General features: G+C 72.5%; 42 protein-coding genes, 1 tRNA gene and 1 riboswitch. Of the genes, 8 read left to right on the forward strand and 35 right to left on the reverse strand.

Annotated features, from left to right (window positions below; genetic code table 11):
* Nucleotides 1-176: 176 nt before the first annotated feature.
* Nucleotides 177-1,967 (reverse strand): VanW family protein, encoded by a 1,791-nt coding sequence (locus ACFXGI_RS10020; protein WP_384704942.1) that lies wholly within the window; start codon nucleotides 1,965-1,967, stop codon nucleotides 177-179.
* A gap of 244 nt (nucleotides 1,968-2,211) precedes the next feature.
* Here ACFXGI_RS10020 and ACFXGI_RS10025 point away from each other — a divergent pair, with 244 nt between their 5' ends.
* Nucleotides 2,212-2,904: a YitT family protein gene (locus tag ACFXGI_RS10025; RefSeq protein ID WP_384704943.1), complete on the forward strand. Its 693-nt coding sequence runs from the start codon at nucleotides 2,212-2,214 to the stop codon at nucleotides 2,902-2,904.
* A gap of 23 nt (nucleotides 2,905-2,927) precedes the next feature.
* Here ACFXGI_RS10025 and ACFXGI_RS10030 read toward each other — a convergent pair whose 3' ends face one another.
* The 4 genes from ACFXGI_RS10030 to ACFXGI_RS10045 form a co-directional block, all read right to left on the reverse strand.
* Nucleotides 2,928-5,837, reverse strand: a complete 2,910-nt coding sequence (locus tag ACFXGI_RS10030; protein ID WP_384704944.1) for an NHLP bacteriocin export ABC transporter permease/ATPase subunit — start codon at nucleotides 5,835-5,837, stop codon at nucleotides 2,928-2,930.
* A 1-nt stretch (nucleotide 5,838) separates the two neighbouring features.
* A complete protein-coding gene (locus ACFXGI_RS10035; RefSeq protein WP_384704945.1) occupies nucleotides 5,839-7,980 on the reverse strand; it encodes an NHLP family bacteriocin export ABC transporter peptidase/permease/ATPase subunit in 2,142 nt (713 codons plus the stop codon).
* 50 nt (nucleotides 7,981-8,030) lie between these two features.
* Nucleotides 8,031-8,837: a hypothetical protein gene (locus ACFXGI_RS10040; RefSeq protein ID WP_384704946.1), complete on the reverse strand. Its 807-nt coding sequence runs from the start codon at nucleotides 8,835-8,837 to the stop codon at nucleotides 8,031-8,033.
* A gap of 73 nt (nucleotides 8,838-8,910) precedes the next feature.
* A complete protein-coding gene (locus tag ACFXGI_RS10045; RefSeq protein ID WP_030869645.1) occupies nucleotides 8,911-9,129 on the reverse strand; it encodes a hypothetical protein in 219 nt (72 codons plus the stop codon).
* 382 nt (nucleotides 9,130-9,511) lie between these two features.
* On the opposite strand from ACFXGI_RS10045, the gene ACFXGI_RS10050 reads away from it, so the two are divergent.
* Entirely contained in the window at nucleotides 9,512-9,787 is a 276-nt protein-coding gene (locus ACFXGI_RS10050) for an acylphosphatase (protein ID WP_384704947.1), read from the forward strand.
* On the opposite strand, the gene ACFXGI_RS10055 is transcribed toward ACFXGI_RS10050, so the two are convergent.
* Nucleotides 9,784-10,485 (reverse strand): hypothetical protein, encoded by a 702-nt coding sequence (locus ACFXGI_RS10055; protein ID WP_384704948.1) that lies wholly within the window; start codon nucleotides 10,483-10,485, stop codon nucleotides 9,784-9,786. The two genes, ACFXGI_RS10050 and ACFXGI_RS10055, sit on opposite strands and share 4 nt — an antisense overlap.
* A 273-nt stretch (nucleotides 10,486-10,758) precedes the next feature.
* Nucleotides 10,759-10,832: transfer RNA gene (locus ACFXGI_RS10060), tRNA-Pro, on the reverse strand.
* Between the two features lie 137 nt (nucleotides 10,833-10,969).
* Here ACFXGI_RS10060 and ACFXGI_RS10065 point away from each other — a divergent pair.
* Nucleotides 10,970-11,671: a transketolase gene (locus ACFXGI_RS10065; RefSeq protein WP_384704949.1), complete on the forward strand. Its 702-nt coding sequence runs from the start codon at nucleotides 10,970-10,972 to the stop codon at nucleotides 11,669-11,671.
* Between the two features lie 11 nt (nucleotides 11,672-11,682).
* Complete coding sequence (locus tag ACFXGI_RS10070; protein ID WP_384704950.1) at nucleotides 11,683-12,582, forward strand: transketolase family protein; 900 nt, start codon at nucleotides 11,683-11,685, stop codon at nucleotides 12,580-12,582.
* On the opposite strand, the gene ACFXGI_RS10075 is transcribed toward ACFXGI_RS10070, so the two are convergent.
* The 9 genes from ACFXGI_RS10075 to ACFXGI_RS10115 form a co-directional block, all read right to left on the reverse strand.
* Entirely contained in the window at nucleotides 12,579-12,938 is a 360-nt protein-coding gene (locus ACFXGI_RS10075; RefSeq protein ID WP_384704951.1) for an MmcQ/YjbR family DNA-binding protein, read from the reverse strand. The two genes, ACFXGI_RS10070 and ACFXGI_RS10075, sit on opposite strands and share 4 nt — an antisense overlap.
* Before the next feature lie 143 nt (nucleotides 12,939-13,081).
* The gene (locus ACFXGI_RS10080) at nucleotides 13,082-13,633 is read right to left on the reverse strand and encodes a GAF domain-containing protein (protein WP_384704952.1); all 552 of its coding nucleotides are present in this window, start codon (nucleotides 13,631-13,633) and stop codon (nucleotides 13,082-13,084) included.
* Nucleotides 13,630-14,259 (reverse strand): ATP/GTP-binding protein, encoded by a 630-nt coding sequence (locus ACFXGI_RS10085; RefSeq protein WP_384704953.1) that lies wholly within the window; start codon nucleotides 14,257-14,259, stop codon nucleotides 13,630-13,632. The genes ACFXGI_RS10080 and ACFXGI_RS10085 overlap by 4 nt, the downstream gene beginning before the upstream one ends.
* The gene (locus ACFXGI_RS10090) at nucleotides 14,237-14,650 is read right to left on the reverse strand and encodes a DUF742 domain-containing protein (RefSeq protein ID WP_384704954.1); all 414 of its coding nucleotides are present in this window, start codon (nucleotides 14,648-14,650) and stop codon (nucleotides 14,237-14,239) included. The genes ACFXGI_RS10085 and ACFXGI_RS10090 overlap by 23 nt, the downstream gene beginning before the upstream one ends.
* Complete coding sequence (locus ACFXGI_RS10095) at nucleotides 14,650-15,078, reverse strand: roadblock/LC7 domain-containing protein (protein ID WP_384705118.1); 429 nt, start codon at nucleotides 15,076-15,078, stop codon at nucleotides 14,650-14,652. Before ACFXGI_RS10095 ends, ACFXGI_RS10090 begins: the two co-directional genes overlap by 1 nt.
* A 35-nt stretch (nucleotides 15,079-15,113) precedes the next feature.
* Entirely contained in the window at nucleotides 15,114-16,835 is a 1,722-nt protein-coding gene (locus tag ACFXGI_RS10100) for a sensor histidine kinase (RefSeq protein WP_384704955.1), read from the reverse strand.
* Between the two features lie 239 nt (nucleotides 16,836-17,074).
* Nucleotides 17,075-18,274 carry an MBL fold metallo-hydrolase gene (locus ACFXGI_RS10105; protein WP_384704956.1) on the reverse strand — a complete coding sequence of 400 codons (1,200 nt, stop codon included), beginning with the start codon at nucleotides 18,272-18,274 and terminating at the stop codon, nucleotides 17,075-17,077.
* A 170-nt stretch (nucleotides 18,275-18,444) separates the two neighbouring features.
* A complete protein-coding gene (locus tag ACFXGI_RS10110; protein WP_384704957.1) occupies nucleotides 18,445-19,227 on the reverse strand; it encodes an SGNH/GDSL hydrolase family protein in 783 nt (260 codons plus the stop codon).
* 166 nt (nucleotides 19,228-19,393) lie between these two features.
* A complete protein-coding gene (locus ACFXGI_RS10115) occupies nucleotides 19,394-20,374 on the reverse strand; it encodes a peptidoglycan DD-metalloendopeptidase family protein (protein ID WP_384704958.1) in 981 nt (326 codons plus the stop codon).
* A 4-nt stretch (nucleotides 20,375-20,378) separates the two neighbouring features.
* Nucleotides 20,379-20,587: riboswitch (cyclic di-AMP (ydaO/yuaA leader) on the reverse strand.
* A 278-nt stretch (nucleotides 20,588-20,865) separates the two neighbouring features.
* Between ACFXGI_RS10115 and ACFXGI_RS10120 the strand changes: the two genes are divergently transcribed.
* The gene (locus ACFXGI_RS10120) at nucleotides 20,866-21,684 is read left to right on the forward strand and encodes a tyrosine-protein phosphatase (RefSeq protein WP_384704959.1); all 819 of its coding nucleotides are present in this window, start codon (nucleotides 20,866-20,868) and stop codon (nucleotides 21,682-21,684) included.
* Nucleotides 21,685-21,712: 28 nt separating this feature from the next.
* Here ACFXGI_RS10120 and ACFXGI_RS10125 read toward each other — a convergent pair whose 3' ends face one another.
* From ACFXGI_RS10125 to ACFXGI_RS10195, 15 genes are all read right to left on the reverse strand, one after another.
* Nucleotides 21,713-23,095 (reverse strand): aspartate aminotransferase family protein, encoded by a 1,383-nt coding sequence (locus tag ACFXGI_RS10125; protein WP_384704960.1) that lies wholly within the window; start codon nucleotides 23,093-23,095, stop codon nucleotides 21,713-21,715.
* On the reverse strand, nucleotides 23,092-24,120 hold the full coding sequence (gene hpnH / locus ACFXGI_RS10130) for an adenosyl-hopene transferase HpnH (protein ID WP_384704961.1): 1,029 nt from the start codon (nucleotides 24,118-24,120) through the stop codon (nucleotides 23,092-23,094). The genes ACFXGI_RS10125 and hpnH overlap by 4 nt, the downstream gene beginning before the upstream one ends.
* A 5-nt stretch (nucleotides 24,121-24,125) precedes the next feature.
* On the reverse strand, nucleotides 24,126-24,833 hold the full coding sequence (locus ACFXGI_RS10135; RefSeq protein ID WP_384704962.1) for a 1-hydroxy-2-methyl-2-butenyl 4-diphosphate reductase: 708 nt from the start codon (nucleotides 24,831-24,833) through the stop codon (nucleotides 24,126-24,128).
* Nucleotides 24,833-26,791 (reverse strand): squalene--hopene cyclase, encoded by a 1,959-nt coding sequence (gene shc, locus ACFXGI_RS10140; protein ID WP_384704963.1) that lies wholly within the window; start codon nucleotides 26,789-26,791, stop codon nucleotides 24,833-24,835. Before shc ends, ACFXGI_RS10135 begins: the two co-directional genes overlap by 1 nt.
* 117 nt (nucleotides 26,792-26,908) lie before the next feature.
* Complete coding sequence (locus ACFXGI_RS10145) at nucleotides 26,909-28,009, reverse strand: polyprenyl synthetase family protein (RefSeq protein ID WP_384704964.1); 1,101 nt, start codon at nucleotides 28,007-28,009, stop codon at nucleotides 26,909-26,911.
* A 50-nt stretch (nucleotides 28,010-28,059) separates the two neighbouring features.
* On the reverse strand, nucleotides 28,060-29,439 hold the full coding sequence (gene hpnE / locus ACFXGI_RS10150; protein ID WP_384704965.1) for a hydroxysqualene dehydroxylase HpnE: 1,380 nt from the start codon (nucleotides 29,437-29,439) through the stop codon (nucleotides 28,060-28,062).
* A gap of 148 nt (nucleotides 29,440-29,587) precedes the next feature.
* A complete protein-coding gene (gene hpnD / locus ACFXGI_RS10155; RefSeq protein WP_384704966.1) occupies nucleotides 29,588-30,562 on the reverse strand; it encodes a presqualene diphosphate synthase HpnD in 975 nt (324 codons plus the stop codon).
* Entirely contained in the window at nucleotides 30,559-31,503 is a 945-nt protein-coding gene (gene hpnC / locus ACFXGI_RS10160) for a squalene synthase HpnC (RefSeq protein WP_384705119.1), read from the reverse strand. Before hpnC ends, hpnD begins: the two co-directional genes overlap by 4 nt.
* Nucleotides 31,504-31,834: 331 nt before the next feature.
* A complete protein-coding gene (locus ACFXGI_RS10165) occupies nucleotides 31,835-32,617 on the reverse strand; it encodes an ABC transporter ATP-binding protein (protein ID WP_384704967.1) in 783 nt (260 codons plus the stop codon).
* Nucleotides 32,610-33,545: an ABC transporter permease gene (locus tag ACFXGI_RS10170; RefSeq protein WP_384704968.1), complete on the reverse strand. Its 936-nt coding sequence runs from the start codon at nucleotides 33,543-33,545 to the stop codon at nucleotides 32,610-32,612. The genes ACFXGI_RS10165 and ACFXGI_RS10170 overlap by 8 nt, the downstream gene beginning before the upstream one ends.
* Before the next feature lie 129 nt (nucleotides 33,546-33,674).
* Nucleotides 33,675-34,556, reverse strand: a complete 882-nt coding sequence (locus tag ACFXGI_RS10175) for a glycosyltransferase family 2 protein (protein ID WP_384705120.1) — start codon at nucleotides 34,554-34,556, stop codon at nucleotides 33,675-33,677.
* Between the two features lie 8 nt (nucleotides 34,557-34,564).
* Nucleotides 34,565-35,344 (reverse strand): CDP-alcohol phosphatidyltransferase family protein, encoded by a 780-nt coding sequence (locus tag ACFXGI_RS10180; protein ID WP_078861087.1) that lies wholly within the window; start codon nucleotides 35,342-35,344, stop codon nucleotides 34,565-34,567.
* Entirely contained in the window at nucleotides 35,322-36,383 is a 1,062-nt protein-coding gene (locus ACFXGI_RS10185; protein WP_384704969.1) for an iron-containing alcohol dehydrogenase family protein, read from the reverse strand. Before ACFXGI_RS10185 ends, ACFXGI_RS10180 begins: the two co-directional genes overlap by 23 nt.
* Nucleotides 36,371-37,123 (reverse strand): sugar phosphate nucleotidyltransferase, encoded by a 753-nt coding sequence (locus tag ACFXGI_RS10190; RefSeq protein ID WP_030870805.1) that lies wholly within the window; start codon nucleotides 37,121-37,123, stop codon nucleotides 36,371-36,373. Before ACFXGI_RS10190 ends, ACFXGI_RS10185 begins: the two co-directional genes overlap by 13 nt.
* On the reverse strand, nucleotides 37,120-38,901 hold the full coding sequence (locus tag ACFXGI_RS10195; protein ID WP_384705121.1) for a DUF5941 domain-containing protein: 1,782 nt from the start codon (nucleotides 38,899-38,901) through the stop codon (nucleotides 37,120-37,122). The genes ACFXGI_RS10190 and ACFXGI_RS10195 overlap by 4 nt, the downstream gene beginning before the upstream one ends.
* A 317-nt stretch (nucleotides 38,902-39,218) precedes the next feature.
* Between ACFXGI_RS10195 and idi the strand changes: the two genes are divergently transcribed.
* Nucleotides 39,219-39,818, forward strand: a complete 600-nt coding sequence (gene idi / locus ACFXGI_RS10200; protein WP_384704970.1) for an isopentenyl-diphosphate Delta-isomerase — start codon at nucleotides 39,219-39,221, stop codon at nucleotides 39,816-39,818.
* Nucleotides 39,819-39,830: 12 nt separating this feature from the next.
* Here the strand turns inward: idi and ACFXGI_RS10205 are convergent, their stop codons facing one another.
* Both ACFXGI_RS10205 and ACFXGI_RS10210 read right to left on the reverse strand, forming a co-directional pair.
* Nucleotides 39,831-40,337 (reverse strand): ATP-binding protein, encoded by a 507-nt coding sequence (locus ACFXGI_RS10205; protein WP_384705122.1) that lies wholly within the window; start codon nucleotides 40,335-40,337, stop codon nucleotides 39,831-39,833.
* Between the two features lie 130 nt (nucleotides 40,338-40,467).
* A complete protein-coding gene (locus tag ACFXGI_RS10210; RefSeq protein WP_384704971.1) occupies nucleotides 40,468-41,139 on the reverse strand; it encodes an HdeD family acid-resistance protein in 672 nt (223 codons plus the stop codon).
* 76 nt (nucleotides 41,140-41,215) lie between these two features.
* Between ACFXGI_RS10210 and ACFXGI_RS10215 the strand changes: the two genes are divergently transcribed.
* A complete protein-coding gene (locus ACFXGI_RS10215; RefSeq protein ID WP_384704972.1) occupies nucleotides 41,216-42,049 on the forward strand; it encodes an enoyl-CoA hydratase/isomerase family protein in 834 nt (277 codons plus the stop codon).
* Here the strand turns inward: ACFXGI_RS10215 and ACFXGI_RS10220 are convergent.
* Together ACFXGI_RS10220 and ACFXGI_RS10225 are read right to left on the reverse strand one after the other, a co-directional pair.
* On the reverse strand, nucleotides 42,027-42,662 hold the full coding sequence (locus tag ACFXGI_RS10220; protein ID WP_384704973.1) for a DJ-1/PfpI family protein: 636 nt from the start codon (nucleotides 42,660-42,662) through the stop codon (nucleotides 42,027-42,029). The genes ACFXGI_RS10215 and ACFXGI_RS10220 overlap by 23 nt on opposite strands.
* Nucleotides 42,663-42,731: 69 nt before the next feature.
* Nucleotides 42,732-43,703, reverse strand: coding sequence for a GlxA family transcriptional regulator (locus ACFXGI_RS10225; RefSeq protein ID WP_384704974.1), 972 nt, complete (start codon nucleotides 43,701-43,703; stop codon nucleotides 42,732-42,734).
* A 92-nt stretch (nucleotides 43,704-43,795) separates the two neighbouring features.
* Here ACFXGI_RS10225 and ACFXGI_RS10230 point away from each other — a divergent pair, with 92 nt between their 5' ends.
* Nucleotides 43,796-45,433: an ABC-F family ATP-binding cassette domain-containing protein gene (locus tag ACFXGI_RS10230; RefSeq protein ID WP_384704975.1), complete on the forward strand. Its 1,638-nt coding sequence runs from the start codon at nucleotides 43,796-43,798 to the stop codon at nucleotides 45,431-45,433.
* The last annotated feature ends 232 nt before the right edge of the window (nucleotides 45,434-45,665 follow it).

Raw genomic sequence — 45,665 nt, forward strand, 5'->3', positions numbered from 1 at the left:
GTGCGTGCGATCGCAAGGCGGAGGAGGGAATCGACGCGGAGCGTCGGTGACTGACGACAACGCGGCGAGCGTGCGTGCCAGGCCCCGCCGGCCAGCCGGGACTTTGACGACACGACCTAGGGGTGTCCACCGGATCAGGGGTCGGCAGGGCCCCGGCCCCCGCCTTCGGCCGGGTGTCAGGCGCGGCCCTGCTGCCCGGCGGCCGAGCCCGTCGGGGTCGCCGAGGGGCTCGGGGCCGCAGGGGTCTGCGGGGCGTCGCAGGTGACCTTGTCGCGCGGGGTGTAGTGCGTGCGGTAGGTCTCCCGCTTGACCTCCTGCCCGCCCTGGACGAAGACCCGGTCGACGGCCACGTCGAAGCCCTCCAGCGGGGTCTGCACCTCGCAGGTCGGACCGGATCCGGTCCGCTTGGCCGGCGGGGTGGTGTTCGTCCGCGGGCCCTGGGTCGCGCGTATCTCGTCGTACTTCTTCGTGCCGAGCAGGCTGATGGTCAGCGAGGTGTCGGTGGACTGCGCCTGGACGTAGATCGCGTGGCCGGAGTCGTTCTTCCAGCGCAGGTCGAGGGTGCCCCAGGCGACGGTGGCCTCACGGCCCTCGGGGTAGCGCTCGATGTAGAACGAGTGGGCCCCGTGCTCGACGGGCTTGACGCCGGCGAAGAACATGGCGTTGTACATGGTCGTCGCGACCGCCGAGACGCCGCCGCCGGGGGACTTCACGTACTGGCCGTCATTGATCATGATGCCGTCGACGAAGCCGTTCTCCTTGGTCCGCTCGCCGACCGTCTTGTTGAAGCTCCACGTCTCGCCGGGCAGCACGACGGAGCCGTTGATCAGCTCCACGGCCCGCCCGACGTTGGTGGTGCGGTACGGCGCGGCCGGGAAGTTGACCGTGAAGGAGGACATCTTCTCCTTGATGCCCAGGCTCTGGGCATTCGCGGCGGTCAGTCGCGGGTGGACCGTCGTCACGGCGACCTCACCCGTACGGGCGGCGCCGGTGCGCGTCAGCAGCGGGACCACTGCGTCGGCGAAGGCCTTTTCGGTGACCTGCACCCCGGAGCGCCCGTCCTGGGCGACGACCGCGCGGCCGGCGGAGTCCACGCGGAAGGTGGCCCCGCGGGAGGGGCTGGTGGCCGCCGCGACCTGCCGGGCGACCGCGGGCTCGGCCAGCAGTCCCTTGGCGTCGAGCTCGGGGACCAGGCGGCCCTTCGCGTCGGGCTCGACCGACAGGTGCCTGCCGAGCACGGCGGGGGTGAGCGTGACGGTCTTCCCGGCCACCTTCAGCGTGACCGGGCCGGACATCGCGGGCTCGGCGAACTCCTTCAGGGCCCGCGCGGTCTCCTGCTGCCCCACGGCCGGCGGCTTCCGGTCCACGGGGAGGGCGACCGGCCCGGCCTGCGGGCGCAGGTAGGCGGTGCGCACGGTGTCGGCCGTCCGGTCGGCGCGTACGGCGATGCCGGTGACGGGGGCGGTGGCCCGGGCCGTACCGTCCTCGAAGGTGATGTCGCCGTCGCGGGCGTCGCGGCCGGCGGCGGTGATCCGGTCGACCTCGGCGGTGCTCGTGGGGCCGTCCGTACGGATCACGGGCTCGACCTCACGGTTCTCGGCCGGGGTGAGCAGGCGGCCGATCACGGTGAAGGGGTCGGCTCCGGACTGCGCCGCGCGGTCGACGGTGGCGGCGGTGTCCAGGGACAGCCCGAAGGCGGCGGGTGCGGCCTTCTCGGCGCGGTCGCCGATCCGCAGCTCGATCGGGGCGGCCGCGGCGGGGCCGAGCGCGCCGTCGAGCGCGGTCTTGGCATCCGTACGGCTCATGCCGCCGATGTCGACGCCCCGTACGTGAGTGCCGTCGGCGATGGCGTCGCCCGCCACGGCCAGACCGGTGAGGTAGAGGCCGCCGAAGCCGAGGACGGCGGCTCCGCCGACGAAGGGCAGGGCCGTCCGCCGGTTGATCGTCAGGCGGTGTATGCGTCGCATGTCTCTCGTCTCTCCCGGTGCCGGTGGCGCTGGTGGATCGGTGTGGACCGGGAACCAGCATTCATCAATTCGGACTAAAAGGGTCGAAAATGTGCCTGTTCTCACGAGGAGCGACAGACCCGGTGCCGCCGGAGCCGGCCGGCCGAAAATCAGGCCACTTGGTTCGGATTGGCCCTGTTGGGCCGTTCGGGGGATGCCACACGGTAAGACCTGTCGGTCTTTGGCTCCTCGAAAGGCTCCACCGGTGTCCCTCGCCCCCGTCCGCCCCGCGCGGCGTCTGCCCCGCCGGCTCCTGCAGCTCTACGTCGGGCTCGCGCTGTACGGCGCGAGCTCCGCGTTCCTGGTCCGCGCCGGGCTGGGGCTCGACCCGTGGGACGTCTTCCACCAGGGGCTCGCCGAGCGCACGGGGTGGAGCATCGGCACGGTCTCGGTGGCCGTCGGCGCGCTGGTCCTGCTCCTGTGGGTGCCGCTGCGGCAGCGCCCCGGGCTCGGGACCGTCTCCAACGTGTTCGCCGTCGGCCTGACCATGGACGCCACGCTCGCGGTGCTGCCAGACGTGCACGGCGCGGTCGCGCAGGCCGCGCTGCTGACGGCGGGCATCGTCCTCAACGGGGTCGCGACCGGCCTCTACATCGCCGCACGCTTCGGGCCGGGCCCGCGCGACGGCCTCATGACCGGGCTGCACCGGCGGACCGGGCGCTCGCTGCGGCTGGTCCGTACCGGGATCGAGCTCACGGTCCTGGCGGCCGGAGTCCTCCTGGGCGGCACGGCGGGGGTGGGCACGGTGGCGTACGCCCTGGCCATCGGCCCGCTCTCACAGCTCTTCCTCCGCGTCTTCGCCCTCCCGGAGGAGGAGAAGGCCCCGGAACCGGCTCGGGGCGCAGAACCGGCTGGGGCCGCGGCACCGGCTCGGGCCGTGGATCCCGTGCGGGGCTGACCTGCCGGCGCTCCCCCGGCCGGTCATCCGACCTGGCGGCGGACCAGCTCGCGGAACGGGCCCGCCGGATCGGCGAGCAGGTCGGCGGGCGGGCCCTGCTGGGCGATCCGGCCGTCCGCCATCACGATCACCCGATCGGCGTCCATGACGGTGGACAGCCGGTGGGCGATCACGATGCGGGTGGCGCGCAGGGCGCGGGTGGACTCGATGACCACGCGCTGGGCCTCGTTGTCCAGGGCGCTGGTGGCCTCGTCCAGGAACAGGACGCGCGGCTTGCCGATGAGGGCCTGGGCGATCATCAGCCGCTGGCGCTGGCCGCCCGAGACGGTGCCGCCGCCGTCGGACAGCACGGTGTGCAGGCCCATCGGCATGGCCTCGATGTCCTCGGCGAGGCCGGCGAGCGCGGCGGCCTCCGCCGCCTCTTCGAGGGAGTACGTACCGGAGCCTCGGATGCAGTCGAGGATCGACCCGGAGAACGGCTGCGCGTTCTGCAGGACGACACCGCACTGGCGGCGTACGGCCGCCTGGTCGAGGGCGGCCAGGTCCTGGCCGTCGTACAGCACGCTGCCGGAGACCGGCCGGTCGAAGCCGATGAGCATGCGCAGCAGGGTCGACTTGCCGCAGCCGCTGGCTCCGACGACCGCGACGAACTCCCCCGGCCGCACCGCGAACGACACGTCGTCCAGGACGAGCGGGCCGTCGTCGGCGTACCGGTACGCGAGGTTGCGCACCTCGACGGCGCCGCTGAGCTCGCCCGGCCGGATGCCCTCGGTCCGTACCTCCGGGGCCGCCTGGAGCAGCGGCTTGACCTGCTCGAACATCGGCTGCACTGCGGCGGCCGAGAGGAGTGCGCCGGTCAGCTGGGTGGCGGAGGACAGCATCATCGTCACGGCCGTGCTGAAGGTGAGGAACTCGGCCGCCGACATGGTGCCGCGGGCCGGTCCGGCCAGCAGCATGAACATCGCGAGCGTGCAGAGCGGCAGATAAACCGCGTTGAGGACGGTGAGGACGTTCTTGATCCGGCCGATGCGCCGGTGCAGTTCGCGGGTACGGGCGAACTCCCGCGCCCAAGCCGCGTACGCGAAGCTCTCGGCGGCCGCCACGCGCAGTTTGGGGAGTCCGCGCAGGGTCTGGAACGCCTGGTTGTCGAGCTTGTTGCCGAGCCGGATCAGCCGGCGCTGGTAGCGCAGCTGCCACAGCCCGAGCCCCAGGAAGACGGCGGCGACGCCGAGCAGCATGGCGAGCGCCGCCAGCGCCAGCGGCACGCTGTAGACGAGCAGCAGCACGAGGTTCATCGCGCCGACGGTGCCCGCCTGGAGGGACACCGAGACGATGCCGGACAGCAGGCTGCGGATGGAGCTGATGCCCATGGCCGCGGCGGCGAGCTCCCCGGTGGAACGGCCCGCGAAGAAGGTCACCGGGAGGCGCAGCAGCCGGTCCCATACGGCCGGTTGCAGGGTGGCCTCGATGCGTCCCTCCATCCGCAGGACGGAGATGTTCTGGAGCAGCATGAAGGCGGCCGAGACCACGCTGGTCGCGACGAGCGCCAGCGCGGTCTGCACGATGAGGCTGTCCTCGGCGTGCGGTACGTACATGCCGAGCACCCGGCCGGTGGCCACGGGGACGAGCGCGCCGAGGCCGACGGCTCCGAGCCCGCCCAGGATCAGGCTGCGCAGGTCCTGGCCGCTGCCGCGGACGCTGAAGCGGACGAGGTGCAGCAGGCCCGGCTTCCGGTCGGGCAGGGGGCGGTAGAACATGACGGCATGGGGCGCGAAGGCGGCCGCGTTGCCCTGGCGGACGCGCTCGCGGGCGCCGGTGGCCGGGTCGACGGCCTCGTACCGGCCGCGCCGCCAGAGCAGCGCGACGGGTGTCCCGTCGTCCGCGCGCCGGCCGACGAGGGGGCCGCCGCACTCCCGCCACCAGCGGCCGGTGAGCTTGACGGGGCGGGTGCGCACGCGGGAGGCGAGGGCGATGCGTTCGACCGGGTCCGTCCGCGCAGGGCCGGGGGCCGCGTCCGCGCCCGTGGGCCCGGTCAGGGCGATGCCGGCTTCGGCGGCCACCAGACGGCACGCGGCGAAGGTCGCGTCGTCGCCCGCGGCGCCCCGCGTGCCCCGGCGGGAGCGGCCGATGGAGTCGAGCAGGGCGCGGTCCGCCTGGGTACGGGCCGCCTCGCCGGCCTCGATGCCGGCCGCGGTGCGGTCCGCGTGGTCGCGCTCGTCCTGCTCGATGCGGCGGTCCAGGGCGGACAGCAGCCGGTACTGCCGGTCCACCATGCCCTGCCACACGCTCTCGTCGACGAGGAGCGTGCCCGCCGCGCCTTCGTACGGCTCGTACACGGCGCCGTACTGCACGCTGCCCGGCGGGACCTGCATCCAGAGGATGTCCTCGTCGGCGCCGCCCCGGGCAGCGGTGTCCGGGCCGCCGTCCAGCGGCGCCTGGTACAGCACGCGCAGCCCCCGGCCGATGCCGCGGGCGAAGGCGTCCTCGAGCGGGCTGGGCCCGGGCTGCCACGCCTCGGTGTGGCCGCCGTGGCCGCCGTGGTCGGCGTACCCGCCGTGCCGGCCCCGGTCTCCGCCGTACGCGGGGACCCCCGGGGCTCCGTACTCCGGCCGGTGCAGCTCGCGCAGCTCGATGCGGCGCAGTACGCAGCCTTGCAGCGGGCGCCCGGTCAGCGTGTGCGCGGGGCCGTCGACCGGGCCGAGCAGCAGCGACCCCGACTCCAGCCGGCCGAGGAAGTGCCAGTGGCCCGCCTGCGCGGCGTCGACGGCGAACAGGTCCAGCTCGCCCTGGACCACGAGCCACAGTACGAGCGGCCCGTCCAGGGACAGGCTGCGCAGGCCCGTGCAGTCGACGGCCGAGCCGAGCCCGCCGAGGGCCGCGACGACGGGATCCGGTACGGGGTGGGGACGGTAGGCCTGTTGCGGGGTCGCCACGTCAGTGCTCCTTGACCAGTGCGGCGTACGCGCCCTGCGCGGCGAGGAGTTGCTCGTGCCGTCCGCGCTCCACGACCGTGCCCCGGTCGAGTACGACGATCTCGTCGCTGTCGCGCACGGTGCTCAGCCGGTGGGCGATCACCACGCAGGCGCAGCCGCGGCGCCGGAGGTTGTCGATGACGATCTGCTCGGTCGCCGCGTCCAGGGCGCTGGTGACCTCGTCCAGGATCATGACGCTGGGACGGCGCACCAGGGCGCGGGCGATCTCCAGGCGCTGGCGCTGGCCGCCGGAGAAATTGCGCCCGTCCTGCTCGACGCGGCTGTGGATGCCGCCGGCCCGCCGCGCGACCACGTCGTACACGGCGGCGTCCTGGAGGGCGGCGACGACGGCCTCGTCCGTGATGGAGGGGTCCCAGAGGGCGACGTTGTCGCGGACGGTGCCCTCGAAGAGGAAGACGTCCTGGTCCACGAACGACACGGAGGCGGCCAGCGCGCCGCGCGGGATGTCCTCCAGCCGCATCCCGTCGATGCGGATGGCACCCTCCCACGGCGTGTAGAGGCCGGAAATCAGGCGGGAGACGGTGGACTTGCCGCTGCCGGAGCCGCCGACGAGAGCGATCTGCTGCCCGGGGCCGACCGCGAGCGAGACGCCCTTCAGCAGCGGCGCGTCGAGGGGGCTGTAGCCGAAGGTGATGCCGTCCAGCTCCACGTGGCCCTTGAGCCGGCGGGTGCCGGAGAGCGGCTCGCGGCGCAGGTAAAGGGGGTCGACGGGAAAGTTCTCGACGTCCCGCAGCCGGGCGATGTCGGCGGCGAAGTCCTGGATCCGTCCGGCCACTGCGCCCAGGCGGGTGATCGGGGCGGTGAAGCTGGTCACGAGGGCCTGGAAGGCGACGAGCAGGCCGACCGAAAGGTGCCCCTCCACCGCCCGCAGGCCGCCGATCATCAGGATCAGCGCGCTGTTGAGGGCGGCGAGCGTGGGTGCGACCACGGCCAGCCAGGCGCTGGGGACGCCGAGCCGCTGCTGTACGTCGAGGGTGACGGCGTGCTGGCCGGCCCAGCGGCGGAAGAAGGCGTTCTCCCCGCCGGTGGCCTTCATCGTCTCGATGAGCTGGAGGCCGCTGTACGAGGTGTTGGTGAGCCGGGCGCTCTCGGCGCGCAGCTTCTGCGTGCCGGTGGCCCTCATCCTCATCACGATCCGCAGGGCCGCGAGGTTGAGCAGCGCGATGAGCACGCCGACGAGGGTGAGTTGCGGATCGTACGTCCACAGCAGGACCGCGTAGAGCACGACCACGACGGCGTCCACGCCGGCGGCGGCCAGGTCGCGGGCGAGGGTCTCGGCGACCGCGTCGTTGGACTGGAGGCGCTGGACGAGGTCGGCGGGGTTGCGCTGGGTGAAGAAGGCGACGGGAAGCCGCAGCAGGTGGCGCAGGAAGCGGGCGCTGCCGAGCGTCGAGGAGATGATGCGGCCGCGCAGCAGGTTGGCCTGCTGCAGCCAGGTGAGTACGGCCGTGAGGACGAGGGCCGCCGCCATCGCCGTGAACAGCACGCCCAGCAGGGAGGTCTGCGCGCCGATGAGGAACATGTCGATGTACGTGCGGCTGAGCGCGGGCACCGTCGCACCGACGGCCACCAGCAGGAGGCTGGAGAGCACGGCGGCGAGCATCGTCCCCGAGGTGCCGCGCAGGCGGGCCGGCACGGCGCTCATGACGCCCTGTCTGCGGCCGGTGCGGCGAAACCGCGGGCCGGGTTCGAAGACGAGCGCGATGCCGGTGAAGGCGGTGTCGAACTCCTCCATGGGGACGAACCGGCGCCCCTTGGCGGGGTCGTTGACGTACGCGCCCCGGCGGCCGAGGCGCCGGCCGGTGCCCTCGTGGACGACGTAGTGGTTGAACTCCCAGAAGAGGATGGCGGGCGGGCTCAGGCGGGCGAGCGCGGCGAGGTCCATCTGCATGCCCTTGGCGGTCAGCCCGTAGCCGCGGGCGGCCTTCAGCAGGTTGCCGGCGCGGGAGCCGTCGCGCGACACCCCGCAGGCGATGCGCAGTTCTTCCAGCGGTACGAACCGGCCGTGGTGGCCGAGCACCATGGCGAGCGCGGCGGCCCCGCACTCCACGGCCTCCATCTGGAGCACGGTGGGCGTGCGCACGGGACGGGGCGTGCGGCGCGGGGGGCGCGGCCGGCCGCGGGAGGAGGTGGTCACGGGAGCAGCCAATCGACGGGGCGCTGTGCGGGGAGGTGGACGGCTCCGGTCACCGGCGTCGTCGAGTCGAGGGGGTAGGGGGGCCCGTCCGCGGTGGACCAGCGGTAGCCGGAGGTGGTCGCGGAGGAGCGTTCGAGCTGCACGAGCACCGCCACGGGATTGCCCTGGCGGGCGAACTGCGCGGCGAGGCGGGCGTCTCCGAGGAAGCCGCCGATCTGCGCCTGCGTCTGGGGCGCCCGCCCGACTTCCTTGACGCGCCCGCGCAGCACGCCGAAGCGCTCCCGGGGGACGGACTGGACGTCCACGTCGACGGAGGCCCCGACGCGGATCTCCGCACCGCCGCCCCCGGACACGTAGAGCACCGCGACCAACGGCTCGTCCGCGCCGCTGACCCGTTCCAGGACGGCGAGGTCGGCGCCCACCGCCACGACGGCGCCCGTCTTGGCGACCAGGCCCGTCACCCGGCCGCCGGCCACGGCGCGCACGGTCCGTTCGCCTTGCTCGGTGGCGACTTGGAGCAGGGGCGCGCCGGGGGAAAGCAGTTGCCCCTCTTTGGCGAGCACGGTGGTGACCTGCCCGGAGAAAGGACTCTGGAGCAGATAACTGCCTTGGGCGCGCGTGAGTATTCCGGGTGCGCTCAGCTTGGCGGAAACGGACCCGCCGTACGCCCACACACCGGCGGCGGCCACGACGAGAACGCTCACGCAGAGCACGATTCTCCCCTGCGGCCGGGCGAACCGGACGGGCACATCGAGCTCGTCACCGGATTGCAGTTTGGAGAGCGCCTTTCGACGAAACTGCACGAACTCCCCTTCTCACACGGCAGACCCCGGAACGAGAAATACGCTCCGGGGTCCACTCACACGGACATCCGACTCAGAGGCCGGCGACACCGGCGCGCACGCCGGCGATGCCCTCGACCTGGCCGGGCAGGGCCTGCACGCCCTGGACCGTGTGAAGCGAGGTGACCGTGTTCACCACGTGGAAGACGTCGCCGGTCACGGCGCCGAGCAGCCCACCGGAAATGCTGACACCGCCGGAAACCGCGTCCAGCTCGTTGTCGGCGATCTCACGGGTCTCGATGTCGTTACGCATGATGTGCGCACCCTTTCAGTCGTCTGATCATTCTCGAATAACGCGGCCAACCAGGACCCACGCCGGACAGATGAAAGCACGCGAACAACCAACGCAGCCAACCACGTTGAGACCTCTCATGAACGGGGACGAGGACACACAGCACGAACTCTCCGGCCATTCCCGCAGATCCCCACACCCCCTCCACAAGATCGAGTAACACATCCGGCCGCCCCGTCAGCCCGAATGCCCAAACGCGCCCAAACCACCCCAGGAACCCACCGGGGATGTAACAGGACCCACCCCCTCCACTTTCACCGGGTGAAGATTCCCGGGAGCGGCACCCCGTGACGACCCGACCACGATCCGTAGACTTCGGCAGCCGCCCGGCTATGGTCGGCCCATGGAACGGGTGCGCAGCAGAGTGATCGTCCACGGCGAGGTGCAGGGGGTCTTCTTCCGCGACTCCTGCCGCCGCACGGCCCTCGAGTACGGCGTGTCGGGCTGGGTCCGCAACCTCCCGGACGGCACGGTCGAGGCGGCCTTCGAGGGCCCCGCGGAGGCGGTGGCCCACCTGATCACCTGGACCCGCCAGGGCCCACCCACAGCCGCGGTCACCCGAGTGGAAGTCCACGAGGAACCCCCTCAGGCCCTCGCGACCTTCGAGATCCTGGCCTAGCCGGACGGAAGGCGGCGCCACCGAGAGCGCCGCCCGGGTGCCGGCCGCCGGCGTTCGGCATAGCGGACCAGGGCGTCCGGGCCTGCGGTGCGGACCCAGACCGGTGCGCCGACGATGATGCGCTGGGTACCGGCGAGTCCGGTGCGGTCGAGATGCCACCGCGCCGGGTCGAGGGTGATGTCGGAATAGATCACCGCGAACCACTCGGCATCGGCGGCATGACCCAGCGCGAGCGGGCGCGTCCAGGGGGCGTCGTCGTGGTCGGGGTTGTCCGCCCGCTCCCTGTCGTTGAGGGCGATCGACAACGCCTCGACGGCGAGCCCGTGATCGTCCCACTGCGAGGTGTTCCGTCGGCCCCGGCTCTGCAGGAGTTCAGCGACGGCATACCAGGCGGACGACGAGCTTCCTTCCAGCGCTTCGCCGCGGCGGAAGTCGAGAGTGTTGTCCAGGCTGCCGAACAGGCACAGGTCGACCCGCTGACCGACTGCGTTCCGGGTCCGGGTGTGCAGCACGACCCCCTTGTCCCTGGCCGGTCCGTCAGTGAACGCAGAGAAGGCCACCGCACCCAGGCCCGTCGCGAACAACACCGGATGCGGCTCCTGATAGGTCACCGCGGTCTGCCGTCTCGCGGCCGCCGTCAACCGGTCGGCCACCCGCCGGCGGCTGCGCTCCCGCACTTGCGAGCCCGCGAGCTCCATCGTCGGGAGGGGGACGCCGAAGGCTGATTCCGGTGTCCTGACAGCGGTGACCCGCCACGACCGGTCGAGACGGATGCCGTTGTCCAGTTCGAGCGCGCGGACCTGGCGCTCGGACCAGTACCGGTACCGGGTGATGTCACGTCCTCGTCGCACTGCCACCTCCGCCAGGTGGGACGACCCTACCCACCCGGCCGAACCGCAATGCCGGCATCACATGGGAAAGGCCGTTCCCTCATGGATGAGAGAACGGCCTCCGACGTGCGTAAAGCACAGTCGGGACGACAGGATTTGAACCTGCGACCCCTTGACCCCCAGTCAAGTGCGCTACCAAGCTGCGCCACGTCCCGATGCGCGCTGACCTGGGGTTTCCCCGGGGTGAACGCGCACGAGAACGATACCGCACTTCCTGGGGTGGTCGCGCGCACCTTTCGCGGGATCGGGGCGGGCTTGACCTCAAGCGGGCTTGAGGTTGCACGATCGGTGCATGACACAGGCAACCGCGGACACGGGGTTCCGCTACGACGATCTGGGCCGGCTCATCGCGCTCATGACCGGGGCCGAGAAGCACGGGCCCGCCGCGCATTCCACGCTCGACGTGCTGTGGGTGCTCTACGACCGGGTGCTGCGCGTGGAGCCCGGGGGCGCCGAGGAGCCCGGGCGGGACCGGTTCCTGCTCTCCAAGGGGCACGGGCCGATGGCGTACTACGCCGTGCTCGCCGCCAAGGGCTTCTTCCCACAGGACTGGCTGCGCGGGTTCGGCTCGTACGACTCGCCCCTCGGGCACCATCCGGACCGCACGCTGATCCCCGGAGTGGAGATCGGCAGCGGCTCGCTCGGGCACGGGCTGCCGCTCGCGGTCGGCAGTGCGCTCGGGCTGCGGGCGCAGGGGCTGGAGGAGCCTGCGGTGTGGGTGCTGATCGGCGACGCGGAGCTCGACGAGGGCAGCAACCACGAGGCCATCGCCTATGCCGGCGCCGCCGGGCTGGAGCGGCTGCACACCGTGGTGATCGACAACGACTCCGCGACCCACGGCTGGCGCGGCGGGATCGCCTCCCGCTTCGAAGCCGCCGGCTGGTCGGCGGTCACCGTCGACGGCCGGGACCACGAGGCGTTGCACGCCGCCTTCACCACACCGCATCCGGGCCGGCCCCACGCCGTCGTCGCCCGTGTCGAGAAGAAGCAGTAGAGGGGTAGACCGTGGACAACATGCGGGAGCGGTTCGTTTCCGTCACTTCGCGCGCGCTCGACGAGGATCCGCGCCTCGCGCTCGTGCTCGCCGAGATCACCATGGACGGGTTCCGGCCCGACCGGCAGCGCCATCCGGAGCGGGTGATCAACGTCGGGATCCGGGAGCAGCTGCTCATCGGGGTCGGCGGCGGGCTGGCGCTGACCGGGCTGCGGCCGATCGTGCACACCTTCGCCAGCTTCCTGGTGGAGCGGCCGTTCGAGCAGGTCAAGCTGGACTTCGGGCACCAGGGCACGGGCGGGGTCCTGGTCAGCGCGAACGCCAGCTACGACTGGCCGGCCGGCGGGTACACCCACATGGCTCCCGGCGACGTGGCCCTGCTGGACACGCTCGACGGCTGGACGGTCCACGTGCCGGGGCATCCGGACGAGGCCGAGGCGCTGCTGCGCCACGCCTACGCAGCCGGGGACGACAAGGTCTACGTCCGCCTCTCGCAGCAGGCGAACGCCGCCCCGCGTCCGGTGGACGGCGTGGGCTTGCGGACCGTACGGGAGGGAGGTCCCGGCGCCGCCGTCGTCGTCGCCGTCGGACCGCTGCTGGACAACGTGCTCGCCGCGACCGAGGGGCTGGACGTGACCGTGCTGTACGCCACCACCGTGCGGCCCTTCGACGACGCGGCGCTGCGCGAGGCCGTCGGCCGGGGCCGGGCCGAGGTCGTCCTGGTCGAGCCGTACCTGGCCGGCACCGCCACCGCGGCCGCCGCCCAGGCCCTGTCGGATGTCCCGCACCGGATCCTCGGCCTCGGCATCGGGCGCGCCGAGCTCCGCCGCTACGGCACGATGGACGAGCACATCGCCGCGCACGGTCTGGACCCGCACTCCCTCCGCCGGAGGATCGGCGCCTTCGTCTAGAGGGTGTCCGCGAGGTCCGGGTGGGCCGCGGCCAGGCGTTTGGGGGCCGCCTGGAGCCAGGAGTCGATCAGGATCGCGCGCAGCTCGGCGGCGCTCTCCAGCGCCGCGAGCCGGACCCGGAGCCAGGCGTAGTTGTCGTCGTGGCCCGCCCGGACGAAGAACTTCTCCGGCTCGGCGGCGATCAGCTCCGCTCGCTCCTCCTTCGGGCACTTCACCCCGATCGAGGCGTCGTCCTCACCGAGCGCGGCGAAGATCTTCCCGGCCACCCGGAAGGTGGGCGTGCCCCACGCGGGCTTCTCGCTGCTGTCCGGGAGCGACAGTGCGGCCGTACGGACGTCCTCGGCGGTCACGGCCATCGCGCGACTCCTCTCCCCACCACCGGTCGGGCACCGGGGTGGTGTCGTCGACCGTAGCGCCGGCCACTGACAACCGCCCCCGGGCGCCGGCCCGGCCCCCGCCCTCACCCCGCCCTCACCCCGCCCGCACTGCCACCGCGCCCTCATCCCGCCCGTTTCCCGTCCTCCCGCGCATGGATGATCTCCACCAGCTCCGCCGCCAGGGACTTGGCCGTCGCCAGCCCCTGCGTCCCCCACCGGCGCGGCTCCACGTCCACCGCGCACACCGTGCCCAGGACCACCCCCCTCCGGTCGGTCAGCGGCGCGCCCACGTACGAGCGGACCCCGCTCTCGTCCACCACCGCGTTTCCCGCGAAACGCGCGAAGTCCCGTACGTCCTCCAGCACCAGCGCCCGGCGCCGCACCACCACGTGCGGGCAGTACCCGTGGTCCCGGGGCAGCACCCGCGCCGGGTACCCGCTCGCCGGGGCGTCCGCCGCGTGGTGCAGCCCGGCGAAGAACTGCCTTTCCTCGCCGATGAAGTTGACCCCCGCGTACGGGGCCGCCAGCACGTCGGCGACCTGCCGTGCGAAGGCGTCGAGCTCGCTGTCCGCCCGTTCCCCCAGGCCCAGTTCGCGCAGTCGGACGGTGCGCGCGGGCGCCTCCCGGTCCACCGGCGTGAGCAGCAGGTGTCCGGTCGACTCGTAGTACGTCATCTCGGTTCTCCCCTGTCCGGATTCCATGGTTGCGCCGGGTCGGTCGCCGCCGTGAAGAGCAGGTGGTGCACCAGGGCGGCCAGCGCACCCGTCCCCGAGCTGGTCAGCCGCGCGTCGCACCGTACGACCGGCACCTCGGGCCCGAGCCCCACCGCCTCCCGGACCTCCCCGGCGGTGTAGCGGTGGCCCCCGTCGAACTCGTTGACGGCGACGATGAACCCGATGCCGCGGCGTTCGAAGAAGTCCACGGCCGGGAAGCAGTCGTCGAGCCGGCGCGTGTCCGCGAGCACCACCGCACCGAGCGCGCCCGCGCACAGTTCCTCCCACAGGAACCAGAACCGCTCCTGCCCCGGCGTCCCGAAGAGGTACAGGACGTGCCGCTCGTCCAGGGTGATCCGCCCGAAGTCGAGCGCGACCGTCGTCGAGGTCTTCGCCTCGACCCCGTCGAGCGGGTCGGGGCCCTCGCTCAGCCCGCTGAGCAGCTCCTCCGTGCACAGCGGCTCGATCTCGCTCACCGCGCCCACGAAGGTCGTCTTGCCCGCCCCGAACCCGCCCGCGACCAGGATCTTCAGCGTCGCGGGCAGGACGGGGGCGGGACGGGTGTCACAGTCGTCGGCGTAGGCCATCGAGCACCGCCCGGAGCAGGTTCTGGTCGTCAGCGGCGACGTATCCGCCGCCCGGGAACCGCGGCGCCTGCGCCGTGACGGCCCCGGATTCCATCAGGTCGGACAGGAGCACCTTCACCACCACCGCCGGCAGCCGCAGCTGTCCGGCCACCTCGGCGACGGTGACGGCCGCGGAGCCCGCGCACAGGCGCAGCGCGAGCGTGTGCTCGGCGCCGAGCGGGCCGCGCGGCCGCACTCCCGTCGCGGTCACCAGGGACAGCAGGTCGAGTGCCGCGGCCGGGCGGGTCCGGCCGCCGCTGGCCGTGTACGGGCGCATCACCCGGCCCGCCGAATCGTCGAGCCAGGGCGTGTCGCGCGGGGCCCCCGTGCCGTACGCGGCGCGGGCGCGCATCACTCCGGGTCGCCGACGGGCCGCCGCGGCGGGGCCGCGAGGTACGGCCGGACGCTCTTGACCAGCATCGCCATCTCGTAGCCGAGCACTCCCGCGTCGGCCTCCCGGTCGGCCAGGACCGCGAGGCAGGTGCCCACCCCGGCGGACGACACGAAGACGAGCGCGGAGTCGAGCTCGACCACCACCTGCCGGACCTCCGCCCCGCCCCCGAACCGGGATCCGGCGCTCCGCCCGAGCGAATACAGCCCGGAGGCCAGCGCCGCCAGGTGGTCGGCGCTGTCGCTGTCGAGGCCGTGGACGCAGCTGACGAGGCCGTCGGCGGTCAGGAGGACCGCGCTGCGCGTGTAGGGGACCCGCTGGACCAGGCCGCTGAGCAGCCAGTCCAGGTCCGAGAGCCGACTGGTCTTCGTCGCCGCTTCGCCGCCCATGGTGGTGCGCTCCTTGCCGAGGTGAGAGGTCGGGGTCATGGCTGGTTCTCCGACTGGGCGAGGCCGAAGCCCCGTTGGAAGGCGGCCATCAGGCCCGGGTCGTGCACGGGTTGTTCGGGCGTGTCGGCCGGCTTCGGGGCGGGGGCGTCCCGCAGCTGCGGGGCGAGGTGGTGCTGGGCCCGGCGCCGGGGCAGGGTCGGCCGGTCGGGATCCGTCCGGGCGGCCGGTACGGCGGCCACCACCGTGGCCGGCGGGGCCGGCGGTACGGGCGCGGGCGCCGCGGGCACCGGTTCGCATACGACCGACTCCCAAACGGCCGGCTCCCGTACGGCCTGCTCGTGTACGGCCTGCTCCCGTACGACCGGCCGCGCGGGCGGCGCGGGCGGCGGGGCCGCCCAGGCCGGTGCGGCCGGCTCCGGCTCCCTCCGTGCCTGCGGCTGCGGCATCGGCCGCGGCACCGCCACCCGCACGGGCTCCAGCGGGGGCATCGCCGCGCCCCCGTCGCCGGTCCCCCCCGACGTGGCCCGGGAGCCCCCGAGCGCATCGGCGGCGCTCGGCGCCTCCGCCCCCAGCAGTTCCTGGGGCAGCACCAGCACCGCGAGCACGCCGCCGTAGATGTTGGACTTCAGCTCGACGGCGATCCCGTGCCGCCGGGCCAGCGCCGACACCACGAACAGGCCGATCCGCCCGTCCGCGAGCAGGTGCCGGACGCTGACCTGATCGGGATCGACGAGCAGCGCGTTCATGCGGCGCTGCTCCGCGGCCGGCATGCCCAGCCCGCGGTCCTCCACCTCCACGGCGATGCCCGCGGTGACCCGCTCGGCCCGCAGCACCACGTCGGTGTCGGGGGCGGAGAACACCGTGGCGTTCTCGACCAGTTCGGCCAGCAGGTGCACGACGTCGGCGACGGCGTGGCCGCGTACGGTGCCGCCCGCCGGGGGCACCACCTTGACCCGCGTGTACTGCTCGACCTCCGCGACGGAAGAGCGCAGCACCTCGCTCAGGTCGATGGGCCGGGTCCATTGTCGCCGGGAGGCGGCGCCGCCGAGTACGGCCAGGTTCTCGGCGTGGCGGCGGATCCGGGTGGCGAGGTGGTCGACGTGGAAGAGCTCCTTGAGGAGGTCGGGGTCCTCGACCGTGTCCTCCATCTCGTCGAGCAGCGAGATCTCCCGGTGCACGAGGGACTGGAGCCGGCGCGCGAGGTTGACGAAGACCTCTACCTTGCGGTCGCTGTCGGACGGCGCGGCCGGGCCGGCCAGCCGTACGAGGGTCGTGTGCGCGTGTTCGCGGGCGCCGCGCAGTTCCTGGGAGAGCAGCCAGAACTCGTCCACCCGGTCCGGGTCGCTGCCGGGCGGCGGCGCCGTCGGGCCGCCGCGGACGGGGCGGACCGGCTGCTCACCCCGCTCCAGGCGCTCGGCGGCCGTCCGCAGCTCCTGGCGTCCGCGCATGCTGGAGCGGCGCAGGGCCTCGCAGCGGTCCCGGACGGCCTTGGCGGAGCGCCGGGCCCCGAGCAGGGCGGCGGCCAGCGCTCCGACGACGAGCAGCGCGCAGCCCGCGAGGACCGGCCACAGCCGGGCGTCCCGCTCCCCCGCGCCGCCGCCCAGCTGGAGGGTGAAGATCACCGCGGCGGCCCCGCTGAGCCCGGCGGCGAGCGTGGGCAGCAGGGCGGCGCGGACCAGCTGGGGACGTATCTGCCGGACGGGACCGGTGACGGCGTGTCTCGACGGGGCGTGGCGGGCGGCGCGGAGTCCGGACATCGGCGTCCTCTACGTGGGGCCCGGGCCCCCAGGGTTCCGGGGCCCGGTGTGGATCACAGTGTTGATCACCGGATACCCACGCTAGACCGCACAATCCCGCCGCTGACAGACAGTTGGGGAACTTCGCCGGGATGCTTCCCGCTCCCGGCGGAGCGCTCGTACGACAGCCCGAATCCGCCGGGGGCGCGCATTCGCAGCGGCCCCGGCGGACGTACCACCCCCCGCTGTCGGAACACCGGCTACGAGCCGACGGCCTCCGGTTCTTCGTGCGCGGCGGCCGGGGGACGCGTGGCGGCGACCGGGCGGGAGGACGCCGCCGGTACGGGCGGGGCCGAGGCGACGAACGGGCGCCACCACGCCTCGCTCGGGGCGTCCGCGTCGCCCGGCTCGAACGGCTGGCCCGGGATCGGCAGTGCGATCGCCGCCCCGGTGGCCTCGGCGGCGGCCACGGTGCCCTCGCCCGGCTCGTCCCACGGGTGCAGCGCCAGATTGAAGGTGCCCCAGTGGATCGGGAGCATCGTGCCGTGCGGGATGCCGCCCTGGAGGTCGAGGTGGGCCTGCATGCCCTCCTCGGGAGTCATGTGGATGTCGGGCCAGTACTCCGAGTACGCACCGATCTGGATCATCGTGGCGTCGAAGGGGCCGTGCGCAGCGCCGATCTCCGCGAACCCGGGGAAGTACCCGGTGTCGCCGCTGTGGAAGATCCGGTGCTCGTCGCCCGCGACCACCCACGAGGCCCACAGGGTGTTCTGCTGGTTGCGCAGGCCCCTCCCGCAGAAGTGCCGTGCCGGGGTCGCCGTCAGCGAGAGCCCCGCGACCTCCGTGGCCTCGTTCCAGTCGAGCTCGCGCAGCCGGTCCGGTGACACGCCCCAGCGCTCCAGGTGGGCGCCCACGCCGAGCGGGACGGCGAAGACCGTGTCCGTCCCGGCCAGCTCCTTGATCGTCGGCAGGTCGAGGTGGTCGTAGTGGTCGTGCGAGATCACCACGACGTCGACCGGCCCCAGCGAGGCCAGCGGTACGGGCGCGGGGTGCAGCCGCTTGGGACCGGCGAACGGGAACGGGGAGCACCGCTCACCCCACACCGGGTCGAACAGCACCCGCCGCCCGTCGATCTCCGCGAGCACGCCCGAGTGCCCCATCCAGGTCAGGCGCAACCCGCTCACCGGCGGCTTCGCCAGCTCGGCGAGCGTCGTCGGATACACCGGGATCGGCGCGCCGGGGTTGCGCCGGGTCCGCTGCTCCTTGTGGAAGTAGATCTTGGCGAACTCCATCATGGAGCCGGAGGGCCTGGTCCGGGCCCCGACCGGGTTCTGGAAGACGCCGTCGGCGAAGTTCGGCGATCGCCGGATCCGCTCCAGGCGGGCGCCGGACGGATCCGCGCCGAAGGCTTCGGGCCGCAAGGCGCGCAGCCGAGGACGCAGGGGACGGGAGCCGGTCAAAGCGCCTCCTGGGAGGGTGGGGCGGATGGTCGTGAGGCCGTAGGGAATACCGGTCTACCACCATGCCAACGCGCACCGGCCTCGAAGGATTCCGCCGCGCGCCCCCGTTCTCGCGCCGCCTCCACGACCGCCCCCGCCGGCCCGTTCCCCCCGGACCCGCCCCCTGCGCGCTACAGCGGCAGCAGGTCCGGACGCTTCGCCTCCACGTGGTCCCCCGAGGACTCCCCGCGCAGCCGCCGTCCGATCCACGGCACCAGGTACTCCCGGGCCCACTGGATGTTGTCCCGGGTCACGTCCACCGAGCCGCGCGGCTGTTGGGGCGGCCACGGCTGGTCGGGATCGGCCGGCACCTCCAGCCCCAGTACCTGGGCGGCGCGCAGCGCGACCCGGGTGTGCCCCTCCGGTGAGAGGTGCAGCCGGTCGTCGTCCCATGCCCGCCGGTCCTGTACGGACTTCAGCGACCACAGGTCGAGCACCGGGCAGTCGTACCGGTCGGCGATGGCGCGCACGTGCGCGCTGTACGTCGCCACCTTGCCCCGCAGGTGCTTGAGGACCGGAACGCCGCGGGTGTCGAAGCCCGTGGTGATCATGACCCGGCCGACCGCTCCGGTGAGGTCGGCGACCGCCGCCTCGAACCGCTCCGCCACGTCGTCCGGGTCGCTGCCGGGCCGGATGATGTCGTTCCCGCCCGCGCAGAAGCTCACCAGGTCGGGTGCGAGCTCCTTGGCCCGCGGGACCTGCTCGGCCACGATCTGGTCGAGGAGGCGCCCCCGCACGGCCAGGTTCGCGTACCGGAATTCGTTTTCCTCGCGCTGATCGGCCAGGAGTACGGCCAGTCGGTCCGCCCAGCCGAGAAAGGTCTCCCCGGGTCCCGGGTCCCCCACACCCTCGGTGAAGCTGTCCCCGATCGCCGCGTACGAGCCGATGGTCTTGAGTGTCGTCGTCGCTGCCACGAGAACACATCCTTCACCCCGGTGCGTGACCTACGCCACCGTAGGCAGGGGTTGACGGACCGTGATCTATACCACCCGGTCGGTACGGAATAACAGCGCGTGAGGCCGGGACCCCCCTCGGGTCCCGGCCTCACGTGTCCGACTGCCTCTCCGACGGCGGGAGCCGTCAGATGCTCACACCCTTCGAGCGGAGGTAGGCCAGCGGGTCGATGTCCGAGCCGTAGGACGGCCCGGTGCGGATCTCGAAGTGCAGGTGCGGGCCGGTCGAGTTGCCGGTGGAGCCGGAGAGGCCGATGGTCTGGCCGCCGGTGACGCTCTGGCCGACCGAGACGGAGAGCTGGGACAGGTGGCCGTACTGGGAGTACTTGCCGTCCGCGTGCCGGATGACGACCTCGTTGCCGTACGCACCGCCCCAGCCCGCGGAGACCACGGTGCCCGCGCCGACGGCACGGACGGTGGTGCCGGAGCTCGCGATGAAGTCGACACCGGTGTGGTAACCGCTGGACCACATGGCGCCGGGGGTCTTGTACGGGGTGGAGATGCCGCCACCGCCGACGGGGGCGACGAAGCCGGCGGCGCTCACCGCGGCGGCGGACTTGACGGCGGTGCTCTTCTTGGCGGGAGCGGCGGCGGGGGCAGGGGCCGGCGCGGCGTCCGCGGAGCCCTTCGCCTTCGAGGCCGGGTCCGCAGCCGAGGCCGCGGCCGAGGACTTCTTCGCCGGGGCCGGGGCCGCCTTCCGCGCGGGAGCCTCGCCCTTCGCGGCGAGGGTCAGCTTCAGCCCGGGGTGGATCAGCGAGGGGTCGGCGCCGACGGCCTCGCGGTTGTCGGCGTACAGCTGCTGCCAGCCGCCCGAGAGGTGGCGGTCCTGGGCGATCTTGGAGAGGTAGTCCCCCGGCACGACCGTGTAGACGGCCGAAGTGGCGGGAGAGCCCTGCGCGACAGCGGCGGGCGCGGCCTGCGGCGCCGCCGGAAGCTGCGGCGCCTGCACGGGTGCGGCGGCGGGCGCGGCGGCCGGGGCTCCGGCCGCCTGGGCGCCGGCGGCACCCAGCAGCGGCAGCGCGAGGGCCGCACCGCCGGTGCCCGCGACGGCGAAGCCGCGCGCCACGGAACGGGACTTGGGACGTCGGTGCTTACCCTTTGCAGGCATGGCGAATTCCTCTCCGTCGCCTGCGAGGTGAGCTGTCGGGTTCGGACTGGAGATGTCCGGCCGTCCGTGAACAGAACATGAACGGCTTCACCCCGAGCTGTTCCGATGCGAATGATCGGGAACAGCGGCCTACCTGGTTCCCCCGCTCCTGCCGCGCGCGTGAATAGTCGGGTGCGGTTTCCGGACGGCGGCAGGATTCGGCGGTCCATCCGGATCGATCGCGAAGGTAATCGAGTTGAGCCACACCGAACAAGCCACGAATTTCCTGACGGATTCACAGAACCGGGAATCCACCGGAATTCCGGTCACCCTCCGTCCATTCCCCGGCACCAACAACCCCTCCGGCCGGGCCATTCGACTTTGACGATCAGGCACTCACGGTCACCGTATGATCTGGCTCACGGGGCCGTGCCCGATCTCGCCTCCGGTTATGGCAAGTTGGCCCCAAGTAGTGTAATTCGGACACGCCACGACGATGCGGAGGAGTTCCCGTGACCCAGCAGATACCCCGGCCCCCGCGGACGGAGCCCGTACCGGAGCCCGAGCTCTCGGAAGTGCGCAACTTCCGTGACGTGGGCGGCCTCCCAACCACCGACGGGCGGAGGGTCAAGCCGGGAAAACTGTTCCGTAGCGGACATCTGGCACATGCCACCGAAACCGATGCAGAATTCCTCGCGTCGCTCGGTCTGCACACCATCTTCGACTTCCGCAACAACGCCGACCACGCTTTGGAGGGGCCCGACGTCGAGCTCCCCGGCGTACGGAACGTCAACATCCCGCTGTCGGATCCGGCCGACGGCAAGGAATTCTGGAAGATGGTCCGCGACGGCGACGTCGAGCAGCTCCGCGGGCTCCTCGGCGACGGAAAGGCCGCCGACCGGATGGCCAACTCGTACCGCACGATGATCGAGAAGCGCACCGCCGAGCACGGCCGGGTCCTGCACGCCCTCGCCGAGGACAGCGTTCCGGCGCTCATGCACTGCGCGGCAGGCAAGGACCGGGCCGGCCTGTCGATCGCCGTCACCCTGCTCGCGCTGGGCGTCGGGCGGGAGGCGATCGTGGTGGACTACCTGGAGTCCAACGCCCCGCACCGCCGCTACCGCGTGCGCCGCGGCAGCGATGCGCCCGAGGCCCGCTCCCCCGAGGTGATGGAACTGCTCTCGCCGCTGTTCGACGCCCGCGCCGAGTACCTGACGGCCGCCTTCGACGCCATCGACGGACACTGGGGCGGGGTCGACCGGTACCTCGCCGAGGGCCTCGGACTCACGGCCGAGACCCTCGGCCGGCTGCGGGACCGGCTGCTCGACTGAGCCGGCCCCCGCGATGAGGAGCAGGCCGTCAGCCGCCGCCGACGGCCTGCTTCACCAGTGTCCTGCCGAAGTCCCACATCAGGGCGCCCCCGCCGTGCGCCTCGTCCATGACCTCGCGGAAGGCCGAGACGAACCGGTCGACGTCCCCCTCGTCCACGATCAGCGGCGGGATGAGCTTGATGACCTCCAGGTGGTCGCCCGACACCTGCGTCAGGATCCGGTGCTTCTGCAGCAGCGGCACCACGACCATCTGTGCGAAGAGCCCCTTGCGGGCCGCCTGGAGCATGGTCCACCGGCTGCGCAGCCCGAGCGAGGACGGCCGCCCGAACTCGATGCCGATCATCAGGCCACGCCCGCGCACCTCGTGGAGCAGCTCGTACTCGTCCACGAGTGCCGCGAGCCGCCCGCGCAGCAGGTCGCCCGTCGCGCGCGCGTTCGCGACCACCGACTCGTCCTCCATGACGGAGAGCACCGCCAGCCCGGCCGCCATCGCCTGCGCGTTGGAGCCGAAGCTGGCGGAGTGCACGAGCACCCGGTCCATCGACGAGTAGACCTTCTTGAAGATCCAGTCCTTGCCTAGGGTCGCACCCACCGGTACGTAGCCGCCCGAAAGGGCCTTGGCCACGCACACCAGGTCCGGCTCCACGCCCGGATCATGCTGGTACGCGTAGAAATCGCCCGTCCGGCCGAGGCCCGTCTGCACCTCGTCCGCGATCAGCAACGCCTTGTGCCGGTGCAGCAGCTCCTGCGCCGCCCGCAGGAATCCCGGCGGGGCCGCGAGTACGCCCTTGCCCTGGATCGGCTCCACGACGAAGGCGGCGACGTCCCCTCGCTTCAGCTCCCGCTCCAGGGCCGCCAGGTCTCCGAGGGCGATCTTCGTGTCGGGCAGCAGCGGGGCGAAGCCGTCCCGGAACCCGCCCTCCCCGTTGACCGACAGCGAGCCCGTCGTCAGCCCGTGGAAGGCGTGGTCGCAGTAGAGGACCCTCGGCCGCCCCGTGGCGTAGCGGGCGAACTTCAGGGCCGTCTCCACCGCCTCGGTGCCGCTGTTGCCGAAGAAGACCCGGTCCAGGTGCGGGCTGTACGAGAGCAGCTTCTCCGCCAGCAGCCCGGGCAGCGGCTGGCAGTCGAAGCGGGTCAGGTCGGCGAGCTGCGCGTCCAGTACGTCGTGCAGCGCCCGGCGGACCACCGGGTGGTGCCGGCCCAGGCCCATGACCCCGAACCCGGCCAGCATGTCCAGGTAGTCGTTGCCCTCGGCGTCCCAGAAGTGCGCGCCCTCGGCCCGTACGTAGACCTTGTCGAAGCCGATCGTGTGCAGCATCCGGGGCAGCTGGTGGTTGAGGTGGCGCGTGTGGAGCTCGTACCGTTCCCCGCCCCGCTCGTCCAGCAGGGCGCGGAGGTCGAAGCCGGTCACTGCTTCTCCCGGTTCCCCGAGATCGTCTCGCGGGCGGCGCGCAGCGATTCCTTGAGGGAGCCCATCGTGGCGAGGACGGCGGTGGGCTCGTAGCCGCAGTGCGCCATGCAATTCGCGCAGCGCGGGTCCTTCCCGCGGCCGTACTTGCTCCAGTCGGTGTCCTCGATCAGCTCCCGGTACGTCGGCACGTAGCCGTCGCTCATCAGATAGCAGGGGCGCTGCCAGCCGAAGAGGGAGTAATTCGGAATGGCCCAGGCGGTGCAGGCGAAATCCGCCTTGCCCTCCAGGAAGTCGAGGAACAGCGGGGAGTGGTTGAGCCGCCAGCGCCGCCGGTTTCCGCCCGCGAAGGCCTTCTTGAAGAGTTCCCGGGTCTGCTCGACGCCCAGGAAGTGTTCCTGGTCAGGGGCCTTTTCGTAGGCGTAGGCGGGCGAGATCATCATTTCGTCGACCTTGAGGTCGTCATTGAGGTAGTTGAGCACCTCGATGATCGTCTGCGGAGTGTCGGTGTTGAAGAAGGTGGAGTTGGTGGTGACCCGGAATCCGCGCCTCTTCGCCTCCTTGATGGCGGCGACCGCCTCGTCGAAGACGCCCTCCTTGGCCACCGACTCGTCGTGGCGTTCGCGCAGCCCGTCGATGTGCACCGCGAACGCGAAGTACGGGGACGGGGTGAACTTCTCGATCTTCTTGCGCAGCAGCATCGCGTTGGTGCACAGGAACACGTACTTGCGCTTGGCCACCAACTGCCGGACGATCTCGTGGATCTGCGGGTGCATTAGGGGCTCGCCGCCCGCGATGGACACCATCGGCGCGCCGGACTCCAGGACGGCACCGACCGCCTGGGCCACCGGCATGCGCTGCTTGAGCACGCCCGCCGGGTGCTGGATCTTCCCGCACCCCTCGCACGCCAGATTGCAGGCGTAGAGCGGTTCCAGCTCGACGATCAGCGGGAACTTCTCACGCTTGCGGAGCTTCTGTTCGAGAAGATACGTCCCGACCCTGATGGACTGTCGCAGCGGCATGGCCATCTGGCTCACCTCCTGGGGAGCAGAAAAGAACGGTGCCAGTCATGAAACGCGGGCAGTACGGCACGCAATACGCGGAAGGCCGATATTCCACCGCGGAACGTGCCGATGCGGACGAGCTCATGCTCCGGAGCGTCCACGATCACCCGGACGGCCGCAACCAGACGGTTCCAGCCATCGGCGGCGGCCCCGGCGGCCGTCCACAGGGTGGCCGCGGACTCCATGTCGACCGCGATGGCGCCGGTGGCGCGCAGCTCGGCGCGCTCCTGGCCGCGGACTACGTGGTCGGATCCGGTCAGTGCGCCGGTGTGCACGGTCCGGCCCGGAGCGGCCCGGGCCAGCGCCTCGGCGAGCAGGGAGGTGCCGGCGCACGTGACGGTCCCCCGCGGATCCCGGGTCTCCTCGGCGACGACGAGGTCGCCGGGGCTCATGCCGGGGACCAGCCCGGCGCAGAACCCGGTGGCGAGGACGGGGGCCCGGCGCAGCCCCGGCTCGGCGAGCGCCCGGCCGACCGCCCGCTCGGCGGCGCGCGGGCCCATGCCCGTACGCAGCACGGCGTAGCCCGGTTCGGGGCGGGCGGCGCCGCGGCCGCCGCCGCTGCGCAGGGCGGCCTGCTCGATGCGCAGCGCGCAGGCGACCAGCAGCGGTGCGGGCGGCTCGGCCGGCGTCGGCGGCTCGTATGGTCCGGGGCCCTCGGCCCGGTCGGCCGCGGCCATCAGGGCGCCCCGGGCGCGAAGGGTTCCCCGTACAGATAGCGGCCGAGCGCGGTGAGCGGGAACACCTGCCGGTACAGGTGGTAGTTGATGGAGAAGTCCCACGGGAAGCCGGTGCCGGTGAAGTGCGGCTCGTCCCAGGAGCCGTCCCCCCGCTGGGTCTCCACCAGGTACGCGACGCCTCGTTCGACGGCCTTGCCGTCCCGCTCCCCCGCCGAGAGCAGGGCCATCAGGGCCCAGGCGGTCTGCGAGGGGGTCGAGTCCCCCCTCCCGGCCCACTCGGGGTCCGTGTAGGAGCGCTGGTCCTCGCCCCACCCGCCGTCCTCGTTCTGTACCGATTCCAGCCAGCGCACGGCCCGCCGGATCGCGGGATGCGCCGGGGCGAAGCCCGCGGCCGTCAGCGCCGGGACCACCGAGCCGGTCCCGTACACGTAGTTGGTGCCCCAGCGGCCGAACCAGGCTCCGGACGGCTCCTGTTCGGCGAGCAGCCAGGCGATGCCGCGCCGGGTCCGCGGGTCTGCCGCCTTGCCCTCCACGGCGAGCATCTCCACCACGTGGGCGGTGACGTCGGCCGACGGCGGGTCGATGACCTCGCCGAAGTCGCAGAACGGCAGCCGGTTCGGGAAGGGGCTGGTGTTGTCGGCGTCGAAGGCGCCCCAAGCGCCGTTCCTCGACTGCATCCCGAGGTTCCACGACACCCCTCGGGCGATGGCCGCCTCGACCCGGGCCTGCTCCGGATGCCTGATCCGGCGCAGCGCGAGCACCACCTCGGCGGTGTCGTCGATGTCGGGGTAGGTGTCGTTGTGGAACTCGAACGCCCAGCCGCCCGGGGCGAGTCCGGGCCGGCGCACCGCCCAGTCCCCGCTGCGCACGATCTCCTCGCCGAGCATCCAGTCGGCAGCCTTCACCAGGGCCGGGTGGTCGGGCGCCAGGCCCGCGTCGGCCAGGGCGATGGCGGCGAGGCAGGTGTCCCAGACCGGGGACTGGCAGGCCTCGATCATCCGGGCACCGTCCTCGCGCCACACCGCGAACCGGTCCAGGGAGTCCAGTCCGGCCCGCATCACGGGGTGGCCGAGGTCGTACCCGAGCAGGTGCAGCGCGATGACGGAGTACACGGCGGGTGGCTGGATCCCGCCCCAGCAACCGTCATTCTCCTGGCGTTCGATGATCCAGCGGGCGGCGGTGTCCATCGCGGCCTTGCGCAGCCGGCGCGGGGCGAACCGGCGGTAGACGTGCAGGGCCTTGTCCATCCGCTGGAAGGCTCCCTCCCAACTGGCCAGCGGGGCCGGGCGGTTGGCGGTAGGGTACGGGCGCCGCGCGTCGGTGTGCAGCTCGTCGAGGGCGAACGGGGCCGGTCGGACAGGCCGCTTCGCGGAGACCACGGTCAGCGGGACGATGGTCTGGCGGGCCCAGCAGCCGAAGTCGTAGATGTTCAGCGGCACCCACGGCGGCAGGAAGACCAGCTCGGGCGGGAGTTCGGGCAGGTGGTCCCAGCTCCACCAGCCGAACAGGGCCAGCCAGATCCGGGTGAAGACACGGGCGGCGGCGATCCCGCCGCGGGCCCGGATCCAGGCCGAGGCGCGGGCCATGTGCGGGGCGTCGGGCGCGTCGCCCGCCAGCCGCAGGGCGACGTACGCCTCGATGGTGGCGGAGAGTTCGGGCGGTCCGCCGTGGAAGGTGGCCCAGGTGCCGTCCACGCCCTGCTCGCCCCGGATGAACAGGGCGGCGGCCTGCGTGGTGGCCTCGTCCCGGATCCCGAGGAACTGCCTCAGCAGCAGGTCCTCGGCGTCCATGGTGACGTTGGTCTCCAGGTCGCCCTTCCACCACCCGGCCGCGTCCTGGCGGGCCAGCAGATGCCGGGTCGCCCGTGCGGCGGCCTCCTGCGCACCCCGCATCGTGTCCGGCGTGGTGAAATCCGGATCGGCGCCGGGGGTACCGGCGCCGTCGGTCGTCGCTGTCATGGCTTCCCCTTACGTGGCAGTGGTCCTCTGCTGTGCTGGGGTATGCCGTCGGCCGGGCGCTGCTGTCAGGCGGCGCCGGCCGGCGACTCGCGCGTCATATCCCTGCTCGGGCGGCGGTCACCTCTTGCGCACGACGACGAAGTCGGCGAGGGCGACGAGCTGTTCGCGCACCCGCTGGGGCATGTCCACGTCGTCCAGGGCGCGGATGGCGATCGCGTGCTGGCGGCGCGCCTCCTCCGCGGTCCACTCGCGCCCGCCGGCGGCCTCGATGAGCGCGGCGCGCGCCGCGAACTCCTCCTCCGAGAAGTTTTCGAAGTCGTTGCTCTTGGCGTCGGCGGCGAGCAGCTTCGCGAGCTCCTCGCAGGCGGGCCCGCCCGCCGCGAGGGCGGCGACGACCGGCAGGGACTTCTTGCGCTGGCGCAGGTCGCTCCAGGTCTGCTTGCCGGTGGCCTCCGGGTCGCCCCAGATGCCGAGGAGGTCGTCGACGGCCTGGAAGGCGAGGCCGAGGTGGTAGCCGTACTCCTCCAGCTTGTCGGCCGTAGGGTCGTCCGCGCCGCCGAGGACGGCGCCGATGGAGACCGCGCAGGCGAGCAGGGCGCCGGTCTTGTTGCCCTCCATCTCCAGGCACTCCTCGACGCTGACGCGCTCGCGGTGCTCGTAGGAGATGTCCTGCGCCTGGCCGTCGATGAGCTTGCGGCTGGCGGTGGTCAGGCGGCGCGCGGCGCGGCCGGCCTCGACGGTGCCGAGCTCCAGCAGGACCTCGTTGGCGAGGGCGAACAGGGCGTCGCCGACGAGGATCGCCAGCGCCGGGCCGTGCACCTTCCACACCGTGTCGCGGTGGCGGCGCTGCTCGTCGCCGTCCATCAGGTCGTCGTGGAGCAGCGAGAAGTTGTGGACGAGCTCGACGGCGACGGCGCCCGGGATGCCGACCTCGGCCGAGGCCCCGGCGGCCTCGGCGGAGAGCAGCGCGAGGGCGGGGCGCACGGCCTTGCCGCCGTCGCCGTCGGCCGCGTTGCCCTGGGCGTCGATCCAGCCGAAGTGGTACGCGGCGACGGTGTCCATGGGCGCCGCGAGCCGGTCGACCGCGGCGCGGAGCACGGGGGTCGACAGCGCGCGGCCGCGCTCCAGGAGTGCGAGCGTGTCCGCCTTCTCGACGCCCCCTCCGGCTGCGCCGTTGCCGGCGTCCGTGTTCTCGACAGCCGGATTCCCCGGGTTCACTGGCTCTCCTCTGTGTCCTGTACGTGCTGCTGCGTTCGTGCTGGTGGTCGTCATGCCGCCTCCTGCAGGGGGTGCTCCCGGTGGCGGCCGAGTGCGGCGAGCGCGGCGTGTGCCGCGCTCAGTCCGCTGCGGACAGCGCCCTCCATGGTCGCGGGCCAACCGGTGGCGGTCCACGCACCGGCGAGGTAGAGGCCCGGCGTGTCGGTCCGCGCCCCGGGGCGCAGCCGGCCGACGCCGGGGGTGGGGGCGAACGTGGCGGTCCGCTCCCGGGTCACGAAGAAGTCCCGTACCTTGGCGCCCCGGGCGGCCGGCAGTAGCCGTTCCAGCTCGGGCAGGTACTTGGCGCGCAGCACCGAGACGGGCTCGTCGATGTCGTCCTGGGCGGCCGACTGGGACAGCGCCAGGTACTGGCCGCCGTCGGCCAGGCCGGATGCGTCGCTGCGGTCGAACACCCACTGGACCGGGGAGCCGAGCGCGGCGAAGAAGGGCTGCTTGAGCACCTTTCGGTCGTAGACGACGTGGACGTTGAGGATCGGCGCGGTGCCGATGTCGAGGAGCTTGTCCGGGTCGGCGAGGGCGCCGGGCGGCAGCAGGGCGTGCGCCTCGCGCTGCGGGACGGCGAGGACGACCGTGCCGGCGTCGAGGGACTCGCCCTCGGTGTCGACCCGCCAGTTCCCCTCCTGTGTACGGGAGACGCACGTGACGCGGGTGCGCAGTTCGGTGCGCACGCCGGCCGCGTCGAGCTGCTTGCGGGCGAGGGTGTCGTGCAGGTCGCCGAGCGGGACGGTGGCCCAGCCGATGTCGGCGGCGCCGTTCTCGGAGAGCAGGCCGGTCTTGAAGACCATGGCGGCCAGGCCCAGCGAGGACTGGCCGGCGGTGGCGTTGAGGGTGGCGATGCCGACGAGGTCCCACAGGGCCTCGATGGTGCGCGGGCTCTGGCCGTAGCGGCCCAGCCAGGTCGCGAAGTCCACGCCGTCCAGGGCCGGATCGGCGGGGTCGAGCCGGCGCAGCGCGAGGGCCGCGCGGCCGACGCTCGCCCGCTCGGCGAGCGAGAGGTGCGGGTAGCGGGCGAGGGAGCCGGCCAGGTGCAGGGGTACGGGCAGGGCGCTGCGGCGCAGCCGGCCCAGGCGCGGGCCGGCGGGGTGGGCGACGTCGAGCACGGGTACGTCGAGCCGGTCCTGGACCGGGGCGAGGGCGGCGCCCTGGACGCGGTCGAGGAACCACCGGTAGGCGGTGCAGCAGCGCAGGTAGACGTGCTGGCCGTTGTCGACGGTGAGGTCGCCGCGCTTGAAGGAGAAGGCGAGCCCGCCGAGCCGCGGGCGGCCTTCGAGCAGGGTGACCCGCAGTCCGGCGTCGGCGAGTTCGAGCGCGGCCGTCACGCCGGCGAGCCCGCCGCCGATGACGACGGCGTGCTGTTCGGTCGCGCTCATGCGGCCTCCCCCGTCGTACGCCGACTGCCCGCCGGGGCGGCCGTCCGGGCGGAGCCCGCACGGTGAGACGCGGCGGGCCTCGCCTGGGTTGCCCGCCGGGCGTGCGGCCGCGGAGTCCGCGTCGTGGTGCGCGGCGTCTGCGTCGGGCTCATGAGCTCCGCCTCCGCGTGCTCTGGCGGGAGATGGTGCGGGCGTCGAGCCCGGACAGGCCGCGCACGGCGACGTAGGCCTTCTCGTGCGGGGGCAGCGAGACGCGGCCGCGGAGCACGGCCTCGGGCTCGCGCTCGATGCGGTCGAGCAGGCGCCGGTAGATGCCGGCCATCGCGGCGACGCAGGCGCCGCTGCGCCGGTCGAGCATGGGGAGCAGCCGGTAGCCCTCGACGAACAGGGCCCGGGCGCGCCGGACTTCGTGGTGGACGAGCCCGGCGAAGTCGGCGCCGGCGGGCAGCCGCTCGCTGCCGAACCCGTCCGCGCAGCCGAACTTGGCGAGGTCTTCGGCGGGCAGGTACGTACGCCCGTTGGCGGCGTCCTCGCGGACGTCGCGCAGGATGTTGGTGAGCTGGAGGGCGAGGCCGAGGGTGTCGGCGTACTCGCCGGCGCGCGCGGCGTCGGCGGCGCCGAGACCGCCCGTGTGCACGGTGCCGAACACGCCGAGGGAGAGCCGCCCGATGGCTCCGGCCACGCAGCGGCAGTAGACCTTGAGGTCGTCCCAGGTCTCGTAGGTCTCGCCGCGGACGTCCATGAGGACCCCGTCGATGAGCTCGTCGAGGCCGCCGAGCGGGATCGGGAAGCGGCGGGCTGCGTGGGCGAGGGCGACGGCGACCGGGTCGGTGTCGTCCTCGTCGATCTCCTCGGCCCGGATGCGGCCGAGCACGGCGCGGGTCTCCTCGAGCCGGGCGAACTTGGCCTCGGGGGCGAGCGTGCCGTCGCCGATGTCGTCGACGCGCCGGGAGAACGCGTACAGCGCGGACATCGCCTGCCGCTTGTCGGAGGGCAGCAGCCGGATGCCGTACGCGAAGTTGCGCGCCTGGGAACCGGTGACGGCCTCGCAGTAGCTGTACGCCGCCAGGACCGCTGCGGACGGTGCGGACGTGTGTGCGGAACCCTCCACGGTCGGGCTCACCCCTTTCTCGGCGCTGTGCGCAGGACGGCGGCCACCTCGCGGAGCAGGCCGCTCCTGGTGGGCTTGGGCGGGCCCGGAAGTACGTCGAAGCCGGCGGCGGTGACGGCTCGCAGGGCGGCGCGCCCTCCTCCCACGAAGCCCGCGAGCAGCAGCCGGAGTCTGCCGTGCACGCTACCCACGAGCGGGGTGCCTTCATTCAGGAGGTCCCGGGCGCGTTCCGCCTCGAACGCGACCAGGGAGCGTACGGACGCGCCGGCGCGGTGGGCCTTGAGGTCGGTTTCGGCCACGTGGAAGCGGCGCATGTCCTCGGCCGGGAGGTAGATCCGGTCGCGGCCGAGGTCCTCCGCGACGTCCTGCACGTGTTCGACGATCTGCAGGGCGGTGCAGACGGCGTCCGAGCGGCGGATCCGTTCGGGGGTGCTCGTGCCGGTGAGGGACAGCACGAGGCGGCCGACCGGGTTCGCGGAGAGTTCGCAGTACGCGAGGAGGTCGCCGTACGTCGCGTAGCGCGTGACGCGCTGGTCCTGGCGGTTGGCCTCGATGAGCCCCAGGAAGGGCTCGGGGGTGAGGTCGTGGGCGCGGACCACGGGCTGGAGCGCCTGCAGGAGGGGGTGGCGCGGCGGGCCGCCGGGGCCGCCGGCCCGCCGGAAGACACGGTTCAGGTCGGCTTCGAGGGCGTCGAGCATCGCGAGCGGTTCGTCCGCCGCGGCCGGGTCGAGGCCGAGGAGTACCGCGTCGTGTCCGCCGGAGGCGAGGTCGCCGTCGCCGATGTCGTCGACCAGGCGGGCGTACCCGTACACCGCCATGAGGCCGTCGCGCCAGGCGCGCGGGAGGAAGGACGGGGCGACGGGGAAGTTCTCCGAGCGTGCCTTGCCGAGGGTGGCGTACGCGTGGGCTCGGGCGTCGGGGGCTGTGGGGGCCGCGTCCCCGCCTGGCCGGATACCGTGCCCGGGGGTCACCGCCCGCCGCCCGCGCGGGGGACGGCCGTAATGCCTGGGGGCCGGAGAATTCCCGTAGCCATTGCCGTCACGTCTCCCGTTCTACACTGCCGACCCAATACATCCTATTTCGGACACGCCGCCGGACTTTCCCCGGGGTACCCCGGGCCGTTCACCTGCGGGGAATCGTCCCCTCTGGCGTGATTCAGGACTGCTCCAGCTTACGCTGTACAACGCCGCGGCAGCCTCTCGGGTATTCACTCGGCCACCGAATGTCGGCCGGCAAGCCGAAACCCCCGCCGCTCGGAGCGACGGGGGCCGGCGAGGACCGCGGTCAGGCGCTGGTCGCCTTCTCGTAGGCCGAGACGACTTCCTCGGTGGGCCCGTCCATCAGCAGTTCACCCTTCTCCAGCCACAGCACGCGGCTGCAGGTGTCGCGGATGGACTTGTTGTTGTGGCTCACCAGGAAAACGGTTCCGGCGTGCTTGCGCAGTTCGCGGATGCGCTCCTCGGAACGCACCTGGAACTTCCGGTCACCGGTGGCCAGGGCCTCGTCGATCATCAGAACGTCGTGGTCCTTGGCCGCGGCAATGGAAAAGCGCAGGCGCGCCGCCATACCGGAGGAGTACGTGCGCATCGGAAGGGAGATGAAATCGCCCTTGTCGTTGATGCCCGAGAAGTCGACGATGTCGTCGTAGCGCTCCCGGATCTGCTCGCGGCTCATTCCCATCGCGAGACCGCCGAGGACCACGTTGCGCTCGCCGGTGAGGTCGTTCATCAGCGCGGCGTTGACACCCAGCAGCGAGGGCTGGCCGTCGGTGTAGACCTTGCCGGACTCGCAGGGCAGCAGGCCCGCGATGGCCCGCAGCAGGGTGGACTTGCCGGAGCCGTTGGAGCCGATGACGCCGATGGCCTCGCCGCGGTACGCGGTGAAGGACACGCCGCGCACGGCGTGGACCCGGCGGACGCCCGGCGCATCGCCCTTGCCCCGGCGCATTATCTTGCTCAGCGCGGCGGTGGCGCTGCCCCTGCCGGAGCTGCCGGTGTTGACGCGGTAGACGATGTGCACGTCGTCGGCGATGACGGTGGGGACGTCGCCCCGGTTGATCTCAGCCACGGCCGTAACGCTCCTCAGCCTTCCAGAAGTACACGAAACCGCCGAGGCCGATCACGACGGCCCAGCCGACGGCGAAAGCCCAGACGTGCGGCGGCAGGTTCTCCCGGCCGTAGTCGTCGATCAGCGCGAACCGGACCAGGTCCATGTAGATCGCCGCCGGGTTCCACTGGAGCACGTCCGTGACCCATGCGGGCACGTGCCTGTCCTCGAGCGCCCCGCTGATCGAGAACATGACGCCCGAGGCGTACATCCACGTACGCGTGATGAACGGCATCAGCTGCGCGAGGTCGGGGGTCTTGGAACCCATCCGCCCGAAGACCAGGGCGAGGCCGGTGTTGAAGACGAACTGGAGCGCCAGGGTCGGGATGACCAGCAGCCACGACAGCCGCGGGTAGTTGCCGAAGCCGACCGTGACGACCACCACGACGATCATCGAGTACAGCAGCTGCTGGAGCTGCTGCATCGAGAAGGAGATCGGCAGGGAGGCGCGCGGGAAGTGCAGGGCGCGGACCAGGCCGAGGTTGCCGGGGATGGCCCGGACTCCCGCCATCAGCGAGCTCTGGGTGAAGGTGAAGACGAAGATGCCCGTCACCAGGAAGGGGATGTAGACCCCCTTCTCCATGCCCCGGCCCGCGTTCATGATCAGACCGAAGATCAGGTAGTACACCAGCGCGTTGAGCAGCGGGGTCGCCACCTGCCAGATCTGGCCGAGCCTCGCCTCGCTGTACTGGGCCATCAGCTTGGCCCGGGAGAACGCCATGATGAAGTGGCGCCGGTCCCAGAGCTGCCGCACGTACTCGACCAGGGTCGGCCGGGCACCGCTGACGGACAGACCGTACTTCCCGGCGAGCTCCGCGGGGGTCAGCCCCGCGTCTTCGGACGGCGGCTTGCTCGTGGCGAGGGCGCCATCCTGGGTTGTGTCACTCACAAGTTGAAACTTTCCGTCTTCAAGATGCGGCAGAAGGTGGCATCGGGCCTGGGGCGCTCGGCCCGTGATCATGCATGTTCCGTGACCGCGTACGTCCCGGGGTCTCGAATTTTCTCAGACGCGAGCGTGTCAGATGACAGGCGGTCGGCCCAGCCGGGTCAGCCGCCAGACCGTACGCCACTTCATGGGGCGCCGGGGGCCGCAGGGGGTGGTCCATCCCTCCTTGAACCCACCGAACCAGGCCTTGAGCGCCGGCACCGACGGCCTGCGCAACAGCGTCAGCAGGAGCCAGACGCCCAGGTAGACCGGGACCAGCGGGACAGGCAGGTTACGGCGGGCGAGCCACACCCGGTTACGGGCAACCATACGGTGGTAGACCGCGTGCCGGGAGGGGGCGGTGGTCGGATGCCGGAGCACCATGTCCGCCCGGTAGTCGATCAGCCACCCTGCGTCGAGCGCCCGCCAGGCCAGATCGGTTTCCTCGTGCGCGTAGAAGAACTCCGCGGGCAACGCTCCGACCTGCTTGAACACCGACGTGCGGACGGCGTTGGCACCGCCCAGGAAGGTGGTGACGCGGGAGGAGCGCATCGGGTCGGAGGCGCGCAGCCGGGGCACGTGCCGGCGCTGGGTCTCGCCGGACTCCGGATCGGCGATCCGGAAGCTGACGATCCCGAGCTCCGGGTCCTCGGCGAAGGCCTGCCGGCACAGCTCGGCGGTGTCGGTGCGCTCCAGCAGCCCGTCGTCGTCGAGGAAGAGCAGGGCGTCGACCTCGCCGCCGCCGGGGCCGAAGGCCTCGATGCCGACGTTGCGGCCGCCGGGGATGCCCAGGTTCTCGGGCAGCTCGACGGTGCGCAGCCCCGGCAGCAGTCCCTCCAGTCCGGTGACCGGCACTCCCTGGCCCACGACGACGACCTCGACCGGGTCGCCCTCCTGGCGGGCGACCGAGTCGAGGAGCGCCTTGAGCTCGTCGGGGCGGTTGCCCATGGTGATGATCACGGCGCCCAGCCGCATCGGCTTCGTCACTTGAGCCTGCTGGAGGCCAGGATCGACACCAGGTGCAGCACGGTCTGGAGCATCGCGATGCCGGCCAGCACGGCCACGCCGAGCCGGGAGAAGTACAGGTCGCCCCGTACCTGGTCCAGGATCGCCAGCAGCAGGATGAGCAGCGAGGCCTCGATGCCGAGGACGAGCCGGTGGAACTTGAGCGCGGACGCGGCCCGGCGGGCCAGCGCCATGCCGGAGGAGCGCGGCTCGGCGGCGGCCTCGGCGACGGGCTCCTTGCCGGTCTGGTGGCGGGCGACGCCGACCAGGTCGGTCTCGGCCTTGATCAGGATGGCGCCGAGGGCCGCGAGGGTGCCCAGGAAGGCCCACAGCCAGTCGATCCGCCCGGTACCCCACAGGTCGCTGGCGCGCAGGCCGAAGCCGACGAGGACGGCCGCGTCGCACAGGTAGGCGCCGACCCGGTCCAGGTACACGCCGGAGAGCGAGTACTGCTTCTTCCAGCGGGCGACCTCGCCGTCGACGCAGTCGAGCAGCAGGTACAGCTGGACCATGACCACGCCGAGGACGGCGCCCCAGATGCCCGGGATCAGCAGGGCCGGGGCGGCCAGGACACCGGCGAGGGTCATCACGTAGGTCAGCTGGTTGGGCGTGACCTTGGTGTTCACCAGGACGCGGGTGATGCGCAGGGAGATCTCGCGCATGTACAGGCGACCGCCCCAGTGCTCGCCACTGCGCCGGTCCTTGACGCCCGGCGGGTGAACGACGGGCCGGAGTTCAGCTACGGATGGTCTTGGCATAGTCGGCGTAAGCGTCCCTGATCTCGGCTGTGGACAGATTGAGGTGCTCCAGGATCGTGAAGCGTCCCGGACGGGTCTGGGGGGCGTACTCGACGGCCGCGACGAACTCGTCCGTGCTGAACCCGATCTCGGCGGGCAGCACGGGCAGTCCGTGGCCGCGCAGCGACTCGACGAAGAGCCCGGCCTGCTCGTCTGCGCCGCGCAGGAACATCGCGAAGGCGGCGCCGAGGCCGACCTGCTCGCCGTGGAGCGCGGAGCGGCCCGGGTAGAGCAGGTCGAAGGCGTGGCTGATCTCGTGGCAGGCGCCGGAGGCCGGCCGGGTGTCCCCGCTGATCGACATGGCGATGCCGGTGAGCACCAGGGATTCCGCGAGCACGGTGAGGAACGTGTCGTCGCCGCAGCCGCCGGGGTGGCGCAGGACGGCCTCTCCGGCCGTACGGGCCATGGCGGCGGCCAGGCCGTCCACGGGCTCCCCGGTGATCTTGTGCGAGAGCTCCCAGTCGGCGATGGCCGAGATGTTCGAGAGCGCGTCGCCGATGCCGGAGCGGACGAACCGCACCGGGGCGTCGCGGATCACGTCGAGGTCGATGACCATCGCGATCGGCGTGGGCACGCCGTAGGAGCCGCGGCCGTTGTCGTTGTCCAGCGTGGCCACGGGCGAGCAGATGCCGTCGTGCGCCAGGTTGGTGGCGACCGCCACCATGGGCAGGCCGACCCGCGCCGCGGCGTACTTCGCCACGTCGATGATCTTGCCCCCGCCCAGGCCGACGACGGCGTCGTAGCGACGGCCCTTTATGTCGTCGGCCAGCTTGACGGCGGAGTCGATCGTGCCGTCGGCGACCGGGTACCAGTCGGCGTGCGGCAGTACGGGCTCCAGCTTGGAGCGCAGCAGCCGGCCGGAGCCGCCGCTGATCGCGATCGCCAGCTTGCCGGACGCCGAGATCCGCTGGTCGGCCAGGAGGCCGGCCAGGTCGTCCATGGCGCCGCGGCTGATGTCGACGACGACCGGGGAGGGGATGAGCCTCGTCAGTACTGGCATGCGATCGTCCGGCCCTTGGCGAGGTCGTCGTGGTTGTCGATCTCGACCCACTTGACGTCGCCGATGGGGGCCACGTCGATGACGAAGCCGTCGTTCACGAGCTGCTGGTAGCCGTCCTCGTAGTACAGGTCGGGGTCACGCTCGAAGGTGGTCTTCAGCGCCTCGGCGAGCGCCTCGGCGGCCTCCGGCTCGATGAGCGTGACGCCGATGTACTCGCCGGTGGCGTCGGACGGCTCCATGAGCTTGGTGATCTTCCGCACGCCTTCGGCGCCGTCGACGACGACCTTCATCTCCTCGTCGGCCAGGCTCTTGACCGTGTCGAGGGCGAGGATGATCTTCCGGCCGTCGCCGCGCGCGCCGAGCAGGGTCCGCTCGACGGAGACGGGGTGGACCGTGTCGCCGTTGGCGAGGATCACACCCTGCTTCAGGACGTCACGGGCGCACCACAGGGAGTAGGCGTTGTTCCACTCCTCGGCCTTGTCGTTGTCGATCAGCGTGATCTTGACGCCGTACTTGGCCTCCAGGGCCTCGCGGCGCTCGTACACGGCCTCCTTGCGGTAGCCGACGACGATCGCGACCTCGGTGAGGCCGACCTCGGCGAAGTTGCCGAGGGTGAGGTCCAGCACGGTCAGGCTGTCCTCGGCGCCTTCGGGGCCGACGGGCACGAGGGCCTTGGGCAGGGTGTCGGTGTAGGGACGCAGGCGGCGTCCGGCACCGGCAGCGAGTACAAGGCCGATCATGCTGGTTCTCCTTCGTCATGTACGGCGGGTGCCCCGGAGGAGACCCAGAAGCGGATGCTCTCCACGAGCACCACGAGTGCCACGAACACGGCCAGGGCCGTGAGCGCGACGGGGAAGTCCGCGGCGCGCGTCGCCAGGACGGCGGCCAGGACCACGGTCAGCAGGACCCGGCCGTCGTGACCGCCGATCGTCCACACCAGCCACCGCGGGGGCGCGCCCGATCCGCCGCGGATGCGGTAGACCGTGTCGTAGTGATGGTAGGCGACCGCCGCGACCAGTCCGAATGCCGCCGGAAGGGCCCCGGGCACGTCCGCCTTGGCGGCGAGGATCAGCACGGTGGTGTACTCGGCGGCCCGGAAGACGGGCGGGACGAGCCAGTCGAGGGCGCCCTTGAGGGGGCGGGCGACGGCCGCTCCGGCCAGTACGGCGTAGAACACGGCGGCGATGATCACCTGGCGGGCGCCGAACTCGTACGCCCAGGCCGTCCACAGCAGGGCCACCGAGCCGATCACGGCGGCGGCGATCCCGGCCCCGGGGGCCATCCGGCCCACGACCCGGCCGGCGAGCTCGGCGACCGGGCCGGAGTCGGCGAGGTCGGCCAGCGCCTGTGCGGCCCGGTCGGTCCGCTTCGCCCTGCGCGTCAGCGAGCGCAGCACGCGGCCGGCGGTGGTGTAGAGGGCGCCGAAGGCGCAGCCGATGAGCAGGGCGTAGAAGACGATCCGGGGGGTGGTCGCCGCGGTGAGCACCGCGATCATGGCCCAGCGCTCGCCGATCGGCAGGATGATCATCCGCCGGACCCAGACCGTCCAGCCGACGCTGTCGAGCTTGTCGGACAGGGCCGCCGTCGGGCTCGTGTTCGCGGTCGCGTCGTGGTTGGCCTCGTTGAAGGCGAAGTCCACGACGTGGCGGCAGGTCATGAGGATCATCGCGCCGAGCGCGAGGGCCCACACGTCGTCGCCGTTCCTGGCCGCGCCGAGCGCGAGGCCCGCGTAGAAGGAGTACTCCTTCGCGCGGTCGAAGGTGGCGTCGAGCCAGGCGCCCATCGTCGAGTACTGGAGCGAGTAGCGGGCGAGCTGCCCGTCCGTGCAGTCCAGTACGAAGGAGACGAGGAGCAGCACGCCGGCCGCGATGTAGCCGCCCCGCTCGCCGGTGGCGGCGCAGCCGGCCGCGATCAGCGCGGTGATCAGCGAGGCGGTGGTGACCTGGTTGGGGGTCAGGCCGCGGCGCGCGCACCAGCGGGCGATGTAGCGCGAGTAAGGACTGATGAAGAAGGTGGTGAAGAACCCGTCGCGGGACTTCACGGCGGTGCGCAGGCGCACGGCCTCGTCGTCCACGGCGGCGACGGCGGCGTCCGCCGCGGCGCGCTCGGCGTCGGTGGTGGGGACGGCGGCGACCAGGGTGCCGAGCTCGGGGTGCTGGACGGTGGTCCCGGCGGCCTCGACGGCGGCCGCGAGCCGGTCCGCGTACGGGCCGTCGCCCTCCGCCGGGAGGGCCGCGGCCTTGTCCAGGGCCGCGCGGGCGGCCGGCCGGACGGCGAAGGCGCCGGTCACGGCGCAGGCGTCGAAGCGCGGGTCGGTCAGTGCGAGCCGCAGGGCGTGGACGTGTCCGACGAAGGCGCTGTCGACGACGGCGACGCGCTGGTCGGCCGGTACGCCGGCCAGCACCTCGGCGGTCTCTTCAGGGCCGGCGGCCGGGCGGACGTCGAAGCCGAGGGAGCGCAGCCCGTCGGCGAGCGGTGATCCGGGGACCGGCAGGCCGGTGAGGATGACGGTCGACAGACGGACTCACTCCTTGCAGCGAACACTGGACGGGCGCCCCGGCGGGGGCGGCGGCACGTCGGCAGAGGCTATCGGATGAATGGAAGCGGGGGTTCACCACCCGTTTACTCCCCGACAGGCCGAATATTCCGGGGCCTCCGGCCCCGGCGCGATCATCATTGACGATCACGGCGAGATACCACAAACCCGGGGAGCGAGGCTGCTCCGCCCCCACCGCTTACCACGCCTCAAGGGCGGACATGCGCGGATGGCCGAAGTGGGGACAAGCCTCTTTTGTACGGCAGACTGAAGGTCGAAGTCCGAAGCGAAGGATGGGTATGCCGACCACACCAGCCACCGCCGCGAACACCGCGTCCCCCGGCACCGGCACTCAGGAACCGATCATGCTCGAACTGGTCGATGAGTCCGGCAACACCATCGGCACGGCGGAGAAGCTCTCCGCCCATCAGGCGCCCGGTCTGCTGCACCGGGCCTTCTCCGTGTTCCTCTTCGACGAGCAGGGCCGCCTGCTGCTCCAGCAGCGCGCCCTCGGGAAGTACCACTCCCCCGGTGTCTGGTCGAACACCTGCTGCGGCCACCCCTATCCCGGGGAATCGCCGTTCGCGGCGGCGGCCCGGCGGACCCACGAGGAGCTGGGCCTGTCGCCCTCGCTGCTCGCGGAGGCGGGAACCGTGCGCTACAACCACCCGGACCCCGCGTCGGGCCTGGTGGAGCAGGAGTACAACCACCTTTTCGTGGGACTCGCGCAGTCGCGGCTGCGGCCGGATCCGGAGGAGGTCGGGGACACCGCGTTCGTGACCGCCGAGGAGCTGGCCGAGCGGCACGCCGAGGTGCCGTTCTCCGCCTGGTTCATGACCGTGCTCGACGCGGCCCGGCCCGCGATCCGCGAACTGACCGGGGATGCCGCGGGCTGGTAGCCGTACGTCGTCTCAGACCGCGGGGGTCCGCGGGGCGGGTGCGGCGAGCGGCAGGGCCGCCCAGATGACCTTGCCGCCCGTCGAGGTGTGCTCGACGTCGCAGACCCCGCCGGACTCGCGCGTGACCTCGCGCACCAGGAGCAGGCCCCGGCCGCCGGTCTGCCCGAAATCCGCCTCCAGCGCCTTGGGGCGGTACGGGTGGTTGTCCTCGACCGCCACCCGTACCCACTCCCGGCCGATGGCGACCTCGACCGCGACCTGCGGCGAGAGCAGGGCCGCGTGCCGGACCGAGTTCGTCACCAGTTCGGAGACGATCAGCAGCAGCGAGTACACGAGGTCCCGGTCGGCGGGCACGCCCTGGCGGCCCAGCAGGTCGCGGACGGCCCGGCGGGCCTGCGGAACGGATTCTTCTATGGCGGGCACGGTGAACCGCCACACGCCTTCGTACGCGAGGGGGTCGGCCGGGGCGGCCGCCGGCTCCCCCTCCTTCGCTGGCGGGACGCTCCCGCTGACATCCATCTTCCGGCCCCCGTCTTCACGCTCGATCGTCTCCACGCGTCAAGAGTGGGGAGCGGACCGGTCCGGACCGGACCGCTGACCAGAAGTCAGCGTCAATCGGACGCTTTCTGATCGTTGGCGTATGACAGCGTCAGTTGTGCGACCGTTCCTGGCCCTCCGCGGGGCCCTTCCCGGCCGCGATCCCCGGCCCGGCCGCGGCCGCCTCGGCCGCGGGCACCTCGTCTTCGCTGACCAAGCCCAGAATGCGCCGGGCGCTCAGGCCCAGGAGGACCAGGCTCAGCCCGTCGAACAGCAGGGCGAGCGAGAAGAAGATTCCGATCACGTAGAGACTGCTGCCCGGCCAGTTGGCGAGGACCAGGAACCCCAGCAGGATCCCGAAGGCGCCCTGGACGAGGTTCACCCAGAGGTTCGTCCCGCGCACCACCAGCCCGCCGGCCAGCCGGAACACCCCGCCGATGAGGAAGAACAGCGCGGCGAACATGGTCAGCGCCTCGGCGCTCGCCTCGGGCCGGCGCAGGATCACGAAGCCGGCGGCGATGTTGATCGCGGCGACGACGACCGCGAGCCAGAAGTGGTTGCTCTTGCGGGACTGGAACGCCTGGACCAGGCCCACCAGCCCGCCCGCCAGCAGCAGCCAGCCGAAGAGGAACATCGTCGTGAGGGTGGCGAACGCGGCGTAGAAGAGACCGATCAGCCCGGCCACCACCAGCAGCACCCCGAGCGCGGCCAGCAGCCCGAAACTGCGCCCCACCCGCTTCCTGTCCTTGGCGTCGGCCGCGGCCCCGGAACGGTCTGCGCCCATGGTCGTGCCACCTTTCAGCACCCCCCGGACGGACTCCTTGATCATAGGATCGGCCGACCGGGATAGCATCCGGCGCATGGACGCAGCACAGGAAGCAGCCCTCCTGCACACCGTCGCCGACGGGGTCGCCACGGTCGTCATCGCGCATCCCGCCAAGCGCAACGCCATGACGGCTGCGATGTGGCGGGCCCTCCCGGAGGTACTGGACGGGCTCGCGGCCGATCCGGCCGTACGGGTGCTCGTCCTGACCGGGGCGGGACCGACCTTCTGCGCGGGGGCCGACATCTCCTCGCTGACCGGGGACGAGGACCCGCAGGCGCTGGCCGTGGCGGCTGAGGAGGCCCTGGCCGCCTTCCCGAAGCCGACGCTCGCGGCGATCCGCGGATTCTGCGTGGGCGGCGGCAGCCAGCTGGCGGCGGCCTGTGATCTGCGCTTCGCCGAGGAGGGGGCCTCCTTCGGGGTGACCCCGGCGAAGCTGGGCATCGTCTACCCCGCGTCCTCGACCCGCAGGCTCGCCGCGCTGGTCGGCCCGGCCGTCGCCAAGTACCTGCTCTTCTCGGCCGAGCTGATCGACGCGGAGCACGCGCTGCGGGCCGGCTTCCTGAACGAGCTGCTGCCGGCCGGGCAACTGGACAAGCGCGTGGCGGACTTCGCCCGCGTCCTGACCACCCGCTCGCAGCTGACGCAGGCGGCGGCCAAGGAGTTCGCGAACGGGCGGACCGACCGGGACGCGTACTGGGCGGAGCAGGCCGCCGGGAGCGGCGACACCGCGGAGGGTGTCGCCGCCTTCCTGGAACGCCGTACGCCGTCGTTCGGCTGGACCACCGCGCCGACCAGCGCCCCGGCCACCGCGACCGCGCCGACCACCGCGACGGCGACCGGGCGGACTACCGGGCGCCCGGCGGGTTGACCGCGCGCAGCCGCGCCACGATCTCGGCCGGGGCCTTGTCCGGCGAGCCGGCGTCGTAGGGCGGCTGGGGGTCGTACTCGGTCATGAGCTGGACGGTCTGGGCGTACGCGTCGCCCGCGATCCGGCCGAGGAGGCCGAGGCCCATGTCGATGCCGGAGGACACCCCGGCGGCGGTGACGTACTTCCCGTCGTACACGACGCGCTCGCCCGTGGGCTCGGCGCCGAAGGCGGGCAGCCGGTCCAGGTAGAGCCAGTGGCTCGTGGCCCGGCGCCCCTTGAGCAGCCCGGCGGCGGCCAGCAGCAGCGAGCCGGTGCAGACCGAGGTGGTCCAGGTGGTGGTGGCGTCGACGGCGCGCAGCCAGTCGACGACGGCCGCGTTCTCCATCTCCAGCTCGGGGTGGGGTCCGCCCGGGACGACGACGATGTCGGGCCGGGTCACCTCATCGAGCCCCTTGTCGGCGACGAGGGCGAGCGCCCCGTTGTCGGTCCGTACCGGCCCGGGCCGCTCCGAGACGAACACGATCTCCGCGTCGGGCAGCCGCCCGAGGGTGTCGAAGGGCCCGATGGCGTCGAGCGCGGTGAACCGGTCGTAGAGCAGGACGGCGATCTGCATGTTTCCTCCTGAGTGGTGGTTTGCCCGCTGAGCGGTGGCCCGGGCCCGCCCTGATCCGAAAGACACGGGCTAGGGGATGCCGGGGCCGAAGCGGCGGCGGTATCCGGCCGGGGGCTGGCCCAGGGTCTTCACGAAGGCGCGGCGGAGGGCCTCCGGGGTGCCGTAGCCGCAGGCGCGGGAGATCTGCGCGACCCCGTCCCCGGTGTCCTCCAGGAGGCGCCGCGCGTGCTCCACGCGGACCCGCTCCACGTAGCGGCCGGGCGTGACCCCCGTCTCCTGCTGGAAGGCACGGGCGAAGTGGCGCGGGGACAGCCTGGCCCGCGCCGCCAGGGCCTCCACGCTCAGGTCCGCGCCGGGATGCTCCGTGATCCACTGCTGCACCTCCCGCAGCGGATCCCGCTGCGCGGTCTGCGCCGCCAGCTGCGCGCTGAACTGGGCCTGGTTCCCGGGCCTGCGCAGGAACACCACCAGGTGCCGCGCGATGCGCAGCGCCAGCTCCCGCCCGTGGTCCTCCTCCACCAGCGCCAGCGCGAGGTCGATCCCCGCCGTGACCCCGGCCGAGGTGGCGACCGGGCCGTCCCGTACGTAGATCGGGTCCGGTTCGACGGTCACCCGCGGGTAGTCCCGGGCCATCTGCTCGCACGCGTACCAGTGCGTCGTCGCCCGCCTCCCGTCCAGCAGCCCGGCCTCGGCCAGCAGCAGCCCGCCCGTGCAGACGGACACCAGCCGCTCCGCGCCACCCCCGTACGCGCGGAGCCACGCGGTCAGCCGGGGCTCGAAGTCCCCCCGGTACTGCCCGCCCGGCACCAGCAGCGTGGTGCCCGCCCCCGGCCGCTCGCCCTCCAGGTCCCCGTCCGGCACCAGCGTGAGCCCGCTGCTGCTCCGTACGGGCACCCCGCCCGGGGAGACCGTGCGGATCGCGTACCCGCCGCCCGCCCGGCCCGGGAAGCGGCCGGCCGCGGCGGACACCTCCACGGGCCCGGTCACGTCCAGGCTCTGCAGGCCGTCGTAGAGGACGACGAGCACGTTTCGCAACGACATGACCCCATGGTGTGACGCGGCGCCGGTGGCCGCAATGACGCTCATCCCACCTTTACGGCCATGCCCCGTGGCGCGGATAGGATCGACGCACCATGACTGCAACCCTCGTCGCCAAGAACCTCACCGCCGCGCACGGTGAGCGCACGCTCTTCGCCGATCTCGACCTCGTCGTCGCCCCCGGCGACGTCATCGGCCTCGTCGGCGTCAACGGCGCCGGGAAGTCCACCCTGCTGCGCCTGCTCGCCGGCCTGGACACGCCCGAGACCGGTGAACTGCGGCTCTCCCCGCCCACCGCCGCCGTCGGTCACCTCCCCCAGGAGCCGGAGCGGCGCCCCGAAGAATCCGTACGGGACTTCCTGGCCCGCCGGACGGGCGTCGCCGCCGCCCAGGCGGCGCTGGACGCGGCGACCCAGGGCCTGGTCGACGGGACCCCGGGCGCGGACGACGCGTACGCGACGACCCTGGACCAGTGGCTGAACCTCGGCGGCGCCGACCTCGACGAGCGGGCCCAGGAGGTCGCCGACGAGCTCGGGCTGGCCGTGGGCCTGGACCTGCCGATGACCGCGCTGTCCGGCGGCCAGGCGGCCCGCGCGGGCCTCGCCTCGCTGCTGCTCTCCCGCTACGACGTCTTCCTGCTCGACGAGCCGACCAACGACCTGGACCTGGAGGGTCTGGAGCGCCTGGAGCGGTTCGTGAAGGGCCTGCGCGCGGGCACGGTCGTGATCAGCCACGACCGCGAGTTCCTGACCCGGACGGTCACCAAGGTCCTCGAACTCGACCTGGCGCAGCAGGAGATCAACCTCTACGGCGGCGGCTACGACGCCTACCTGGAGGAGCGCGAGCGGGCCCGTACCCACGCCCGCGAGGAGTTCGACGAGTACGCGGGCAAGAAGGCGTCCCTGGAGGGCCGCGCCCAGATGCAGCGCAACTGGATGGACAAGGGCGTCCGCAACGCCCGCCGCAAGGCGAGCGACAACGACAAGATCGGCAAGAACCTGCGGGGCGAGTCCAGCGAGAAGCAGGCCGCCAAGGCCCGCCAGACGCAGCGCGCCATCGAGCGGCTCGAAGTCGTCGACGAGCCCCGCAAGGAGTGGGAGCTGCGCATGGAGATCGCGGCGGCGCCGCGCTCCGGCTCGGTCGTCGCCACCCTGAACGAGGCCGCCGTGCGCCGCGGGGACTTCGCTTTCGGCCCGGCCAGCCTGCAGATCGACTGGGCGGACCGGGTCGCGATCACCGGCGCCAACGGCGCGGGCAAGTCCACGCTCCTCGCCGTGCTCCTCGGCCGGCTGGTGCCCGACTCCGGTGCGGCCACGCTCGGTTCGGGCGTGCTGGTCGGCGAGGTGGACCAGGCGCGCGGGCTCTTCCTCGGGGACGAGCCGCTGCTGGAGGCGTTCTGCGCGGCGGTACCGGACACCGAGCCGGCCGAAGTACGGACCCTGCTGGCCAAGTTCGGCCTGAAGGCGGCGCACGTCCTGCGCCCGGCGGCCACGCTCTCCCCCGGCGAGCGCACCCGGGCGGCCCTGGCACTGCTCCAGGGCCGCGGGGTGAACCTCCTGGTACTGGACGAGCCCACGAACCACCTGGACCTTCCGGCGATCGAACAGCTGGAGGCGGCCCTGGACGCGTACGAGGGCACCCTCCTGCTGGTCACCCACGACCGCCGGATGCTGGACGCGGTGCACGTGACCCGTCGTCTGGAGGTCGCGGGCGGCAAGGTCACCGAGCTCTAGGTCGTGTCGTCAAAGTCCCGTCTGGCCGGCGGGGCCTGGCACGCACGCTCGGGCGGCCGACGCCACTTTGACGACACTCCCTAGGCCGCTACCCCTGCGGCGCGCGCCGCTTGCGGGCCATCCGTTCGGCCACGAAGCCGCGCGGCAGGTGCCGCACGGCGAGCGCGTACGCCTGGTAGCGCCGGCCCGGGTTTGTCAACCGCCCGCGCCCGGCCCCGTACCCCAGCGGCAT

Origin of the sequence: Streptomyces sp. NPDC059355, from assembly GCF_042752335.1 — a bacterium.
Classification (GTDB): domain Bacteria; phylum Actinomycetota; class Actinomycetes; order Streptomycetales; family Streptomycetaceae; genus Streptomyces.

Excerpts from the sequence above, each read along its gene's own strand:
- ACFXGI_RS10020 (WP_384704942.1), bottom strand. The coding sequence starts at position 1,967 with ATGCGACGCATACACCGCCTGACGATCAACCGGCGGACGGCCCTGCCC.
- ACFXGI_RS10045 (WP_030869645.1), bottom strand. The coding sequence starts at position 9,129 with ATGCGTAACGACATCGAGACCCGTGAGATCGCCGACAACGAGCTGGAC.
- ACFXGI_RS10050 (WP_384704947.1), top strand. The coding sequence starts at position 9,512 with ATGGAACGGGTGCGCAGCAGAGTGATCGTCCACGGCGAGGTGCAGGGG.
- ACFXGI_RS10055 (WP_384704948.1), bottom strand. The coding sequence starts at position 10,485 with ATGGAGCTCGCGGGCTCGCAAGTGCGGGAGCGCAGCCGCCGGCGGGTG.
- ACFXGI_RS10065 (WP_384704949.1), top strand. The coding sequence starts at position 10,970 with ATGACACAGGCAACCGCGGACACGGGGTTCCGCTACGACGATCTGGGC.
- ACFXGI_RS10075 (WP_384704951.1), bottom strand. The coding sequence starts at position 12,938 with ATGGCCGTGACCGCCGAGGACGTCCGTACGGCCGCACTGTCGCTCCCG.
- ACFXGI_RS10080 (WP_384704952.1), bottom strand. The coding sequence starts at position 13,633 with ATGACGTACTACGAGTCGACCGGACACCTGCTGCTCACGCCGGTGGAC.
- ACFXGI_RS10085 (WP_384704953.1), bottom strand. The coding sequence starts at position 14,259 with ATGGCCTACGCCGACGACTGTGACACCCGTCCCGCCCCCGTCCTGCCC.
- ACFXGI_RS10090 (WP_384704954.1), bottom strand. The coding sequence starts at position 14,650 with ATGCGCGCCCGCGCCGCGTACGGCACGGGGGCCCCGCGCGACACGCCC.
- ACFXGI_RS10095 (WP_384705118.1), bottom strand. The coding sequence starts at position 15,078 with ATGGGCGGCGAAGCGGCGACGAAGACCAGTCGGCTCTCGGACCTGGAC.
- ACFXGI_RS10100 (WP_384704955.1), bottom strand. The coding sequence starts at position 16,835 with ATGTCCGGACTCCGCGCCGCCCGCCACGCCCCGTCGAGACACGCCGTC.
- ACFXGI_RS10115 (WP_384704958.1), bottom strand. The coding sequence starts at position 20,374 with ATGCCTGCAAAGGGTAAGCACCGACGTCCCAAGTCCCGTTCCGTGGCG.
- hpnH (WP_384704961.1), bottom strand. The coding sequence starts at position 24,120 with ATGGCCATGCCGCTGCGACAGTCCATCAGGGTCGGGACGTATCTTCTC.
- ACFXGI_RS10135 (WP_384704962.1), bottom strand. The coding sequence starts at position 24,833 with ATGGCCGCGGCCGACCGGGCCGAGGGCCCCGGACCATACGAGCCGCCG.
- shc (WP_384704963.1), bottom strand. The coding sequence starts at position 26,791 with ATGACAGCGACGACCGACGGCGCCGGTACCCCCGGCGCCGATCCGGAT.
- hpnE (WP_384704965.1), bottom strand. The coding sequence starts at position 29,439 with ATGAGCGCGACCGAACAGCACGCCGTCGTCATCGGCGGCGGGCTCGCC.
- ACFXGI_RS10175 (WP_384705120.1), bottom strand. The coding sequence starts at position 34,556 with ATGCGGCTGGGCGCCGTGATCATCACCATGGGCAACCGCCCCGACGAG.
- ACFXGI_RS10180 (WP_078861087.1), bottom strand. The coding sequence starts at position 35,344 with ATGCCAAGACCATCCGTAGCTGAACTCCGGCCCGTCGTTCACCCGCCG.
- ACFXGI_RS10185 (WP_384704969.1), bottom strand. The coding sequence starts at position 36,383 with ATGCCAGTACTGACGAGGCTCATCCCCTCCCCGGTCGTCGTCGACATC.
- ACFXGI_RS10190 (WP_030870805.1), bottom strand. The coding sequence starts at position 37,123 with ATGATCGGCCTTGTACTCGCTGCCGGTGCCGGACGCCGCCTGCGTCCC.
- idi (WP_384704970.1), top strand. The coding sequence starts at position 39,219 with ATGCCGACCACACCAGCCACCGCCGCGAACACCGCGTCCCCCGGCACC.
- ACFXGI_RS10205 (WP_384705122.1), bottom strand. The coding sequence starts at position 40,337 with ATGGATGTCAGCGGGAGCGTCCCGCCAGCGAAGGAGGGGGAGCCGGCG.
- ACFXGI_RS10210 (WP_384704971.1), bottom strand. The coding sequence starts at position 41,139 with ATGGGCGCAGACCGTTCCGGGGCCGCGGCCGACGCCAAGGACAGGAAG.
- ACFXGI_RS10215 (WP_384704972.1), top strand. The coding sequence starts at position 41,216 with ATGGACGCAGCACAGGAAGCAGCCCTCCTGCACACCGTCGCCGACGGG.
- ACFXGI_RS10220 (WP_384704973.1), bottom strand. The coding sequence starts at position 42,662 with ATGCAGATCGCCGTCCTGCTCTACGACCGGTTCACCGCGCTCGACGCC.
- ACFXGI_RS10225 (WP_384704974.1), bottom strand. The coding sequence starts at position 43,703 with ATGTCGTTGCGAAACGTGCTCGTCGTCCTCTACGACGGCCTGCAGAGC.
- ACFXGI_RS10230 (WP_384704975.1), top strand. The coding sequence starts at position 43,796 with ATGACTGCAACCCTCGTCGCCAAGAACCTCACCGCCGCGCACGGTGAG.